Source organism: Rhodococcus sp. AD45-ID, assembly GCF_003023755.1.
Lineage (GTDB): Bacteria > Actinomycetota > Actinomycetes > Mycobacteriales > Mycobacteriaceae > Rhodococcus_F > Rhodococcus_F globerula.
In genome coordinates this window covers 1,659,535-1,715,717 of sequence record NZ_PYHL01000002.1, presented here as the reverse complement: position 1 = coordinate 1,715,717, position 56,183 = coordinate 1,659,535, and the positions used below count along the sequence as shown (strand labels likewise).

The following is a 56,183-nucleotide window of genomic DNA, read 5'->3' as shown; positions in this document are numbered from 1 at the left end:
GTTGTGTGTTGTTTGAGAACTGCACAGTGGACGCGAGCATCTTTGTTGTAAGTAATGAAGAGCGTACGGTGGATGCCTTGGCACCAGGAGCCGATGAAGGACGTAGGAGGCTGCGATAAGCCTCGGGGAGCTGTCAACCGAGCTGTGATCCGAGGATGTCCGAATGGGGAAACCCAGCACGAGTGATGTCGTGTTACCCGCGCCTGAATATATAGGGCGTGTGGAGGGAACGTGGGGAAGTGAAACATCTCAGTACCCACAGGAAGAGAAAACAACCGTGATTCCGTGAGTAGTGGCGAGCGAAAGCGGAAGAGGCTAAACCATGGGTGTGTGATAGCCGGCAGGTGTTGCATTCGTGGGGTTGTGGGGTTCATTTTGTCAATGCTGCCGTGTTGGCCAACAGTAAGAAATCATGAGGTTAGTGGAAGTGGTCTGGAACGGCCTGTCGTAGAGGGTGAGAATCCCGTACACGAAAACTTTGTGACTGTTGTAATGGAAACCCAAGTAGCACCGGGCCCGTGAAATCTGGTGTGAATCTGTCGGGACCACCCGATAAGCCTGAATACTCCCTGGTGACCGATAGCGGACTAGTACCGTGAGGGAAAGGTGAAAAGTACCCCGGGAGGGGAGTGAAATAGTACCTGAAACCGTGCGCTTACAATCCGTCAGAGCCTTTGCACACTTCGGTGTGGGGGGTGATGGCGTGCCTTTTGAAGAATGAGCCTGCGAGTTAGTGGCATGTCGCGAGGTTAACCCGTGTGGGGTAGCCGTAGCGAAAGCGAGTCCGAATAGGGCGATCATAGTGGCATGCTCTAGACCCGAAGCGGAGTGATCTACCCATGGCCAGGTTGAAGCGACGGTAAGACGTCGTGGAGGACCGAACCCACTTAGGTTGAAAACTGAGGGGATGAGTTGTGGGTAGGGGTGAAAGGCCAATCAAACTCCGTGATAGCTGGTTCTCCCCGAAATGCATTTAGGTGCAGCGTCGCGTGTTTCTCACCGGAGGTAGAGCTACTGGATGGTCTAGGGGGCCCACAAGCTTACCGAAATCAGCCAAACTCCGAATGCCGGTGAGTGAGAGCGCGGCAGTGAGACTGCGGGCGATAAGGTTCGTAGTCGAGAGGGAAACAGCCCAGATCGCCAGCTAAGGTCCCTAAGCGTGTACTAAGTGGAAAAGGATGTGGGGTCGCGAAGACAACCAGGAGGTTGGCTTAGAAGCAGCCACCCTTGAAAGAGTGCGTAATAGCTCACTGGTCAAGTGATCCTGCGCCGACAATGTAGCGGGGCTCAAGTACACCACCGAAGCTGCGGCATTCACGCAATAGCCCCCCTTCACTCTGCGGAGTGTTGGGCAGGTGTGTGGATGGGTAGGGGAGCGTCGTGTGGCCATGGAAGCGGCAGGGTGACCTAGCCGTGGAGGCCACACGAGTGAGAATGCAGGCATGAGTAGCGAAAGACGAGTGAGAAACTCGTCCGCCGAATGACCAAGGGTTCCTGGGCCAGGTTAATCCGCCCAGGGTGAGTCGGGACCTAAGACGAGGCCGACAGGCGTAGCCGATGGACAACGGGTTGATATTCCCGTACCCGTGTGAACGCGCCCATGGTGAATCAGTGATACTAACCGTCCTGAAGCCACGAGAAGACCTTCGGGTCTCGAGTTGGTGGATGCACGGGACCTGATCTGGTAGTAGCCAAGCGATGGGGTGACGCAGGAAGGTAGCTGGGCCGGTCAGTGGTAATACCGGTGTAAGCGTGTAGGGCGTGACCTAGGCAAATCCGGGTCACATTAAGCCTGAGACGTGATGCGTAGCCGATTGAGGCGAATTCAGTGATCCTATGCTGCCGAGAAAAGCCTCTAGCGAGCTTTCACACGGCCCGTACCCCAAACCGACACAGGTGGTCAGGTAGAGAATACTAAGGCGATCGAGATAACTATGGTTAAGGAACTCGGCAAAATGCCCCCGTAACTTCGGGAGAAGGGGGGCCCTGTCTGGTGACGACATTTACTGTCTGAGCTGGGTGGGGCCGCAGAGACCAGTGAGAAGCGACTGTTTACTAAAAACACAGGTCCGTGCGAAGTCGTAAGACGATGTATACGGACTGACGCCTGCCCGGTGCTGGAAGGTTAAGAGGACCGGTTAGTTCCTTCGGGAGCGAAGCTGAGAATTTAAGCCCCAGTAAACGGCGGTGGTAACTATAACCATCCTAAGGTAGCGAAATTCCTTGTCGGGTAAGTTCCGACCTGCACGAATGGCGTAACGACTTCTCAGCTGTCTCAACCGTAGACTCGGCGAAATTGCATTACGAGTAAAGATGCTCGTTACGCGCGGCAGGACGAAAAGACCCCGGGACCTTCACTACAGCTTGGTATTGGTGTTCGGTTCGGTTTGTGTAGGATAGGTGGGAGACTGTGAAACGGTGACGCCAGTTATCGTGGAGTCGTTGTTGAAATACCACTCTGATCGAATTGGACCTCTAACCTCGGACCATGATCTGGTTCAGGGACAGTGCCTGGTGGGTAGTTTAACTGGGGCGGTTGCCTCCCAAAATGTAACGGAGGCGCCCAAAGGTTCCCTCAGCCTGGTTGGCAATCAGGTGTCGAGTGCAAGTGCACAAGGGAGCTTGACTGTGAGACTGACAGGTCGAGCAGGGACGAAAGTCGGGACTAGTGATCCGGCACCGGCAAGTGGAAGCGGTGTCGCTCAACGGATAAAAGGTACCCCGGGGATAACAGGCTGATCTTCCCCAAGAGTCCATATCGACGGGATGGTTTGGCACCTCGATGTCGGCTCGTCGCATCCTGGGGCTGGAGTAGGTCCCAAGGGTTGGGCTGTTCGCCCATTAAAGCGGCACGCGAGCTGGGTTTAGAACGTCGTGAGACAGTTCGGTCTCTATCCGCCGCGCGCGTAAGAAACTTGAGGAAGGCTGTCCCTAGTACGAGAGGACCGGGACGGACGAACCTCTGGTGTGCCAGTTGTTCCGCCAGGAGCACCGCTGGTTAGCTACGTTCGGAAGGGATAACCGCTGAAAGCATCTAAGCGGGAAGCCTGTTCCAAGATGAGGTTTCTCACCCCCTCGAGGGGGTAAGGCCCCCGGCAGACCACCGGGTTGATAGGCCAGAACTGGAAGTACAGTAATGTATGCAGGTGACTGGTACTAATAGGCCGAGGACTTACCACAAAGAAGCTACGCGTCCACTGTGCGGTATCTGAAACAACACACAGATACCTTGAATTCGATTCCCCATCATTCACCGACACTTGTCGGTGGGTGTGTGGAGGATCTGGTTCACGGTTAGTTACTGTGACAGTTTCATAGAGTTACGGCGGTCATAGCGAAGGGGAAACGCCCGGTCCCATTCCGAACCCGGAAGCTAAGCCCTTCAGCGCCGATGGTACTGCACTCGACAGGGTGTGGGAGAGTAGGACACCGCCGAACACCCGTTAACCGAAAGGGGACCCAACATACTGGGTCCCCTTTCGTGCGTTGTATGAAAGGAAAGACTGTGTCGGAGAATGGCGACGAGCGTCGGTCCTTCCGTGGGGGAGGAGCGCCTCGTTCAGGTGGCCCCCGTCGTGACAACGACGGGCGTGGTCCCCGAAGCAGCGGTGGCGGCGACCGCCGCAGCGGCGGAGGAGACAGAAGCGGCGGATCGCGTCGTGGCGGCGAGGGTGGATTTACCCCTCGTGGACGCGACGGTGACCGCAATCAGCGTCAGGCAGCACGCCCTGACGAACCCGATCTACCAGACAACGTAGAACCGACCGAACTTGATCCGGCTGTTCGTCGTGATCTGCTGAGCTTGGACAAGGACAACGCCAACACAGTTGCGCGTCACCTCGTCATGGCCGGCAAGTTGGTCGACGAAGATCCGGAACTTGCACTGCTCCATGCCCGTGCTGCCCGTCAGCGCGCCGGCCGAATCGCGGTTGTTCGTGAAGCTGCCGGAATCACTGCGTATCACGCCGGTGAATGGGCTGAAGCATTGTCCGAGCTGCGTGCAGCTCGTCGTATGGCCGGCGGTCCTGGACTTATTGCAGTGATGGCTGACTGCGAACGCGGATTGGGTCGCCCCGAGCGGGCGATCGAACTCGGTCGTAGTGACGAAGCCAAACTGCTGTCGGGGGATGAAGCGTCGGAGCTTCGGATGGTCGTAGCAGGCGCCCGGATGGATCTCGGCCAGTTCGATCAGGCCGTTGTCACCTTGCAGACTGCCGATCTTGATGCAAAGCGCACCGGTGCGTCTGCTGCCAGGCTGTTCTACGCCTACGCCGACGCACTTGTTGCGGCCGGCCGCGTCGAAGACGGTCTGAAGTGGTTCCTCAATGCTGCAGCAGCAGATCTCGAGGGCGATACGGATGCAGAAGAGCGGGTGGCGGAGCTGTCCGGAGAAGATCTGTGACGGTTCTTCGCAGCCAGTACGACGTACTTCTGCTCGATCTCGACGGGACGCTCTACGCGGGTGCTCACGCGATTCCTGGTACCCAGAGTGCTCTGGGCCAGGGATCGCAAGCGCTCTACTACGTGACCAACAATGCGAGCCGGTCGCCGTCGGACGTGTCTGCGCATCTGACCGAACTCGGCTTCGATTCTGTCGACGACCGGGTTGTGACAAGTTCACAGACGGCTGCCCGTTTGCTTGCCGAACGGGTCGCTCCCGGGTCTGCGGTCCTTGTTGTCGGCACCGAAGCGCTTGCCGACGAGGTGACTCGGGTCGGACTGCGTCCGGTTCGTGAGTTCGCCGAATCTCCAGTAGCCGTCGTACAAGGGCATTCGACCGCAACCGATTGGTCGATCCTCGCCGAGGCGTGCCTTGCTATTCGCGCAGGCGCACTGTGGGTGGCGGCCAATCTCGACACCACGCTGCCTTCCGAGCGTGGTTTGGTGCTCGGAAACGGTTCGATGGTCGCGGCGCTGCGCGCAGCGACCAAGGTAGAACCATTGGTGGCCGGCAAGCCCGCGGCCCCGCTCATGAACGATGCATTGCTCCGCAGCGGTTGCACCAAACCGTTGGTCGTCGGCGATCGCCTCGATACGGATATTGAAGGCGCGCATGCTGTTTCGATTGATTCACTGCTTGTTCTGACCGGTGTCAGCACGCCCGCTGATGTTCTGCGCGCTCCACTCGAACAGCACCCCACCTACATTGCTGCAACCCTGGACGCACTGAACCAGCCTGCCGCATTGTCGAAGGTCGGCACCGACTCGAAGTGGACCATCTCCGCGTCCGGGACGGCACTGGTCGTGGACGGACCCATGGTGGGGGACGAGACGTCGCTGCTGCGCGCACTCGCTCCCGTGGCATGGGAACATCCGGCATTCGAAAACGTCGAGGCATCGAACGCCGATGTGCAACGCGTCGTAGATTCGTGGTTGGCGTAAATTCTCGCAAGAGTGTTCGACTCGCGGGGTGGGGATGTGTGCGCAACCAATGGTCATGCACTAGCGTTGTGCGCGATGAGCACCCCGATATCGAACAACAAAAACACGAGCCCCGGCACCGGTGTGCCTGGGCCGTCGCGAGGTGTTGACCCGGAGCGTATTCGGTCCGACGTCGACGCTTTGCTCGTGAGTCTCGGGCAACTCGATCAGGATCCGAACGATCAGCACGGAGCAGGCGTGATTCCACACAAGGCGCAATTACTGGAACAAGCACACGAGGTGCTGGTCCAAGCACTGGCGTCTGTGGACAGGGTCTGACATGGCACGTAGAGCACGCGTGGACGCTGAACTCGTTCGTCGTGGATTGGCACGTTCACGCGATCACGCACAAGAGTTGATCTCGGCCGGCCGGGTCCTCATCTCGGGCGCCGTTGCCACCAAACCGGCTACGGCCATCGAAGCCGGAACACCGCTGCGCGTGGTCGAGGTCGAGCAGGAAGTCTCTTGGGCCTCCCGCGGAGCACACAAACTGATTGGCGCTCTTGACACTTTCGGCGAATCAGGGCTGAGTGTCGAGGGGCGTCGCTGTCTGGACGCCGGTGCCTCGACCGGTGGATTTACCGACGTTCTGTTGACCCGCGGTGCCAAAGAAGTGGTTGCCGTCGACGTCGGATACGGCCAGTTGGTGTGGCGACTGCAGTCGGACGAGCGGGTTCACGTCATCGACCGCACCAATGTCCGCGCCATCGACGCCGAAACCATCGGCGGGACCGTCGACATGGTTGTTGCCGACCTCTCGTTCATCTCTCTCAAGCTTGTGCTCCCGGCATTTGTCGCGTGCACGGCAGACGGCGCCGATCTTGTTCCGATGGTGAAGCCGCAGTTCGAGGTCGGCAAGGATCGAGTCGGGGCAGGTGGGGTTGTTCGTGACCCTGAGCTTCGGATTTCCGCTGTCCTCGAAGTGTCCGAAGCTGCCGCCAAGGTGGGCCTGCGTACCGCCGGTGTTGTTGCGAGTCCGCTGCCCGGCCCGTCCGGAAACGTCGAGTACTTCCTGTGGCTCAAGAAGGAAACCGAGCCGCAGGAGCAGGCTGACGATGCGCCGTCGGTCGAGGATCTGATCCGCAGAGCTGTAGAGGAAGGTCCGCAGTGAATGCAACTGCCGGAGGTGAGTCACGCGAAATTCTCCTGGTGGCACACCCGGGTCGCCGTGATATCGCCGAAACTGCCAGACGCGTCGGAAAGATCTTCGAGAGCGCGGGCATTGGCCTGCGGGTGCTGGTCGACGAAGCTGACAGCTCGCGTATCGAGGCAATGACTGCGCCTGAGGGATTCTCGGCGCCGGATCTTGATGTGACAGTTGTTCACCCAGGTCCCGAAGCGGCAGTCGGATGCGAGATGGTTCTGGTTCTCGGCGGCGACGGCACCTTTCTCCGTGCCGCTGAGTTAGCTCAGGAAGCGTCGATTCCGGTTCTCGGAATCAACCTCGGACGCATCGGGTTCCTGGCGGAGACCGAGGCCGAGCATCTCGAAGAGGCTCTCGCGCAGGTAGTCCGCAAGGAATACCGCGTGGAACACCGGATGACGTTGGACGTTGTGATTCGCGTCGATGACGAGATCATCGATCGCGGGTGGGCTCTCAACGAGGCGAGTATCGAAAACCGCTCACGTCTGGGTGTTCTCGAAGTGGTTCTCGAAGTTGACGGGCGGCCGGTGTCGGCATTCGGCTGCGACGGTGTGCTGGTGTCCACGCCGACGGGGTCGACGGCCTATGCGTTTTCTGCCGGTGGTCCGGTGGTGTGGCCGGAACTCGAAGCGCTACTTGTGGTTCCGAGCAACGCTCACGCACTGTTCGCGCGTCCACTCGTCACCAGTCCGGAGTCTCTGATTGCGGTGGAGACCGTTGCCGGCAGTCACGACGGGTTGGTGTTCTGCGACGGTCGCCGCACGCTGGAACTGCCTGCGGGCGGACGCGTCGAGATTGTTCGGGGTGCGACTCCGGTCAAGTGGGTACGACTGGATTCGGCGCCGTTTGCCGATCGGATGGTGCGAAAGTTTGAATTGCCGGTGACCGGTTGGCGGGGAAGGAAGCCTTAAAACGTGCTCGCAGAGATCCGAATCGACAGCCTGGGTGTGATCTCCGAGGCGTCAGCGCAATTCCACGAGGGATTGACCGTCCTGACCGGTGAGACCGGTGCGGGTAAGACGATGGTTGTCACCAGCCTGCACTTGCTCAGTGGTGCGCGAGCCGATGCCGGGCGGGTGCGTCTGGGCGCCTCCCGCGCAGTTGTCGAGGGCAGGTTCGTCACGGACTTGTCGCCGGCGTCGGAACGAGAGATCGCACGGATCCTCGAGTCGTCCGGAGCCGAGCGTGACGAGGACGGCAGCATCATCGCGGTCCGGACCGTCGGTAGCGACGGACGATCGCGAGCGCATCTCGGTGGTCGCAGCGTTCCGGCCGGTGTGCTCTCGGAGTTCACCGACCCGTTGTTGACGGTGCACGGTCAGAACGATCAGCTCCGACTACTTCGTCCCGACCAGCAGCGTAATGCTCTGGATCGCTTCGGCGACAAGACAATCGGAACGCTCCTGACGCGCTACCGGAAGCATCGCCGTGAATGGCTTGACGCTCGTTCGGAACTGATCGAACGCACGTCGAAGGCCCGCGAACTGGCGCAGGAAGCGGATCAGCTGACCTTCGCGCTCAACGAAATCGACGGTGTTGCACCGGAACCGGGCGAGGACGCCACCATCGTGGCAGAGGTTCGGCGTCTCAGTGATCTGGATTCGCTGCGCTCGGCAGCCGAGGAAGCGCATGCGGCACTCGCCGGTAGCGACGACATGGCCAGTGCTGATGTCGGAGTCTCGCCCGCACTGGATCTGATGTCGGAGGCCAGGGCGCGGATCGAGTCCGTCGTCGATTCCGATTTGGACGGATTGGGTGCGCGGCTGGCCGATGCCATCGCGGTTGTCACCGATGTAGCCGGCGATCTCAATACCTACCTCGCTGGATTACCGTCTGATCCGGGTGCTCTGAACACACTGCTGTCACGTCAATCCGAACTGAAGACGCTGACGCGGAAGTATGCCGCTGACGTCGACGGAGTTCTGGAATGGGCCGACACTGCTCGTACTCGACTGTCCAAACTCGACGTATCGTCGGATGCTCTCGGATTGTTGAGCAAGCAGGTCGAGGAATCCGCCGCGCTGACAGCAGATGCGGCCACCAAACTCAGCGCGGCGCGAGTGAAGGCGGCTGCAAAGTTGTCGAAAGCCGTCAGTGCGGAACTGGCCGGACTGGCGATGGGCCGGGCCGGTTTGGAAGTCAGCGTCCGGCAGCAGGTCGCCGGTCCTCAGGATTCGGCTCCGCTGAACGTCGGGGGAGTGGAATTGCATGCCGGTTCCGGTGGCGTAGACGAGGTGGAGTTCCGGTTGTCGGCGCACAGCGGCGCTCCGTCGTTGCCGATCAGTAAAAGCGCGTCGGGCGGTGAACTCTCACGCGTGATGCTCGCCTTGGAAGTTGTTCTTGCCGGTAGCGACACGGGCGCGACGATGGTGTTCGACGAAGTGGACGCCGGAGTCGGTGGTCGTGCGGCCGTCGAGATCGGTCGCCGATTGGCCAAACTTGCTCGGACACATCAGGTGATTGTGGTGACGCACCTTCCGCAAGTGGCGGCATTCGCTGATACCCATCTCGTAGTCGACAAAGTCGACGACAAGGGCGGCGTCGTCAGCAGTGGTGTTCGGACACTCTCGGACAGCGATCGAGTCGTGGAACTGGCCCGGATGTTGGCCGGTTTGGACGATACTGAAACGGGTCGTGCGCACGCCGAGGAACTGTTGGAAATAGCCAATGCGGCACGCGTCACAGATTGAACAATACGTGGTGCAGTTGTGGTTGATGTGGTAGTTGGTTCGGCGCGCCTCCACCGATAGCGGCAGGTTCGGGTTCATCATCGAAGCCATGAAGATGCCCGCATTGCTCTCCCGTAACACCACGTCGTTGCCAGGGATCAGCGGCATCGCCAGGGTCGATCGGAATACGGCCAAGCTTTTACGCCGTGTCGGTCCCGGGGATATCGTCGTCCTGGACGAGCTCGACATCGACAGGCGAACAGCCGACGCTCTGGTGAAAGCCGGAGTGCTCGCGGTTGTCAACGCATCGCCGTCCATCTCCGGTAGATACCCGAACCTCGGCCCGGAGGTGATCGTCGCCAACGGCATCGTCCTGATCGACGCGCCGGACGGCGAGGTATTCAAGTCGATCAAGGACGGCAGCAAGATTCGCCTGCACGAAGGCGAGGTCTTCAACGGAACAAAGAGCCTCCTCAAGGGTGAGGAACAGTCCGAGGCCGAGATCTCCGACCGGATGATCGAGGCAAAAACCGGACTCGTCGACCACCTCGAAGCGTTCTCCGGCAACACAATCGAGTTCATCCGAACCGAGAGTCCGCTCCTCATCGACGGCATCGGCGTGCCAGACGTCGACATCAATCTCAAGGACCGCCATGTCGTGGTGGTGTCCGACGGGCCCGATCACGAGGCGGATCTCAAGAACCTCAAGCCGTTCATCAAGGAGTACTCGCCGATCATGATCGGCGTCGGTGCGGGCGCCGATGTACTGAGCAAAGCCGGCTACCGCCCCGACCTCATCGTGGGCGACCCGGAAGAAATCACCAGTCCCACTCTGAAGTCCGGCGCCGAGGTGGTTCTGCCTGCGGACCAGGACGGTCATGCTGCCGGTCTTTCGCGTATCCAGGATCTCGGCATTGGAGCGATGACGTTCCCGGCAACGGGGTCACCGACGGATCTGGCTTTGTTGCTTGCGGACCATCATGGCGCGTCGCTGATCGTGACGGTCGGTAACGTCGTCTCGCTCGACGAATTCTTCGATCGTGCTCGCCGCGAAAGCAATCCGTCGGCGTTCATGACCAGACTCAAGGTCGGTCCGAAACTTGTCGACGCCAAAGCCGTCGCAACGCTGTATCGCAGTCGGGTATCCGGGGGAGCTATTGCTCTTCTGGTGCTCGCCGCACTGGTCGCGGTGATCGTCGCGCTGGTCGTATCCAATGCCGGTAGTGAAGTTCTCGACTGGGCAATCGCAACATGGAACAGCTTTGCGCTGTGGGTTCAGGGGCTCTTCAAGTGATTTCTATGCGTCAACACGCAATTTCGATTGCGGCTATTTTCTTGGCACTCGCTATCGGCGTCGTTCTGGGATCCGGAATGTTGTCGAGTGGGCTGCTCTCCGGCCTGCGCGACGACAAGGCTGATCTGCAGAACGAGATCGAAAATCTTAACGAACAGAACAATCATCTCGAAGAGCAACTCAACTCCGCCGACGGTTTCGACTCGGCCGTGGGCGGACGCGTCGTACGTGATTCTCTCGCCGGTCGGACCGTTGTGCTGGTGACCGCACCCGACGCTGATCCGAGCGATCTGGACGGTGTCACGCGATTGATCGCGGCATCGGGCGGCGTGGTGACCGGTCGCGTGTCGTTGACGGATTCGTTTGCCGATGCCAGCGGCGGTGACCGTCTGCGGACGGTCGTGAACAACGTGATCCCCGCGGGCATCACTCTCAAGACGGGAGCGGTCGACCAGGGAAGCCTCGCCGGTGACCTGCTCGGATCAGTCCTCTTGCTCAACGGATCGACCAGTGAGCCGCAGAGCACGCCGGACGAGCTGAATCTGGCTCTCGACACGTTGCGCAGCGCAGGTTTCGTCACGTACGACGGCGTCGTCAAGCCGGCTCAGCTCGCGGTGGTCCTCACGGGCGACAACGCATCGGACGACGGGGCCTCCGGTAATCGCGGCGCCGTGATCGCCCGCTTTGCCGGTGCGCTGGACGGACGCGGCGCAGGAACGGTCCTGGCGGGTCGACCGGGCTCGGCCGATGGCAATGGTCCGATTGCGGTTGTACGGGCCGATGCGGCGCTCTCAGCGGGTCTGACGACCATCGACAACGTTGATCGTGAAGCCGGGAAGATCACTACCTCGCTGGCTTTGCAAGAGCAGTTGAACGGCGGAGCAGGACGGTACGGAACCGGCCCGGGAGCCGCGGCGATCACCGTCGGTGCACCCGCGAGTTGATACCCCGGTCACATCGTGGGGCGAAACTCGGCGCGTAGTAGGCGTCGGGGCCCCATAGGTGTTACCGTGAAATCCCGTGGGTCGGCAGGCCCCAGCATTGCTTCAACAGACCAAGCCCTGCACAGTCGTCACGGGAGCCCCTTTTGCCACAGTCACGCAACACCACGCGTACCGCCACCAAGCACATCTTCGTCAGCGGAGGTGTTGCTTCTTCGCTCGGTAAAGGTTTGACCGCCTCCAGTTTGGGACAGTTGCTCACCGCGCGGGGCATGCGCGTGACCATGCAGAAACTCGATCCCTATCTCAATGTGGATCCGGGCACGATGAATCCGTTCCAGCACGGTGAAGTGTTTGTCACCGAAGACGGCGCGGAGACCGACCTCGACGTCGGACACTACGAACGCTTCCTCGATCGCGATCTCTCGGGTCAGGCCAATGTCACCACCGGCCAGGTGTATTCGACGGTTATCGCCAAGGAGCGACGCGGCGAGTACCTGGGCGACACCGTTCAGGTCATCCCGCACATCACCGACGAAATCAAGCGACGCATCCTCGAGATGAGCGGCCCGGATCTGCAGGGCGTGCGCCCCGACGTCGTCATCACCGAAATCGGTGGGACTGTCGGCGACATCGAATCGCAGCCGTTCCTCGAAGCTGCCCGTCAGGTCCGCCACGACGTCGGCCGCGACAACGTGTTCTTCCTGCACGTCTCCCTCGTGCCGTTCCTCGGCCCGTCCGGAGAACTCAAGACCAAGCCGACGCAGCACTCGGTTGCGTCGTTGCGCAGCATCGGCATTCAGCCCGACGCGCTCATCCTTCGTTGCGATCGTGACGTTCCGCAGGGCCTCAAGAACAAGATCGCCCTGATGTGTGACGTCGACGTCGACGCCTGCATCTCCACTCCCGACGCTCCGTCGATTTACGACATCCCGAAGGTTCTGCACCGCGAGGGCCTCGACGCGTACGTCGTGCGTCAGTTGGGTCTGCCCTTCCGTGACGTCGACTGGACTGTGTGGGGCGATCTGCTCGATCGGGTTCACCAGCCGCGTGAGACGGTCCGAGTTGCGTTGGTCGGCAAGTACGTCGACCTGCCGGACGCGTACCTGTCGGTGACCGAGGCGCTGCGTGCCGGTGGCTTTGCCAACCGTTCCAAGGTCGAGATCTCGTGGGTCGCTTCCGACGAGTGCGAGACCGAAGCAGGCGCCCAGGCCGCACTCGGCGACGTCGACGCCATTCTGATCCCCGGCGGCTTCGGCATCCGCGGTATCGAAGGCAAACTCGGCGCGATCCGGTACTCCCGCGCACGCAAACTCCCGCTGCTCGGTATCTGCCTGGGTCTGCAGTGTGTTGTCATCGAAGCGGCACGCAGCGTCGGTTTGACGGATGCCAACTCGGCCGAATTCGAACCGGACACCAAGTACCCCGTCATCTCCACGATGGCCGATCAGGAAGACGTGATCGCCGGCGAGGCCGACCTCGGTGGCACGATGCGTCTGGGTGCGTACCCGGCAGTGCTGACCAAGGGTTCGGTTGCGGCGCAGGCTTACGGAACCGAAAATGTGTCCGAGCGTCACCGTCACCGCTTCGAGGTCAACAACACCTACCGTGAGCGGATTGCCAAGTCCGGCTTGCAGTTCAGCGGTACGTCCCCCGACGGTCATCTCGTCGAGTTCGTCGAGTACCCGCGCGAGCAGCACCCGTTCTTCGTTGCAACGCAGGCACACCCGGAGCTCAAGAGCCGCCCGACGCGTCCGCATCCGCTGTTCTCGGCGTTCATCGATGCGGCTCTGAAGTACAAGCTCGAAGAGCGTCTGCCCGTTGATGTTCATGCCGAGAAGACCATCGACACCGCAGCAACCGAGACCGAACTCGACGCCGTCACCGAATCCTCGGAAAAGGTCTAGCAATCACATGAGCGACCCCGGTCGGCACGAATTCGACACCCTCGACTCCACCACGATCTACACCGGCGCGATCATCGCGCTGCGTAAGGACTCTGTGGTGATGCCAGGAGGTCAGCGCGCCGACCGGGAGGTCGTCGAACACCACGGCGCTGTTGCGGTGGTGGCGATCGACGCCGACGACAATCTTGTTCTGATTCATCAGTACCGGCATCCGCTCGGTCATCGGTTGTGGGAGATCCCGGCCGGTCTTCTCGACGCACCTGGCGAGAGTCCGTTGGACGCGGCCGCGCGTGAGTTGGGCGAAGAAACCGGACTCGGCGCTGATCGTTGGTCCGTGCTTGTCGACGTTGCGCTCTCGCCGGGGTTCACCGACGAAGCTGTGCGAGTTTTCCTCGCCGAGGGGTTGCACGACGTCGACCGGGAAGATCCCGAACACGAAGAGGCGGACCTGCAGATTGCGCGGGTGCCGTTGGCGAAGGCCGTCGACATGGCCTTGCGCGGCGATCTGGTGAACGCCACCGCGGTGTCCGGCATCATGGCGCTGGCGGCAGCACGCGCTGTCGGCACAGAGTTGCGACCAGCCGACGCTCCGTGGCCGGACCGTCCGACCGCCTTCGGAGAACGCAAGTCCAGGGCCTGAAATGCTTGCCAGACAGGTGGATTCATTTCTGGACCACCTAGCGGTCGAGCGGGGATCCGCTCGCAATACTCTTCTCTCGTACCGCCGGGATCTGTATCGCTACGTCGAATTCCTCAATGCCAGGGGCATCGACAATGTCTCTCGAGTTGCTGAAAACGACATCACGGAATTCGTGACGAATTTGCGGCTGGGGGACAAGGACGCCGGAATTGTCGCGTTGGCGCCGAGTTCTGCCGCGCGGACCCTGATCGCGGTACGCGGTTTCCACAAGTTCTCGACCGCCGAAGGACTCACAACGGTCGACGTGGCCCGGGCAGTCAAACCGCCGACCCCCGGACGCAAACTCCCCAAAGCGCTCCCGCTCGACCAGATCATCGCGCTATTGGAAGCGTCCGGTGGTGGCGCAGCCGGAGACGGTCCCCGGGATCTGAGGGATCGCGCACTCCTGGAACTGCTTTACTCCACCGGAGCTCGTATCTCGGAAGCCATCGACCTCGATGTCGACGACATCGACACCCACTCTCGATCCGTGGTGCTCCACGGCAAGGGCGGAAAGCAACGCGTGGTGCCCATCGGTCGGCCCGCGATCGAGGCCGTCGACGCTTATCTTGTGCGTGGCCGGCCCGCGCTGGCTACCAGGGGCTTGCCTGCCCTGTTCCTCAACGCGCGAGGTGGACGGTTGTCCCGGCAAAGTGCCTGGCAGATCCTTCAGGATTCGGCGGCATCGGCAGGAATCACGGCTGACGTTTCGCCCCACACGCTGCGACATTCCTTTGCCACACACCTGCTGGACGGCGGTGCCGACGTTCGTGTTGTGCAGGAACTTCTGGGCCACGCGTCGGTCACCACAACCCAGATCTACACCTTGGTCACCGTCACAGCGCTGCGTGAAGTGTGGGCGCAAGCACACCCCCGGGCGCGCTAGCCGGCTGCGTGTAATGCGTGTTGCGTGAGAAATCGGAGAAATAAGCGGTAGCGTTCAAGGCGCGCGAGCGACTCTTGTGAGTATTCGGCCTGTCGGAATTCGGTACTGCCGGGTATTCCACGGGTTGCCGGCGCCGAGAGCAACCGTCGAAAGAACAGGGGAGCATCGGACCGTGTCGACATCGCAGCGAGCAGCGGCGGAGTCAGCGCCGCCGTATGTCACAACCCAGTACCTCGACCCCTCTACCGAACCTGCCCCAGCCACCGATTCCGAGGCGATATTCGACCTACCGACCTCGTCGGACACTGCGTCAGTTGAAGAACTCGGACCAACCGGTAGACCGGTACGAGAAGTCCCGATGCCGACCCCGTTGCCGCACCACGGTCCCGCGATGATCATCGCGATGTGTAACCAGAAGGGTGGCGTCGGCAAGACGACGTCCACGATCAATCTGGGGGCGGCGTTGGCGGAGTACGGCCGCCGCGTGCTGTTGGTCGATCTGGACCCGCAGGGCGCACTGTCCGCAGGGTTGGGTGTGCAGCACCATGATCTGGAACTGACGGTCCACAACCTGCTCGTCGAACCGCGTGTGTCCATCGACGACGTGCTGATGCGCACCCGGATCGACGGACTGGATCTGCTGCCGAGCAATATCGATCTGTCGGCGGCCGAGATTCAGCTGGTTACCGAAGTGGGACGTGAACAGACGCTGGGTCGCGTTTTGCATCCTGTTCTGGATCGATACGACTACGTCCTGATCGACTGCCAGCCGTCGCTCGGTCTGCTGACGGTCAATGCCTTGGCCTGCGCTGATTCGGTGATCATTCCGATGGAATGCGAGTACTTCAGCCTGCGCGGTCTGGCGCTGCTCAACGACACCGTCGAAAAGGTTCACGACCGGCTCAATTCCAAACTCGAGTTGGCCGGTATCGTCGTCACGATGTTCGACTCGCGCACACTCCACGCCCGTGAGGTGATGGCGCGCGTCGTCGAGGTGTTCGGCGACGTTGTCTACGACACCGTGATCAACCGCACCGTGCGTTTCCCCGAAACCAGCGTGGCCGGCGAGCCGATCACCACCTGGGCACCCAAATCTGCCGGAGCCGAGGCGTATCGGGCGCTGGCCCGCGAAGTAATCCACCGGTCTGGTCGTTAGTGAAACTGATTCCACCGCAAGAAGATTCATCCCCAGCAGTTGCAGAGTTCCGCGTAACACTTCGAAACTTCGAAGGGCCGTTCGATCTGCTGCTTTCCCTGATCAATCAACGCCAACTCGACGTCACCGAGATAGCGCTGCACACCGTCACCGACGATTTCATCGCGTACACCCGGCAACTCGGCAGTGCGATGGGGCTCGATCAGACGACGGAGTTTCTTGTTGTCGCCGCGACACTTCTCGATCTGAAAGCCGCCAGGCTCCTGCCGGCAGGCGAAGTCGAGGACGCCGAGGATCTTGCTCTGCTCGAAGCCCGCGACCTTCTTTTTGCCAGGCTCCTTCAGTACCGCGCCTACAAGCAAGTTGCGACGCTGTTCGGTGAACTCGAGGAAGCAGCATTGCGGCGATACCCCCGCTCCGTTGCCGTCGAGGACCAGTTCGCCGATCTCCTTCCCGAAGTGCTGCTCGGAGTGGATTCGCACAAGTTCGCCGAGATCGCCGCAGCCGTTTTCGCACCCCGGCCGGTGCCCACAGTCAGCCTCGATCACCTGCATGTGTCCAATATCTCGATCCCCGAACAAGCGGAGTTCATCCTCGAACTACTGCGTGCCCGCGGCACAGGGGAGTGGGTACCGTTTCCGGACCTGATCGAGGACTGTGACGACGCCGCCCCGATTGTCGCCCGCTTCCTGGCGCTGCTCGAGCTGTACCGTCGGCGCACCATTGCCTTTGACCAACCCGAGCCGCTCGGGCCACTGCTCGTTACCTGGACCGGCGAGGAATCAGCCCCCGTCACCGAGGAGGACTACCGATGAGTCTCAATCCGGCCGCGACGGAATCTGTGCAGGTAGATGACTCTGGTGAGGGTGATTCGGCTCTGGCTTTCGAGCTGGACGACACTCAACTCGACGCTGTGCTCGAGTCGCTGCTGCTCGTAGTCGACTCACCGGCGGAGGTGGCGCAACTTGCCTCCGTGACCGGTACCGATCCGGCTCGCGTCGAGCAGCGACTGCAACTGATGTCGGCTGCACTTACCGCCCGTGGCAGCGGCATAGACCTGCGATACGCAGGCGACGGATGGCGTTTCTACACGCGGCAAGAATTCGCCCCCTACGTCGAACGGCTGTTGCTGGAGGGCGCACGTACCAAACTGACCCGCGCAGCATTGGAAACTTTGGCGATAGTCGCATACCGTGGACCGTTGACTCGTGCGCGGATCAGTGCAGTACGAGGCGTCAACGTGGACGGGGTGGTACGCACACTCCTCGCCCGCGGACTGATCGCGGAAGCCGGGCCAGACCCGGACACCAACGCGACACGGTACTCCACAACCGAACTGTTCCTCGAACGGCTCGGATTGAGCTCGCTGAGCGATCTCCCGGAGTTGGCACCGCTTTTGCCTGATGTCGACCTGATCGACGACATCAGCGAAAGCCTCGAATCCGATCCGCGATTTGCGAGAATGAACAAGGCCGACGTGCCCACCGACGTGGTGGACACCGAAGTCGACGACGACTGACGGGGAAAACCCGCCGTCGTCAGCAGAAAGAAAAGACCCGACCACAGTCGGGAAACAGCTGAAAACTGACAGGAAAAAAGTGAACAATCCCGCTCGCCGAGATGGCACACCGGACCGTAACAACTCCCGCGACACCCGCGGCGCACGCAGCGATGCCCCCCGCGGTGGTCGTAGCGACAGCCCCCGTGGTGGACGCAGTGACGCCCCCCGTGGCGCACGCAGCGAAGCCCCCCGTGGTGGACGCAGCAACACTTCCCGCAGTACTTCCGGATACGACCGCAATGCCGGATCCGACCGCCCCCGCACGGATGACCGTCGCAGTGGATTCAATGATGATCGGCGCCCCCCGCGCAGTGATGATCGTCGTCCCCCGCGCAGTGATGATCGTCGTCCCGCACGTAGTGATGATCGTCGTCCCGCACGGACCGACGACCGTCGTGGTGGCTACAACGATGACCGCCGCGGCCCGCGCAATGACGATCGTCGCGGCCCCCGCAGCGATGACCGTCGTACCCCTCACGTTGATGCCCGTCGCGCACCGCGCGGTGGCGCTGACCGTCGCAGCGACGATCAGCGCGGCGCACGCCCCGAGGCTCCTCGCGGCACTGCCTGGGCAAACGCTCCTCGTGGATCCAAGTTCGACGGACCTCCGCGCAAGCGCCCGGCAGCCCCGACACCGGCGGCAACCAACAAGCGTGGCAAGCCGAAGACGGAGAAGCCGCAGCGCGTCGTCTCTCAGAACCCGTTGGTGTCCAACGCCAAGCCGGCGCGTCATCAGCACGCCGAGGTCACCAAGCACGACGGCCCGCCGAAGGGCGACGGCGTCCGCTTGCAGAAGGTGCTGGCTCAGGCCGGCGTCGCATCACGTCGTGCAGCAGAAGAACTGATCGACCAGGGTCGCGTCGAGGTCGACGGCCGCATCGTGGTGGAGCAGGGTCTGCGTGTTGATCCCGAGAACGCAGTAGTCCGCGTCGACGGCGTTCGTGTTGTCGTGCAGAAGGACCTCGTCTACTTGGCAATGAACAAGCCGCGTGGATGGCAGTGCACGATGTCTGACGACCTCGGTCGCCCGTGTGTCGGTGACATCGTCTCCGAGCGCGTTCAGTCCGGTCAGCGACTGTTCCACGTCGGCCGTCTCGACGCCGACACCGAGGGCTTGCTCCTCTTCACCAACGACGGCGATCTCGCTCACCGCCTGATGCACCCGTCGTTCGAGGTTCCGAAGACGTACCTCGCCACCGTTCACGGCGTTGTCGAGCGCAGCACCGGTAAGCAGTTGCGTGACGGTGTCACCCTCGACGACGGTCCGGCCAAGGTGGACGCATTCACTGTGCTCGAGATCAACGAGGGCAAGACGCTCGTCAAGCTCGTTCTGCACGAAGGTCGCAAGCACATCGTGCGTCGCCTCCTCGATGCCGTCGGTCACCCTGTTGTCCGCCTGGTTCGCACCAACGTCGGAGTTGTCGCTCTCGGCGATCAGCGTCCGGGAACGCAGCGCGTACTCGGTCGTAGCGAGGTCGGTGGACTGTACGAGGCGGTCGGCCTGTGACCGATTCGTCCATGCCGCTAGTGGTCGCGATGGACGGACCGTCCGGAACCGGCAAGTCCAGCGTCTCCCGTGCGTTGGCGCAGCGTTTGGGCGCCCGCTACCTCGACACCGGAGCTATCTACCGGATCGCGACCCTGCACGTGCTGCGTCAGGGAATCGATCTGACTGACGCTGCGGCGATCACCGCTGCGGTTGCGGCGTTGCCCTGGTCCATCGGTACCGATCCGAGCAACGAGCAGGTGCATCTCGACGGCGCGGACGTCAGCGAGGAGATCCGCGGCGACGCGGTGACCAAGGCTGTCTCCGCTGTGTCCGCCGTGCCCGAGGTTCGCGACTTGCTGGTTGCCACTCAGCGTGAGTTGGCGGCGGGCGCAGAGCGGATCGTCGTCGAAGGACGCGACATCGGAACCGTCGTACTCCCTGATGCGGACGTCAAGATCTTCTTGACCGCATCGGCGGAAACCCGTGCGGCACGGCGCAATACGCAGAATGTCGGCCAAGGCCGCGAAGACAATTACGAAGCGGTGCTGGCTGATGTGCAGCGCCGTGACCATCTCGATTCGACTCGGGCAGTGTCGCCGTTGCGCCCTGCCGAGGATTCCATCCTGGTGGATACGAGCGAATTGGGCATTGAAGATGTGATCGCCAAGCTGCTGTTGGTGGTCAGCGACAGAACTGGAGCAGTGCAGTGAGCGACGATCTGGTAACCGAATTTGCCGGCGACGGAACCTGGTCCGAGGAATCGGAGTGGGACTACGCCGATCTCGAAGCGGACGGCGAAGGCGAAGCGCACATTGCCGTCCCGACCTTGGCTGTTGTCGGTCGACCGAACGTCGGCAAGTCGACGCTCGTGAACCGCATCATCGGCCGCCGTGAAGCGGTAGTCGAGGACATCCCCGGCGTTACCCGTGACCGTGTCTCGTACGAGGCGAACTGGGCCGGCCGACGCTTCCTCGTCCAGGACACCGGCGGATGGGAGCCCGACGCAAAGGGCCTTCAGCAGGCCGTTGCTCGGCAGGCCGAGTTGGCCATGGGAACGGCTGACGCCATTCTCCTGGTCGTCGACGCTGTTGTCGGCGCCACCGCGACCGACGAAGCGGTCGCTCGCGTGCTGCGTCGTTCCAAGACTCCGGTCATCCTCGTTGCCAACAAGGTGGACGACGGACGCACCGAGTCCGAGGTCGCCGCACTGTGGTCCTTGGGCCTCGGTCAGCCGTACTCCGTGAGTGCGACGCACGGCCGCGGTACCGGCGACCTGCTCGACGAGGTTCTGGAGAAGCTTCCGGAAACCCCGCGTGAAGGCATCCCCGGCGGCGGCCCGCGTCGTGTTGCTCTGGTCGGAAAGCCGAACGTCGGAAAGTCCAGCTTGCTCAACAAGCTGTCCGGCGACGAGCGGTCCGTCGTACACAACGTTGCCGGCACCACCGTCGACCCGGTCGACTCGATCGTCGAACTCGGTGGGCGCCCTTGGCGTTTCGTCGACACGGCTGGTCTGCGCAAGCGCGTCAGCCATGCCAGCGGCGCCGAGTTCTATGCGTCGTTGCGCACGAAGAGCGCGATCGAGGCCGCTGAGGTCGCGATCCTGCTCATCGACGCACACGAGCCGATCACCGAGCAGGACCTCCGTGTTCTGAGCATGGTGGCCGACACGGGTCGCGCATTGGTGATCGCATTCAACAAGTGGGACCTCGTGGACGAGGACCGTCGACTCATGCTGGACAAGGAAGTGGACCGCGATCTAGTCCGCGTTCCATGGGCTCAGCGAGTCAACATCTCCGCCCACACCGGTCGCGCCGTGGCGAAGCTCGTGCCGGCTCTCGACACGGCTCTCGAGTCCTGGGACAAGCGCATCCCCACGGGTCGCCTGAACACCTGGCTCAAGGAAGTTGTGGCAGCAACACCGCCGCCGATGCGCGGTGGCCGACTGCCTCGCATCATGTTCGCGACGCAGGCAAGCACGCGTCCGCCGACCTTCGTTCTCTTCACCACAGGCTTCCTCGAGGCCGGTTACCGCCGGTTCATCGAGCGGCGTCTGCGTGAAGAGTTCAACTTCGACGGCAGCCCGATCCGCGTTTCCGTGCGAGTGCGCGAGAAGCGCGACCGTAAGAGCCGCTAGTTTCTGCGTCCAAACAGTACTAAAAAGGCTCTGACCAGCCGATTGGTACTTCAGCCCGTCTCTGATGTAATCTTTCCAGGCGCCCGAAACAAGGGCGCGGACGGGCTGTGGCGCAGCTTGGTAGCGCACTTGACTGGGGGTCAAGTGGTCGCAGGTTCAAATCCTGTCAGCCCGACCGAAGAGCAAAAATGCGGTTCCGGAGAAATCCGGAGCCGCATTTTTTGTTTGTCTGAGTGGATGTCGATGTCGAACCGGCACTCACGTAGGGATTGGCTCGAACTCCCGCATTTCGTCCCGTCCCGCTTGAACGACACCCGCAGCCGATTCCGGCACCTCGTTCCACGCTCCCGGAAGGTCGCGCAGTGGTTCGGAAACGACGATTCGTGCTTCCTCACCAAGGTGGTGCAATGCTTCCACTTCGGGATGGAGTTTCCGCAGCGTGGAGATCTCGGTGGAGAAGAAGAGCGACCTTGATTGTCTTTCAGTCGAATAGCGGAAGATCCAGGTTGATGTTCCGTCCGTCGTAGCGACCGTCATCTGTACTGGATTGTCGATTCCGTGGGCGCGGGCTGTCTGCTCGACAAACCCGACCGCTCTGGCAACCCCGTCGAACGGATCATCGGTCAAGCCGAAGGTGAGCGCGAGAAAGAACAGAGTTTCCGAGTCCGTGGAGCCCTCCAAGTCGGGGAAGAGCGATGGATCGATGGCGGTCACCAATTCGCGTTTGATCTCATGGAACCCACGCAGGGAACCGTTGTGCATCCACATCCAATTGCCATGTCGAAATGGGTGACAGTTGCTGCGCTGCACCGGAGTTCCCGTCGATGCACGGATGTGAGCGAAGAGCACCGCCGTCCGCAATTGACTGGTGACCTCGCGGAGGTTCGAGTCGTTCCACGCGGGTTCGATGCTTTTGAACAGGGCAGGCTCGCTGCCCTCCCCGTACCAACCGATTCCGAAGCCGTCACCGTTGGTTGTTGTCGCACCGAGACGAGAATGCAGGCTCTGGTCGATTAGCGAGTGCTTCGGCCGGAACAAGAGGTCATGCGCAAGGATCGGTTCACCTGAATATGCCAGCCACCTGCACATCTTTCCATTGAATCAGATTGCGGCAGTGATGACGATCCTCTACGACTGGTGAGGGATAGGGTTGAAGGGCGCTGGTCGTGCCGTCGGGACCAGTGGCCAGGAGTTAGGTGCCGACGGAGTGAGTAGGCCGTCCGATGGGTGAAGGTGATTCGCTCGGCACTCAGCGTTACCCGCCGCCGTCGGCCGTGGAACTGGGAAGTGCCGGCTTCGACGATGTCCAGGAGATCGGCCGCGGCGGATTCGGCGTCGTCTACCGCTGCATGCAGGCAGATTTGGATCGCCCGGTTGCGGTGAAGGTGCTCACGGTTGATCTCGACGAGGAGAACCGGTCTCGCTTCTTCCGGGAACAGCAAGCGATGGGCCGGTTGACCGGACACCCGAACATCGTCAACATTTTGCAGGTCGGCGCCACCGACAGTGGCTGTCCGTTCATCGTGATGCCGTATCACCCGCGGGATTCCCTCGATGCTCGGATTCGACGCGACGGTCCGCTGCCGTTGGATCAGGCGTTCCGCCTGGGGGTGAAGATGGCGGGCGCGGTGGAGTCGGCGCACAGGCTCGGCATCCTGCACCGCGACATCAAACCCGCCAACATCCTGCTCACCGAGTACGGCGAACCGGAGTTGGCCGACTTCGGTATCGCGCATATCACCGGTGGTTTCGAGACTGCCACCGGGGTCGTCACCGGGTCGCCGGCATATACGGCGCCGGAGGTGCTGGGGGGAGATCCGTCGAGTCCAGCGGCCGATATTTACGGTCTTGGCGCTGTCCTGTTCAGCGCTCTCACCGGTCACGCCCCGTTCGAGCGTCGTAGCGGTGAGCAAGTTGTCGCGCAGTTTCTGCGGATCACCAAGCAAGCGGTACCCGACTTGCGTGACCATGGGATCCCCGACGACGTGGCCGAAGTAATCTCTCGCGCGATGTCGCGGACGCCCGGCGCGCGCCCAGTCACTGCCGCGGAGTTCGGCGAGCAACTGCGGCAAATGCAACGGCACTACGATTTCCCGGTCGACGAGATGTCCCTACGTGCCGAACCCGGCGAACCCGGCGAACCGGGCGGCGGCTGGCGACCTGGCCCTGAAGGTCGACTGCGACGTTCAGGTGCCTTTACTCCGAGCACGACGGGGGAGCTTCCGCTGGAACTGACCAGCTTTGTGGGCCGCCGACGCGAGCTGACCGAAGCGAAGAACCTGCTCGCCGCTGGCCCGTTGGTGACGTTGACCGGGATCGGCGGGGTCGGAAAGACGCGGCTGGCGATGCGGCTCGCGGCGGGGATGCACAGCGAATTTGACGATGGCGTCCGGCTCGTCGAGTTGGGCGAGCTGCGTGACGAGTCGTTGCTGATCGAAACAGTGGCTGGTGTGCTGGGACTGCGGGGCCAGTCGGCGAGACCGGTACCGGAGATGCTGATCGAGTTTCTCGAACCGCGGGAATTGCTGCTGGTTCTGGATAACTGTGAACAGCTGGTCGATGCCGTCGCTGAATTGGCCGCGACCCTGGTGCGCGTCTGTCCGTCGTTGCGGATTCTGGCTACCAGCCGCGAACCCCTCGACATCGGTGGGGAGGCGGTGCTGCGGGTTCCGCCGCTTGGCGTCCCTGAGCCCGAGCGGAAGCCGTCGCTCCGGGGATTGTCTAAATACGATGCAGTGTCGTTGTTCGGCGAGCGCGCCGCGTCGGCAGTTCCGGGATTTGTGCTCACCGAGGAGAACGCGGAGACGGTGGCCGGGATCTGCCGCAGGCTCGACGGGCTGCCGTTGCCGATCGAGCTGGCGGCGGCGCGATTGCGGGCGATGTCGCTCGAGCAGATTCTCGAGCGATTGACTGATCGATACGCGCTGCTGACTCGAGGTATCCGGGGCGCCCCGTCGCGGCAGCAGACGTTGCGGCTCTGTATCGACTGGAGCTTCGAGTTATGTACTGCCAGTGAGCAACTGGTGTGGGGTCGGTTGGCGGTATTCGCGGTTAGTTTCGAACTCGATGCTGCGGAGCAGGTGTGCAGCGCGGACCAGTATCCGGGCGCGCTTCTCGACACGTTGACGTCATTGGTCGATAAGTCGATTCTGATTCGCGAGGAACATGGGTCGGTGGTGCGGTTCCGGATGCTCGAGACGTTGCGCGAGTACGGCTACGAGAAGCTCGAGCAGTCCGGCGATCTAACGGAACTGCGCCGCCGGCACCGGGACTGGTACGAACGGTTGGCGCTCGACGCGGAGGCCGAGTGGGTCAGCGACCGCCAACTCGACTGGATCGCGCGTCTGAAGCGCGAGCAACCGAACCTGCGGGAAGCCCTCGAATTCAGCGTCGTCGACGATCCCGTCGCCGGCCTGCGAACCGCTGTCGCGTTGTCCTTCTTCTGGAGCTCCCAAGGCCTGTACAACGAGTGCCGGCACTGGATCGACCACTTGCTTGCCCGTCAGAGCGGCCAATTCACCCTCGACTGGGCCAAGGGTCTTTACTTCGCCACGCTGATGGCGAGTATTCAAGGTGACCTCAGGGCCGGGGCGGGCCGCGTCGAGGAGGCACGGAGTCTCACCGCTCACACGCGTGACCCGATGATGCGCCCACTCGTTGACTTCGCCGACGGAATGCATGCTCTTTACAGTGGTGACCCCAGGCGCGCTTCCTCGCTTCTCGAAGCCGCCGCCGCCGGATTCAGCCGTCACGGCGATCGGACGCTCGAGGTAGGTGCGTTGTATTCGTTGGGGTTGGCCTATGGATTGAGCGGCCAGATGGACAGGGCAATCGAATGTCTCGAGCGTGTCCTCTCGATCACGGACCACTATGGCGAGAAGATGTATCGGTCGCTCTCGTTGTGGGCCCTCGGCATCGCCGTGTGGCGAAAAGGCGATACCGATCGTGCGATGCGGCTACTCGAGCAATCGCTGAAGTTGGCCCGCCTGGTACACCACCCACGCGTCGCAGCAGCTTGCCTCGAGACGATGGCCTGGATCGAGTGCGGGCGGCGCGACGCCACCAGAGCCGCAGTGTTGATGGGAGCGGCGGATGGGTTGGCGCACGCAATGGGCAGCACCGCGATTATTCATTCCAACTTACTTGTCTATCACCAGGAATGCGATCAGAAGGCGCGTCAGAAGCTCGGAGACAAAGCATTCGCGGCGGCTTTCCGAAAGGGGCAAGGCTTCGGACTCGAAGCTGCAATTTCCTACGCCCTCCACGAACGGCTCTCCGACGCAGCCGGATCCGGCATGGACGCCTCGACGCGACTGACCAAGCGGGAACGCCAAGTCGCCGATCTCATCGCGCAGGGCCTGACAAACCAGGCCATCGCCGATCGGCTGGTGATCTCACCGCGCACCGCCCAGGGGCATGTGGAGCACATACTGACAAAACTGGGGTTCACCTCGCGGGCGCAGGTTGCAGCCTGGATTGTGGAGAGGGACCGTGATCGGACATCTTGACACGATCTCGCGAGATCCGTTGCCGATCAATAGATTTAGTGTTCTCCTGCTGTAGGGGCATGCTGTTGCTCCGAGGGTGAACTGCTCCGGGAACGGCACGGATATGCTGAGTCCGTGGAAGCAACTGAATACCGCGACGCGCTGAGAGCCGTCCTCGACACCGTGTCGCCGGTAGTGGCCGCTCGGCTCGAAACGATACGCAACACAGCGTCTGCCCGCATTGACGGCGTGATCATCGAGGTATTCGTCGACCAGGACGCGCACGGCACGTTCGATGTCTGGGCGCGATTCGACGGCCCTGATGCGTTCACGTTGGATAGGCAGCTCGGTGATGAGCGGGAACTGTTCGGCGTCATCTGGGGTGAGGACGGCTGGGAGCCTGCGGTTCCGGTCCGGCCGCGGATTTGGTCACGAGAGGAACTCGAGGACGTCATCGTCGAGGTCGTTGCCGAGTGGGTCGACCCACTCATCTTGGTCGGGCCATCCAACCTGTACTGGGAGGTCGCCACGCCGGACGGTGCTGTCGACCCGCGCCCCGTCGGAGCGAACCGTGAGTGAGCCTTCGATCGGTGTGGCCGGATGACGCATCGGCTCAGGTTCAGATCGGTGTTCGGCGGCCCGTCGATACCGCTGACCTACTTCGAAGAGTTGAGTCGGATCAAGTGGCAGCTGCGGAACGTGGAGTTCCAGTACGACTTCGACCTGTTTGTCATCGTCGGTGGCGACATCACGACGGTGACTGATCCGACCGGTGTCCGGTCCCCGCGTGTTTTTCTGGCGCGGCGCACGATCACTGCGCAGATCCAGATGAACAGTGCCGACGTCCTGGGAGATTCCGACCCACGCGGATTCTTGCGACAGACGATCCACGCTGCGGTGACGGAGCTGATCGCGCGCATCGCCGCCCGCGACGCCGACTTCGACGTGGATGTGGAACGGCAGAAGGTCGCGTTCTTGGTGGGGGAAGCGCTCGGCTGACATCCACATTGCTGGAATGCGGCAAAGCGCGTGGTTCGGAGCAACGGCTGTAGCGACACAGTTTCGATCTGGTTCGTATTCGATCGAGTGAGACTTATTCCTGCAGAGCAGATCCCTCAGTCGTGCAACGCAGCCGAGGGGCCGGGGTGATCTGTGAGTGCACCGATATCACGTGTGTTGCCGGCTTCAGGAGGCTGACGTCTCCGAAGTCCGCGTCCGCGAAGATCTTCTTTCCGTCGGCTTCGAGGCGCCTGAGAACGGAATCGAATGCGTCGATAAGCCATTCATCGGTGGCGTCGGCGAGTAGTTCGTCTGGGAGGCCGCCGATTTGAGATTGGAAGATACGAACCAACCACGAGCCGGCGGGATAGGTTTCGTCCGACAGACCCTCGGCAGTGTTGGTGGCCAGTACGTAGCGGCTGTACTCGAGATCGACACGGATGGCGTAATCGCCGGCGAGGTTGACAACATTGGCCGGACGCTGGGTTGCAGCGGCCAGTGCGATCAATGCGTCGTTATATGTTTCCGAGTGCTTCGACGTAAGGGGAATGATTGACCTACCTGTTCGAGGTGGCCGTTGCAGGGCAGCACGGCATGGGAATTAAACGTCCGTTGCCGATGCTTGACGAAGAACTGAAACAGATCCTATCCCAGCGGGCCAGACATGATGCTGCCGGCTGCAAGGCAACCGTCTCGCGCCAACTTTCTCAGGAGGCAGCGAGCCGGTCAGTCGAGAGTAGATCGATGCCGGACGATGACGTCGCGAGCGAGGTCTGCGACCTTGACATTCATGTTCTGCGAAGTCTTCTGCAGAATCTCGAATGCTGCGTCGCTCGATACCCCGTGTAATCCCATCAGCAAACCGACGGCCTGGCCGATCTCACGGCTACCGGTCAGACCTCGCCGCAGCGATTCGGCATCCTCTCCTCGCGACAACGCAGTGACTGCCACAGACGCGAAGGAGACGAGAACAATAGCCACGTCGGCTATGTCCTCCGTGAACGCTCCCGGTGTATCGGAGAAGAGGTTGAGAGCACCGATTTTGCGTCGGTCGACGAGTAGGCGGAACCCCATGCTTCCACGGATCGGAGTCTTCGAGAGAGCTTGCCGCGCAAATTCAGGCCACTGGTTCGGAGTGCGCAGATCCGACTCGAGCTGTGGTGTTTCGGTTTCGAGAGCGTCAAGGCACGGACCTTCTCCGGTGGCGCGCTCCAAATCATCTGCAAAAGCGGCCATCTCATCACTCGCAGCGACGGTGACGGTGGTGTTCCCACGGCGCAGCATCAAACTGGCATGATCACAACCGGGAATCAAGTCGACCGCGGCGGAACAGATCGCGTTGTACACGTCGGCATCGTCTGTCGCGGAGTAAAGAATCTGGGCCAACGCCGCAAAAACAGCTGCGGGTTCTGTCAGGGCATTGTCTGGCCAAGACATCGTTTGTGCACCTCGGGGTCTGCTGTTAAGTCCTACCTGCATCGAACGGTACTAGATCCTACTTTCCCGTCGTCAGAAGCTTTTTGCGGCTCGACGCTTCCCGGATCTCGACGGTTGAAATGCTGTGAATCATCTTCCGTCGGTGTCGTCCTGCTTCGTGAAACCTTGCTCTCCGGAACCCTGCTCTGCGCGGGAACCGAGGCGTACTTGTCGTTTGTATCGTGCAGCGGTCGCGAGGAGGTAGCGCTCAGCGGCGGTGTAGTCGATGGTGGTGCCGTCACGCTCGTTGCCTGGTGTTATCAGTTCAAGATATCGGCGCCGGATGCTTGCTGCGTCAGGTTGCGTGCGGAGGAATTCCACCGCTGCGATGATCTCCGGGGCGGGCGGTATTTTACTGCGGTCCGTCGTTCCTGCAGGGGGAGTGGAGCCCTGCCTTTCCTCACCGGTGTGCGCGTTCATCGTGAAGTCGCTTTCGTGTTGACGAGGGTGAGATCACCGTCGTAGTAGGCGAGAACACGGCGATCCATGAGCCACCTCCACAACGGGGGTATCCAAGCGCAGACGATCATTACCGCGTATCCCGCCGGCAGTTGCGGTGCCGCCGGGCTACTTCGCAATGATTGGTATCTCAGGCGTGGGTTGGCGTGATGATCGCTGTGACGTTGAAGTTGATAAAGGAACACATTGCTGACGATGTGATCACTGTTCCAACTGTCCTCCGGTCGGACTTTCGTAAAACTGCCGTCGGATCTGCGCTTGCGTAGCAGTCCGTAGTGTTCGATGTAATTTGCCGCCTCCAAAAATGAGATCCCGGCGATTGCTTGGAGTGCTAGCCAAGGGGCGATCTGCCAGCCGAACACTGCGATCAGTCCACCGAATAAGACGATGCTCATCACCCATGTCTGAACGATGCTGTTCTGCGCACCCCAGCTGAGTTTTCCGCGTCGGCGCGCACGCGCTGTTTCGATCGCCCAACTCGATTTCAATCCGCCGATTACACTGCGTGACAAAAACATCCAGAATGATTCGCCGAACCGAGCGCTGGCTGGATCGTCAGGTGTTGCCACTCGGACATGGTGCCCGTGATTGTGTTCGACGAAGAAATGCCCGTAGAACGATTGTGCGAGAACAATTTTTGCCAACCATCGCTCGACGGCTTCGCTTTTGTGTCCGAGCTCGTGTGCGGCATTGATTCCTACGCCGGCTACGACTCCGACTGTCATGGAGAGGGCGATCTTCTCACCCATCGCCATGGGGGCGTTCACCCAGCACCAGCACGCAAACATCAACCCGGCATACTGTAGTGGCACGAAAAGGTAGGTGCACCAACGATAATAGCGATCCTTTTGCAGCGGCGGAATTGCATGATCCGGCGGGCTCTGGCCGTCTCTACCTGAAATCAAGTCGATGATCGGAATGATCAGTACCAGAATCCATGCCCCGGTCGCCCAGAACAATCCCAAGCTCAGACGATCGACGAGCAACCAGGACAGGAATGGGCTCAGTGGGATCAACAAGGCCACGGGCCACCAATACCGTTTTCGATCCCGCCACCTGGGTAGATCAACTGTCTCGGTAGCGATATCTTTGTCGGTCGTCATGGTGTCTCCAACATGTGCTGCACAGTCGTGGGTGTTCCGGTCGTTTGCTGAGCATGCAACCTATGTATCCCTTTCCGTCGCAATAAGTTACAAGGATATTCGTGCGACTGATGGGTGGTCCCCGAGCATTCTCGGCGCTGTGTCTATCGACAGAGTCTCGTGTTGCGGCGTCTTGTGTCACGCCATTTGGGACGTGTCCGTACACGAATGTTCACAGAGGTAAATGGTGCCGCGAGGAAATGTGCGGTCACGCGCCGAGCATGCAGGAAATCAAGCAGAAACTTCAGGATCTGGACGACACTTCTCTGGACTGGACAGCAAAATAACTAGTGCTGTTCAGTTTGCTTGTAGCACTGCGCTTATCGCACCGCCCATCTTCGGACCACGTTACAGTGTCAGGCAGGTCGGTTTGGAGTTGGTGTCCGTGTTTCGAAACCCGATCAACGCAGGCTCTCTCGACACTGTCGGATAAGCCTTGGTCCGGTTTCCCTCGTGATTGGTCATAGGGCCTCCTGGAGTTGCGTGGTTAACACTGCCTGAGGCGTCGTTCTGCAGATGTGACACTAGATCTGCCTGTTCATTCAGATCTGTCTGTTCATTCGACGGTTGCGCCCATCGCCTTCCCTCAAAATCTATACCAGCAGCTGCAGATAATTGGCAACAGCTGAGGTGGAAAATTGACGGGACAAATGCGCGCTCGCATTGCACACTGCTGGACTCATGAAATCTGTGCTGGCGACGTTAGATTGAAATGCAGAGAATGTTAAGGTTGCACGGTCAATGAAGACGCCTAGGAGGTATACCGTGACGTCAGAGACCCAGGCGCGCGCGCTTCGAGGCGTTTACGGAATCTCGGTGATGGCCGAACTTTCCGGAGTCGGGCCGCAAACGTTGAGATTGTATGAGCGACGAGGGTTGTTGACACCGACCCGCACCGGAGGCGGAACCCGCCGATACAGCGAATCGGACCTGGAGACGCTGGCCCGTATCACTGCGCTGATCGACGACGGTGTCAACTTGGTCGGCATCCGGTTAATACTGTCGCTCGAGGCCGAGAATTCAATTCTGGCGGCGAGGGTTGCACAGTTGAGCGAACAAACTGGAGTTCGAGTCTGACCGGCGAGTTGGTTCCGGTTTCCTCTGCAGGCCCACCGCGAATCATGATGGCTCGCTACAACTCTCGAACCTCACGTCCTCTGGTCGACTAGGCCGCGCCGAGGGCTCACATGGCTTTGCCACATCACGTCCACATTCAGCGCTGGTCACGAGGGATGGACTTCCTTTTCTTGTGTGTGCCGTCGCAGAACGGAGAGATACTCGTACCACCGCATCGGCACAGCGCGACCGTTGCCCGTTTTCGTTCGATCGGATTGCCCGCGCCATCGATCAGGGTTGCAGGACCACGAACAAGTATCGGTCCGTCCGGGCACACGGTGACGGTGACCGAGCTCATGTCGCGTTCGGTATCGGACATGGAATTCACATGACCTCCTTGTCGAGACTTGGTTTCGCGGCCCGAAGGACAACGATCTCTTCGGTGCGCTGGCCCGGAGCGATGAGGCCGCGGGCCTCGAACAGTGCCGCCCGCGCGGAGAGTACGCGCCCGAAAGGGATCTCCGCGCGAGCCACGACTTCCACAGATAATCCCTGTTCTTCCAGCATGGACTGAGTTTTCTCAATCCCGCTGAGCACAGACTGCGCGATCAAGAGAACACCTGACTCGGCAAGCACTCGGGGTGCGTGTGTACATATCCGATCCAGAAGCACCCGCCCGTCTACGCCCGCGTCCCACGCCCGCTCCACGCCGCGAGTGGGTAGGACGTCGTCGTGCGCAGGAACGTACGGGGGGTTGGAAATGACTACGTCGAAACGTTGGTCTTGAACGGGTGTAGTCAGATCGCCTTGAATCACTCGAATCGAATGCCGATGCAGGATGGCATTCAACTGGGTGGTGACGACTGCGCGACGAGATATGTCGACGGCGGTGACATGTCTGGCTCCGATTGCAGCGGCGCGCAAGCTCAGCGCCCCCGTCCCGGTGCAGAGATCCAGTACCCGAGAGTCCCGTCCTAGTCTCTCTGCAGCCAGTGCGTCGGCCAGCAGCCACGTATCTTCCTGTGGAGGGTAAACACCTGGCAGACGCAAGAGCATCGGTGACTCCTCGAGGTTGTGCGTTGTGGTGACGCGGCCGTTTAACTGAAGCAATCCTATACTCCAAACGGTCAATTATCTGCATCCACTGATGTAGATAAGCTACATTTAGACTGGATGACAAGAGTCGATTTGAAATCAGGACAAGGCGAGTATGGCGGGAGGTATGACTGGTTACAGATCAATCATCACGACGGCGCGGTCGATTGGCCCACGAATGCCTCTGGGCGCCGAGCGTGAGCGAAACGCTACTGCGATACTGAATGGGTCGGCGTGAAATACAGCGGAGGGTTTCCTCGATGACTGAACAACCCGGTCTTGCCGCAGGGGCCGAGCGGGAAATCGGCAGGAGGACAATCACTTACGCAGTCTCGATCGTCCTGGTTGTGATTGTGATGATAGTGGCACTTGTGGTGTTGGGTTCTCGGCGGGGCGAGTGTTTCGACACCGACGTGCTGGTCTGCTCGCGTAAGGATCGACGCCTTTTGGTGTTCTTGCCGAGCGTGACGCTCTTGGTGGGCGCTGTAGGGGCATTCTTACGAGCGTCGCCGCGATGGCATCGCACTCGCAGGCTGTCCATCAGATCGTATGTCGGATGGATTCTCGTAGGGTTGGCCGTAGCGTACGGTGCGGCGTCGTTTTCCTTCTTGTTCTGACCGATCCGAAGGGTGAATGGACGACAGTGCGCTGACAACTATTTTGCATACTTGACGAGTGCGCGCTCGAGTACTTGGCGATCGTCGAACACTATCTCCGTACCGTCGTAGTTCATCACGTGGTCGTTCCCACGCCCCGCAACGACAACGATATCGCCTGCTTTTGCCAAGCATACGGCGGTCCGTATAGCGTCACTCCGATTCGGGATGATAAGCACCTCTGCATGATTCGCGAGTCGCGCCCCCGCGGCCACGTCATTTCTGAGGGCTGTTGCGTCATCGTGGTACGGACCTTCGTCGGTGACGACAACGACGTCGGCATGACTGCCGGCAGTACGACCCAGAGGCTCGCGTTTGCCGGGGTCCCGGCCCCCAGTGGCGCCGATGACGACAATGATCTTTCCCTTCGACAACGAGCGCAGGTACGGAAACAAGCGGAGTTGCGCACCTGCGTTGTGTACGTAGTCGACGAATGCCAGGAAATTCTGTCCTATTTCCACATTTTCCAATCTCCCGGGGACGGTGTCGAGATTTTCGATACCGTCGAGCGCCGCCGCGATATCGACTCCTCCGATGCGAAGAGCGGCAATTGCCGCCAATGCGTTGTCAACTTGGTGACACCCCAGCAGGCGCAGCCGGATTTTCCTCTCCCAACTCCCATGGCGTGCAACAAAAGATGTTCCCGTTTGATCGGCCTCGATGTCAGTGGCGGTGACATCGGCGCTGGCACCAAGCGATGAGAAGGTCAAACGAGGAACAGTGACGCGTTCAGCGAGGGCTTTGCCGTACTGATCGTCGACACTGATCGCCGCGCGGGCGCAACGTTCGGGTAAGAAAAGCTGCGCCTTCGAGTCGAAGTACGACGCCATAGTTTTGTGGAAATCCAGATGGTCACGCGAAAGGTTCGTGAAGGCAGCGACGCGAAAGAACGTCCCATTGACTCGGTGTAGTGCAAGACCATGACTCGACGCTTCCATAGCGACGGCGTCGACGCGGTTGTCGACGAAAGCGGACAACGTACGTTGCAACGTGCACGCTTCAGGTGTTGTTCGCTCCGCTTCCGATACGCCGTCTGGTCCCCGAACGCAGATTCCGCTGATGATGCCGGTGCGCAGTCCGGCCGCGGCTAGACCGGCTTCGAGCATGAATGTAGTGCTGGTCTTGCCGTTGGTGCCGGTAACGCCGTATACGTCGAGCGATGTGGAGGGATCGCCGTATATCCAAGCGGCCAAAGGGCCGAGGATCTTTCGGGGGTTCTTCACCACAAACGCCGGCAATATTTCAGTGGGTCGATCGCTGACCACAGCGACGGCACCCCTCTGCGCGGCTTCGGCGACGAACTCGCCACCATGGTGTTCGGTGCCTGGCAGCGCCGCGTAAATATCGCCAGGGCGAACCTGACGGGAGTCCTGACAGACGCCGGCAACAACCAGGGTTCCTTGCTCGTGCAGTAACTCGCTGTCCGCGCCGAGATATTCAGCCACCGCCTCGAGCGACCATTTCGGTTGTCTGCTGGGTCTATTCGACACGGTGCGCATGTCGGATCACGGCGTTTGTGCTCGAGGTGGCATGTCTCAGGTTTGACATTTGCGAGTTGCGCCAAACACGTCACGCGGCACTGCACACCGCAATCATTCCGCTGCCGCTCGCCGATTATGCACACGCGCGGATGATCAGGCCTGCGTGAGCACAATTGCCGCGCGGCGGTTACTCGGGTGAACTGTAACTTTTGAATCGCGCCGAAACGATGTACCCAATGTCGGGATCGGCTGCGGAATAATTGCCCGATGGCACCACAAGAATATTTTGTCAGTCCGATCGTGCCGTTATATGCGATTGTACTGGTATTTTGACTGAATTGACCAGATTGTCAGACCGTAGGTGAGGGTAGCGGGAATGAGAACTTTTGGTACCGCAGGTGCGTGCGCAGCGATCTTTGCCACCGCAGCCCTGATCACTACGGCGCTGCCGGGAGTAGCCGGCGCCGCGCCCGTTTTGACGCAGACGTGCGTTCCCGAGATCAATGACAACTCCATGTCGCTCGATCCAGCCGTCGTCGACGGCTGGTACGACGTCTCGACCGGCACACCCGGCACGAAGATCAATTCCATCGAGTCCTGGCGCGCTGTCCCAGGCGACACTCTCGAGTTTCGAGCCTCGGTAACCATCCGCGCGCATGGCAGCCCGGTCAGCGGCACCTTGCGGATCGACGGCGCGGGACTCACCGGCGACCCAGAACTCCGCTCACGTATGACATTGACCCAGGATCTGGGGATGTCCGGAACGAAAGTCACGCATACGGACAACGGACGAGTGATTCCGGTCCGAGCAACCCTCGCCTTTGATGCGTCGACTCCGAACCTCGTGGCGCAGAATCAATCCGTCGACCTCTCCGCGGTCAAGATCGTGCTGACGGGCGATACAACCGATCCGGGGACCGACTGCCCAGACGACGGCGGGAATGGCGGCAACCAGGGTGGCGGAAACGGCGGCGGTGGTGGCGAAAATGGCGGAAACAACGGTGGCAACCAGAACGGTGAACTGCCCGGACGCGATGTAGGCAATCGAGTTCCGATTTCCCAGGTTCCGTCCGGGCCGATCTCGCGGTGACGCAATCGTCTCGCCAGACGCTTCGGCGCCTGTGCGGCGCAGCGGCGCTGACGGTGTTGTTGTGTGTCAGTGGGTGTTCGGACGACAGTGACCAACCGGTTCGGGTTCTCGCGACCGGGCAGGAGGATCTGCCATCTGCGTTGGAGGCGGTAGTCGACAATCCGGCAACACCGACTCAGTTGCGCATCGGCAGCGAGGCCGCCGTGGTTCTTGCGATCAAGACAACGTCGGGTGGTTCGCTGATTCCTCCGGAGGATGTGAGCAAGGTCGGCTGGTGGGCGGACTCCGCATTTCCGGGTTCGGGTACGGGAACTGTTGTGATCACCGGCCACATCAATGACGTGTACGCCGGTGACGGTTTCGGAAAGAAATTCTCCGCGTTGACTCCGGGGTCGGTTGTGACGTTGACCGGGGAGGATGGCCACGAGTGGACCTATCGGATCGATGCGGTTGACGAGTACCGCAAGGACGGGGAACTACCAGTCGAGCGCCTGAACCGAATGGACGGACCGGAGACGCTTGCGTTGATCACGTGCGGGGGAGAGTTTGTGGGTCCGCCGCTGGGTTACGAGGACAACGACATCGCCTGGGCGACACGGATTCCCGATTTGTCGTAGTTCTACGCATTGTCGCGATTATCGATATCGTTGGCCGCACTAGCGTCTTCGCCGCACTGGTTACAGTGCCCGATTGAAGGACACGAGTGTGAGTGCACTGACAGAGACCGCGGCCGCTGCTTATTTCTATTACTACCCGCTGGTGGAGAACCTCCGACAGGTGGAGCGTTATGTCACGACCGGCGTCGGCTCCAATCCTGCAACACCGTTCAACAGTTTCTCGCATGCCCGCAAACTTGCAGGGCCAGAGGACACGTTTGTCACGATCAACAACGACACCGTCTATTCGATGGCGCAGCTTGACCTTTCGGGTGGACCACTGCGATTGGACGTGCCCGCAACCGGGGATCGCTATTACGTACTCCAATTTGTCGACGCCTGGACGAACAACATCGCGTATGTCGGCACGCGGGCTACGGGCAATGAAGCCGGCAGTTTTCTGATCGTCCCACCGGGCTGGACCGGAGAATCGGAGCATCCGGTGGTCCAGGCCTCAACCGACATTGTGTCGATAGTCGGCCGATTTGCCTGCACCGGCCCTGGCGACATTCCCGCCGTGACGAAGCTGCAGGATTTGCTGATACTCGAGTCACTCGACCCGGCCGCGACAGTGAACGGTCTACCCGCGGTGGACGCGAACCTTACCGACGATCTGCTCTTCTGGCAGCAGGCACACCGCTGGTCACAGGCATTCCCCGCTCCGACCGCGGAATCTGCCCTGATCGAGCAGTTTTCCGGTTTGTGGTCTCCGGATGTCGACAGCGATGACCTGCGCGCCTGGTATGCGGACGGCGTCGCGGAGCTCGAGGACGCCACCAAACACGGCCAGGCACCGGTCTTCAACGGATGGACGGTGGGCCTGCATCTCTTCGACTACAACCTCTACAACCTCGGCCTCGGAACGATCGACGACGACCGGTGGAAGATCCTGGACGAGAAGGTGCGCATTGTCGAAAGGGCGATTGCGTGCCGCCTGGGGCTGTGGGGAAATCACGCCTACGAAGCGGTGTATGCACAAGCCTTCACCGACGTGACCGGAGCGCCTCTGATCGGCGAGAACACCTATCTCATCAACTTCCCGGAGAAACCGCCCGTCGGCGCATTCTGGTCGATCACGCTCTACGACATTCCGCGCTACTACCTGGTTGACAACCCGATAGACCGGTACTCGATCGGCGACCGCACCGCCGGAATCCGCTACGAAACAGATGGGTCTCTCCGGATCACCATCTCGAAGGACGCGCCGACCGACGCCACCGCGCGAGCAAACTGGCTGCCGTCGCCCGATGCAGCATTCAGGCTGGTGCTTCGGCTCTATATGCCAGGGGAGGCGATCCTCGACGAAACCTATTCGTACCCTCCGGTGGAGCGGGTGAGTAACCAGGACACGTAGTCGCGGAGAAGCGCCGGGGTCAACGTTGATAAACTTCGACCTCCGGCGTTCGCGGGTATCCGTGAATGGTGTCGAAGCCTCAAAAGGAGTTTGTACCGTGGTTGACCTCGCCTATGTCATCGCTGGATCCGAATCCACCGGTGGTGCCGGCTTACAGGTCGACCTCAAGACCTTCCAGGCCCGCGGTGTCTACGGAATCGCCACCACGACGTGCATCGTGTCCTTCGACCCGAAGAACAACTGGGGCCACCGCTTTGTCCCCATCGCACCCGAGGTGATCGCAGACCAGATCGAGGCAGCAACGTCGGCGCACGATCTCGACGTCGTGAAGATCGGCATGCTGGGAACTCCCGCGACCATCGAGGTTGTTGCGGAGGGGCTGCGTCGTCAGTCGTGGCGGCACGTGGTTCTCGATCCGGTTCTGATCTGCAAGGGTCAGGAGCCCGGAGCGGCACTCGATACCGATACGGCACTTCGTGATTCGATCCTGCCCCTCGCAACTGTTGTCACCCCGAATCTCTTCGAGGCGCGCACCTTGGCCGGAATGGACGCGATCTCGAGCGTCGACGAACTGATCGAAGCAGCGCGTCGTATCCACGATCTCGGACCGAAGTACGTTCTGGCCAAGGGTGGCGTGGAACTGGCCGGCGACGACGCCGTCGACGTGCTGTTCGACGGAACCGACGTGACGGTACTTTCTGCTCCCAAGGTTGGCCAGGAGCGCGTCTCCGGTGCCGGTTGCACCCTTGCCGCTGCGGTGACCGCAGAACTCGCAAAGGGCGCTGACGTGGGAGAAGCTGTGGCACTGGCAAAGAAGTTTGTCACCGCGGGTATCGAGGCCCGGGTCTCGGCGCACACGCCGTTCGACACCGTGTGGCAGGGAGCTTTCACTGGATAGGGGACCTGATGTTCGCCCGGCCTGGCAGGATCAGACGGGTGAGCACAGCAAACCTGAACCGAACTGAAGTCACTCTCCGATCGTCCGCGGTATCGGTCACCGGTTATCGAGTGGAGTTGGACCTCCGCTCGGCGGTCGACCCTGCTGTGGCGACGTTCAAGACCGTCACCACGATCGAGATGACATCGACCGTGGATTCTACGTGGCTCGATTTCATCGGTAGGGCAGTCGAATCGGTGGAGGTGAACGGCCGTCGCATCGCTGTCGAGTACGACGGTGCGCGGATCGCGCTGAACGGGTTGTCGGATGTGAACGTCGTGCAGGTTGTTTCGCTTGCGGAGTACAGCCGCTCCGGAGAGGGTCTGCACAGATTTGTCGACGACGCCGACGGGCAGGCGTACCTCTACACACAATACGAACCAGCGGATGCGCGTCGGGTGTTTGCGTGCTTCGAGCAGCCGGACATGAAGGCGCCATTCACTTTTGTGGTCACGGCACCGCAGTCCTGGGAAGTGCTGTCGAATCAGGTTCCCGTGCAGACAGATTCGAATTTCGCCGGCAGCAAGACCGTCACTTTTGCTCCGACACTGCCTATTTCGACGTACATCACGGCAGTGGCGGCCGGTCCGTACCATCGAGTGAGTTCGGGGTGGAGTCGCGGCGACCTCACCGTCGAACTGGGTGTTCTGTGCCGAGCGTCGCTGGCCCAGTACCTCGATGCCGACGACGTGTTCGAGGTGACTCGGCAAGGTCTCGACTTTTATGCCGATGCCTTCGACTACCCGTATCCGTTCGGCAAGTACGACCAGATATTCGTTCCCGAATACAACCTCGGCGCAATGGAGAATCCGGGCCTCGTCACCTTCACAGAGTCCTACGTGTTTCGCGGCAAAGCCACTGCCGAGCAGTACCAGCGCCGCGCGAACACGATCCTGCACGAGATGGCACACATGTGGTTCGGCGACCTCGTGACCATGGTGTGGTGGGACGATCTGTGGCTCAAGGAATCGTTCGCCGATTTCATGGGATCGCTTGTCAGCGTCGAGGCAACGCGGTTCACCGACGCCTGGGTGGCGTTTGCGATCAAGCGAAAAGCCTGGGCGTACGTGCAGGACCAGTTGCCGACCACGCATCCGATCGTCGCCGACATCGTCGATCTGGAAGCTGCGAAGCTGAACTTCGACGGCATTACCTACGCCAAAGGTGCGAGTGTCCTCAAACAACTGGTGGCCTTTGTCGGGCGTGACGCGTTTTTCGAGGCGTCACGGAAGTACTTCCGGGCGAACGCTTTCGGTAACACTCGGCTAGTCGATTTCCTCGACGCGCTGAGCGCGACGTCCGGGCGAGACATGCGCGATTGGTCACGTGCCTGGCTCGAGACAACGGGAGTGTCGACGTTGACGTTCGAGGGCGGGGAATTGGTGCAAACTGATCCACGACCGCATCGTCTGGCAGTCGGGGTCTACAACTACGGCGATACCGGCGACCTGGTTCGCACGGCACGCGTCGAGGTCGACATTTCGGCGGAGCGCACACCGATCGACGTTCCCGCGGGACCACTGATCGTGCTCAACGACGACGACCTGACATACGCAAAGATTCGGCTCGACGCCGCGTCGCTGGCCACCGTCGAATCGTCGCTCGAGCGTGTTGTCGATCCACTCGCGCGTGGATTGATTCTGTCCTCGCTGTGGAACTCCGTACGTGACGGTGAGCTGTCGGTATTCCGGTACCTCGCGGTGGCCGAACAAAGTGGCCCTTCCGAACCGGACCTGGCGATTCTCAGTTCGATCACTGCTGACGCGCAGTTCGCAATCGCGCACTACGTTCCGCGCGAGCTGCGCTCCAGCGCGGCGGCTGGGTGGTTGGCGACGGCATGGAAGGCGATGTTCGAGAGCGAACCGGAATCGGGCCGTCAGTTGGCGTGGGCCCGAGCCTGTGCCGCCGCGGCGGCGCTCGACGATTCGCGGGCTGACGCGTTGCGTGCCATCCTGCTCGGCGAGAGCCCCGGCCCGATCGGGCTCGCTCTCGACCCCGATCTTCGGTGGTCGATGTGGATTGCCCTGGCTGCCACAGGCTTTGCCGAACCGAGTGACCTCGACCACGAGTTGCGCAGCGACGGGACATCGGCCGGCCGGATCGCATACGCTCGCGCACTCGCGTCGTTGCCCACCGCAGCGACCAAGCAACGCGTCTGGCAGGCCGCAACCACAGACTTCACATTGTCGAACGATCATCTCGATGCCATGATCGGCGGCTTCAAAGCCGGCGTCGACGCGTCCCTGATCGAGGGCTACGCGGCGGACTATTTTGCCTCGTTGCGCACGTGGTGGTCAGGGCGCAGCATCGAGATTGCGCGGCGCCTGGTGAATGGCTTGTTCCCGGCGTCCGGGGATCTGATTGCGGTCGATCGGTGGCTCGACGCCAATGCCGATGCGCCGGCGTCGTTGCGGCGGTTGGTGCTCGAGAAGCGCGACAACCTGTCTCGGGATCTGAAGGTTCAGGCGTTCAACTCGGCGCTCTGAATTACTTCGCTCCTGGTTGTCCGACAATCAGAGGATGGACACGGCCGCTTGCACCTGCCTCGGATCCGAGGCCCTGGGGATCGGCGACACCGGCCAGGCGTATGTCCAGTTCGCCGGTCCACTCGCGGGTCAGTTCGGCGTCCATGGCGTCGAGGCGTTCGAGGAGCGGAGCGTGCTGATCCACCGGGCACGCTGCCAGCAAGGTCGTGAACACGGCGCGCAAGCGGCGCTGCACCTGGGCGGAATTGGTACTGAAGTGCCGAATTTCGTCGGTCGCGATGGACACGTAGTCCGTCCAGGTTCTCTGCTGCCCGCGGATTCGGGTCAACGTGGACGTCGCGGAGTCGGCATGCACCCGCGGTGCCAGCAGAACGAGCAGATCCTCGATGTGGTCGAGAGCTTGGACCGCGCGGCCAGGATCGTTGATAGCCGGAGACAATGCTTTGAGCGCAATATCGACAATGGATTGGATTGCCGCGGCCGGACCGACTACGGGACCGTGAGTGTCACCGAAAACCAGGCACGACATCAGCGAATCCGGACGGATCGCCATCGAGGTGCCACGGACTTCGAACAGCGGCGCGTTCTGGGCGACGAATTCTCCGATGCCGGGCACGACTGCGATGCTGACCCCCCACTTCGATGCCAACCGCTCCAGTCGCGGCAGGTTGATCGCCAGCAGTATGCGCCCGTTGGGGGAGAGGTGTCGCAGTCGGACGATCAAGAGGTCTGCGGACTCGTCGTCGGCCAGTGCGGGATTGGCGACTACGGGTGCAGCAGTTGCGTCCAACGTCGACTCGTCGTAATGCGGGTAGGAGCGAACGATTGCGCTTCGTCCTTCGGCTGCGATCCATCGCAGGAGGCGACTGGAATTGAGAATCGAGCCAACTCGGGACACCAGTGCAATAAACAGAATGGCGCTGATGATCGCAAGAAACAGCGCCGTGTACGTGGATATCTGGGGAGCTGAATGTTGGGTGTTGAGAGCAAGATCGAGGGCAACGATGATCGAGTAGACAAATGTCGCGAGAAACATCCCGATGGACCATCGCATGACTCGCTGCTGAGCCAGCATCGGCACCACTCGCACCGATATCTGCGAAGCGCCGAATTGCATGGCCAGTGTGATCGCAGTGAACACCAGACCGGTGAGGGTGATCATTCCACCGGCAATCACGCTCAGCAGAGTGGCTGTGGCTCCCGGATCTACGGCATATTCGAGCGAATCAGAACCGAAGCCGTCGAATACCGAACTGTCGAGATCGATAAGCGTGTCGGCCAAGAAGAATGCCGCGACGACAAGCAGAACAGGTAACCGCCACACGGGGACGGTGCGAAGCCGTCTGCGGGTACGACGCCACCGCAGTGCGTCGGATAGCCGCCACTTCGGAGTCGTAGCCGGGGGCTCGGGTGTCGACACCGTGGTCGGTTCAGCTGCTGCTGAAGGGATTGGTTCCGGTACCCCGAAACTCCCCGAGACGCTTTCCTGGAATCGAATTTTGGCTTTGATCAGTGGTTCCCTGACGCGTTGCTCGCGAGCGACCGCGCGAGACATCTTCGCCGGCTTGTCGCGATACCGGGATCTGGCCCACGGCGCACCCGGTCGGCTCAGCCGGATTGCGCCGACGATGAGGAGCGGCGGGAAAAACAATCCGATCAAACCGGTCCACAACTTGCCTTTGAGAAGTGTGATCATCGCGAGTGCCAATTGGAGTATCAGCGCGACAACAATTGCAATGAGGGTTGCGATACTGCGATCTTCCTCGTACGGGTCGAACTCGCCGGCAAACCCGATCGGATGGACGCCGAACAAGAAAAGAAAGGAAATGGCGATCGCCACGAAGACCGCATCTATCGACGACCGACCTTCTTCGGCCCAATAGACATCACGCAAATGCAGAACCAGCGCATATTCGTCGAGAACCAAGGCGCTACCGATTCCGAACACCGACGCGAGCACACAATTGGCGACCGGGGTGTGGAAATCCGCTAATGCGATAAAGGCAAACCCGGAGACGAGCATCATCATCAGCCCGAACACCATGTGATGGATATGCATGCCGCCCGGCGTGACATTGCCCGGCCACCACGACACCTCGGCGCGGATCATGCGCACACTGAATCTGATGAACAGAAAGGTAAGCAGGAACGCGACCAGCAGGAAGAACAACGGTAGTCGTCCGGTATCGACGACCGTGTGCTCGAACCATGCCTTCACTACGTCAGCATGACAGGGTTTTCCGCAGGTATTCTCGCAAAACGCTCAATTGGAAACTGGCCTGTGTCTGAATCTCGCCGGGGCCGCGCTACTGTCGAGAAATGGTGAACGCGGATTTACTGGATCGGGCCCATGTCGAATCAGCCTTTTCGACCTTCGAACCGCGGTCTGTCGACCTCGACGGGCGCAGGTTGGCATCTGTGGTCTTTGCCCTGATGCGAGATGCCGACGGCACATCGGTGTTCCCGCTGACCAAGCGGCCGAGCAAAATGCGCGCGCACCCCGGTCAATTCGCCCTGCCAGGCGGGAGCGTCGACGCCGGTGAAACACCCGAAGAAGGCGCCCTGCGCGAACTCTCCGAAGAACTGGGGCTGACCGCCGCGACGTCCGACATCATCGGCCGCCTCGACGATTACGTCACACGCTCAGGCTTCGTGATCCGCCCGTTTGTCGTGTGGTCGGGCGCCGAGATCGAAAAATTGGTACCCAACCCGGACGAGGTTGCGTCGTTGTACGCGGTCACATCAGCCGAACTCGATGTGGACCCGCGTTTCGTGTCGATCGAGGAGTCGCCGAATCCTGTGGTGCAGTGGCCGTTTCGAACCAGCCTCGTGCATGCTCCGACCGGTGCCGTCGTCTACCAACTCCGGGAAGTTCTCAGTGGGCGGCACACCCGGATCGACAACCTCGAACAACCCGTCTTCGCCTGGCGGTAACAACACCCGCACGGCGCGAGCGACCCTGGGCACGCACGAGGGGCGGCCATGAGCAAAATGTCGCAAGTGCTGTGGAAAGCTGGCACCACGGCGCCGCAACGGCGGGCAGTTCGATGCGGAGTGCGGAACAATACGAGGTGTGTGCAGTGACATCAGGTGAACAGGAACTTGTCGTGACAGATCGAGTTCTGACGGTTCCCAACATTCTCAGCATGGCTCGCCTGCTGCTGCTCCCGGTGTTCGCTTACCTGCTCTTGGTGACACATTCTGACGGGTGGGCGCTGGCGCTGCTGATGCTCACCGGATTCACGGACTGGCTCGACGGCAAACTGGCGCGGATTCTCGATCAGAGCTCGAAATTGGGCGCTGTTCTCGATCCACTGGTCGACCGCTTGTACGTCGTGACGACGCTCGTGACGTTTGTGGCCCGCGACTTCATCCCCTGGTGGGTCGCAGCGATCCTGATCGGCCGGGACTTGATCCTTGCTCTCACTCTTCCGATCTACCGCAGACGCGGCCTCCCGCCGCCCGAGGTCATCTATCTCGGCAAAGCCGCGACATTCCTGCTGATGTTTGCGTTGCCGCTGATACTGGCCGGCCACGGAGATTGGCCGATCGCCGGATTCACTCACGCTTTCGGTTTTGCCTTCCTGATCTGGGGAACAGTCCTGTACGTGTGGACCGCCGTGATCTACGTGCTCAAAGCTGCCCGGATTGCGCGGACCTACGAGGTTGTACCCCGATGAAAAGAACGGGGGAGGACGTGCGCCGCAACCCGGTGCCGTCACTGCTCCGGTCGCTGATGACCGAACACCTCGATCCCGGATACGAGGCTGCAGCACTCGAACGAGAACATGAACACAGCAAGAACTCCATGCCCCGAACCGGGCCGTGGCTGGCTCTGGGCGGACTCCTGCTCGGTTTTGTCCTGACAGTCTCAGCGGTCTCGGCAGTTGGGCAGGTGTCCGGCACCGAAGATCTCCGTTCCGATCTCGTTGCGAAGGTACGTGCGACCGAAGATCAGATCGACGATCTGGACGCGACTCGGGACTCCCTCACCGAGCAGGTCGACGCCGCCCGAGCCACCGCATTGGCCGGAGACACCGAAGGCAACCAAATTCTCGGGGAACTGCGCGGCGTCGAATCCGAAGCGGGCGCCGAAGCCGTACACGGCGAAGGCATCACCGTCACCCTCACCGACCCGGCTGGGCGCCCCAATCTTTCCGACGCATCGCAACGCAGCGTCGGGGGAAAGAGCGTCGTACTCGATAGAGATATACAGAGTGTGGTCAACGCACTGTGGGCCGGCGGCGCCGAGGCCGTTGCCGTGGGCGGCGTGCGCATCGGCCCGACGGTGACGATCCGTCAGGCCGGCGGCGCGATGCTGGTCGACAATCAGCCCGTCTTCTCGCCGTACGTCGTCGAGGCGATCGGTGACTCTCGTGCGTTGCAGCGAGAATTTGTCGTGAGCGATGCCTACCTGCGGATGTCCAGCATCGCGCAGCTGTACGGCGTCGGTTTTGCTGTGGCCGAGGATAATTCGATGAGCCTTCCGCCCGCCGCAACGCGCCCGGTGCGCGTTGCGACTGAACCGATAGGACCTAGATAGATGGAGCGAGTTCGATGAAGGCCGGTTCCGCCCTGTACGGACTCGCCGCGTTGGTGATCGGCATCGTCCTGGGTGTTGTCTTCAGCCCACAGGTGCCCGACGCATTCGCGCCGTATCTTCCGATTGCCGTTGTAGCCGCACTCGATGCGGTATTCGGTGGCTTGCGGGCGTACTTGGACGAGATCTTCGACGCCAAGGTATTTGTCGTCTCGTTTGTCTTCAACGTTCTTGTCGCCTCGCTGATCGTCTGGCTGGGTGATCAGCTCGGAGTCGGCACGCAACTCTCGACGGCCATCGTAGTGGTCCTGGGGATTCGAATCTTCGGCAATGCAGCGGCACTGCGTCGCCGGCTGTTCGGAGCGTGAGACATGGCTGACGCGGTCAGGAAGCACGACGAGGGACGACACGAGTTGCGACCGGTGAACAAGCACCGAAGCAACGTGGTGTTCGCAATTCTTGCGACAGTTCTGCTCGGTGTTCTGGGAGTGGCAATCGCAACTCAGGTGCGCAGCACCGTTGCGGGGGACTCGCTCGATTCTGCGCGCCCCGCCGATCTCCTTGTGGTTCTCGACAACCTGAATCGGCGCGAAGCCGCGCTGCGACAGGAAGTCTCGGAGCTCGAGGATTCTCTGGCGACATTGCGGCGCAGCGGAAGCACCGACGCGGCTCTCGGTGAAGCGCAGGCCCGATTGAATGCCCTCTCCATCCAGGTGGGGACAGCGCCGGCGAGCGGTCCTGGCGTCACCATGACGTTGACCGATCCGACGGGTGGTGTCGGGCCGGAGGTGATTCTCGATCTGATCCAGGAACTACGTGCCGCCGGAGCCGAGGCTATTCAGATTGCCGGAGCCACAGGCGAACCGATCCGGATCGGCGTGAACTCGTGGGTCGGTGGCCGCGGCGGTGACATCGAAGTGGACGGAACCAAGATCGCAGCGCCGTACACTGTGAGCGCGATCGGCGATCCGCCGACTTTGGCAGCGGCATTGAACATTCCGGGCGGAGTGTTCGACAACGTGTCACGGGGCGGCGGAAGTTCCACCGTCGAGCAATCACAGCAGGTCACGATCTCCGCCTTGCGACAATTGAATCCGCGCCAATACGCTCAACCCGGAAATTGAATTTTTGCGTCCGGAACTTTCGGGCGGCATGTGAAAGGAAGCCACTGTGAGTGAGCTCGATACACCTACCGATCTGCGTTACACCGCGGAGCACGAGTGGGTGAAGCGAACCGGCCCGACATCTGTTCGAGTGGGCATTACCGACTTCGCTCAGTCACAGCTCGGAGATGTGGTGTTCGTTCAGCTCCCCGCCGCGGGAGAAGACGTCACCGCTGGCGAATCGCTCGGTGAGGTCGAATCGACCAAGAGCGTATCCGACATCTTTGCGCCGTTCACCGCGAAAGTTATTGCGGCTAACAGCGAATTGGACGGTGCTCCCGAACTCGTGAACACCGATCCGTACAACAACGGTTGGCTCGTCGATCTCGAGGTTGCCGACGAAGCCACTTTGGACAGTGCGATTTCGGAGACCTTGGATGCTGCGGGATACACCGCACTGACGTCCAGCTAGGGCTTGACTGCCGACCCGTTGTGTCGCGGCCAGTCTCGCTGCACACAAGGGTGCGCGCAGGGTACGGTCGTGGGGTACGCATGTGCCAAGTCGGGGTGCAGGTCGTATCTGTAAGTGACTGTGAAAGATGCTCGAGAAAAAAGTGCACTGCGTAGTCCAGTGATTTCTGATCTGGACGATTGATCGAGGAGGAGAAACAGTGAGCGAGAACGGTAACGACGCGGGCTACGGGGAGACGCCGGCGGAGACCACATCGGTATTCCGTGCAGATTTCCTCAACGAGCTCGACAACTCCTCAGCAGCACCGGCCGCCGAGCAGCCGGTTTCGGGTGTCGAAGGTCTACCTGCCGGCGCGGCTCTGCTCGTCGTCAAACGAGGACCAAACGCGGGATCGCGTTTCTTGCTGGATCAGCCGACCACGTCGGCAGGTCGCCACCCGGACAGTGACATCTTCCTCGACGATGTGACGGTCAGCCGCCGCCACGCCGAGTTCCGTCAGGAAGAAGCCGAATTCCACGTCGTCGACGTCGGAAGCCTCAACGGCACGTACGTCAACCGTGAGCCTGTCGATTCGGCAGTGCTGGCCAACGGCGACGAGGTGCAGATCGGTAAGTTCCGTCTGGTTTTCCTCACCGGCCCGCGTTCCGGCGGTTCGCAGGTGGGCGAGGCGTCAGCAGGTGCTGGTAGCTAATGACGGCATTGCGGCAGCAGAGCCAGCCGGGGATGTCTATCGGCTCCGTGCTGGATCGGTTGCGTCCAGATTTTCCCGACGTGACGATTTCGAAGATTCGTTTCCTCGAGTCCGAGGGCTTGATCAGCCCACAACGGACGCCGTCGGGATACCGCAGGTTCTCCATCGAGGACTGCGAGCGTCTTCGCTACGTACTGACCGCTCAACGTGATCAGTACCTGCCGCTGAAAGTCATCAAGGAACAACTCGAGGCGATCGACAGTGGTGCCGCGACGGTCAGCGCAGACAACTCTGCGCCGCGACGTCCGCGCGTCCTGTCGATCGCTCCGGGAGAAGTATCGCCCGAGGTTTTCCGGGTGGATCGAGAAGTCCGAGTGGGTCGGGCGGATCTTCTCGCTCGCGCGGACATCGACGATCGATTCCTGACCGACCTCATTCGCACCGGCCTGATCGTGCCAGGCGCTGCCGGATTCTTCGACGAAGACGCAGTGACGTTGGCCCGGACAGCCAAGGCGATGGCGGAATACGGTTTGGAAGTACGACATCTACGTGCGTTCAAGTTGGCTGCGGATCGTGAAGCCGGGTTGGTTACCCAGATCGCCGGACCGGTAGCCAAGGGACGTGATGCGGGTGCCCGTGATCGAGCCGAGGAAATGGTTCGAGAACTGGCAGCATTGTCGTTGACATTGCATACATGCCTGGTCAAATCAGCAGTCCGCGGAAGTCTTGATCGCTGAGTTCTCGATCATCTCGTTCCACGCGAATAGAATCTCAGTACGGTCGTGAATTCGGCCACCAGGGTCATTTCAGGTTGGAGGCAAGCTCGATGGGCGAAATGCGTGTGATCGGAGTTCGTGTCGAGCAGCCCCAGAATCAGCCGGTTTTATTGCTCCGCGAGTCAGATGGTGATCGGTACCTTCCGATCTGGATCGGGCAGACGGAAGCCACGGCGATCGTTCTGGAGCAACAGGGAGTCGAGCCGGCGAGGCCGCTCACACACGACCTGATCAAAATACTGATCGAATCCTTCGGCCGCAGTCTGCAGGAAGTCCGCATCGTGGATCTGCAAGAAGGCACGTTCTATGCCGACCTGGTTTTCGACGAGCAAACTACGGTCTCCGCTCGTCCGTCGGATTCCATCGCGTTGGCACTTCGGATCGGGGTCCCGATCTTTGCCTCGGAATCAGTCCTTGCCGAGGCGGGATTGGTCATTCCTGACGAGCGTGAAGACGAGGTGGAGAAATTCAAGGAATTCCTGGACACGATCTCGCCGGATGATTTCAAGGCAACTGACGGTTAGCCGATCGTTTCCGAGACTGGCTTGAGGCTTCAACTCTCAAGTAGAGGTTTAGTCTCGTTCGGCGTGTTGCGTTGACCAAAATCGCGCCGGGGTCTTACCGTTGCGAGCGGTGAAGATCGTTGAGCCTTGAAATAGAGTCTGGTCTTGGTGCTCTGTCGGGGCGTACTCTAGGTAAGTCCACTCGTGGAATTACGTGCCTCGGATTCACTGCTTCGAAATGTTCGGTGGTTCGAGATCGGCTGACGCGGGTATCCGTTTCTGTTCGGGTATCAGACTCTGCCGCATAGCACAGCGTGATGACACGATGGCGTATCGAGAAGGAGACGGCAGTGGAAGAACAGTCGAACTTAGGCAAGGCGGAGAATTCCGGCGTCGCTGAACTGACTGCAGATCCGGCTGCCCAATCAATGTCGGAAGAGTTGCAGCCGGGATTGTTCCCGGACGACTCCATTCCTGACGATCTTGTCGGCTACCGCGTTCCCATCGCATGCCAGATCGCCGGCATCACCTACCGTCAGCTCGATTACTGGGCACGGACCGCACTGGTCGTCCCGTCCATCCGCGGCGCGGCCGGCTCCGGCAGCCAGCGTTTGTACTCGTTCAAGGACATTCTGGTTCTCAAGATCGTCAAGCGATTGCTCGACACCGGAATCTCTTTGCAGAACATCCGGGTGGCCGTCGATCACCTGCGTCACCGCGGCGTTCGCGATCTCGCCAACATCACTCTGTTCTCCGACGGGACCACCGTCTACGAGTGCACGTCCCCCGAAGAGGTCGTAGACCTGCTCCAAGGTGGGCAGGGAGTATTCGGCATCGCCGTCAGCGGCGCGATGCGTGAACTCACCGGAACCATCGCCGACTTCCCGGCCGAGCGTGCAGACGGCGGCGAAAGTGATCCGAATCCCGAAGACGAATTGGCGTCGCGCCGCAAGAATCGCGTGAGCCGCAAGACCGGATAGTGTTCCGGGCGTCACACCCGCTCGGTCGATGTGGTGGCGACGGAAGGTCGGCCGGTCAACTAGACTGGTCCACGCGTCGCCGGCGTACGGGAGAGCCTCGGGTAGTGCTTCACACACCAGTCTTCGATTTGCGGACTTGTCGTGAGCGTTATCAGGGCGCCGAAGGAGCAATACCTCCCCGTCAATCTCTCAGGCACCAAGGACCGTACGGGCTCCGACGCCTCTGGAAAGCGGTGGGATAACCCACCCGCCGACGGGGAAAGGCTGTGGTTCCGCCGGCATGGTGGATCACTACCGAATCTCTCAGGCGCTCGTTGTCGAGCAGGCGACAGAGGGGGAGGAACACACCGCAGTCGGTGTGTGTCCTGATCCTCCGATCTGCCTGGGAGTTGTCGTGATCGACGCTGCAAGCCGTAATTTTGCCGACCGCCATGTCGGTCCGAACGCCGCGGAACTCGCGCGCATCCTCGAACTCATCGGGGTCGACTCCCTCGACGATCTCGCAACCAAGGCCGTTCCGTCGGTCATTCTCGACGCCGCACCCGGCGGAATCGCTGCCGGACTCGACGCATTGCCGTTGCCGGTCGGAGAGCACGAAGCGCTCGCGGAACTGTCCGCCCTCGCTGCCCAGAACACTGTCGCCACGTCGATGATCGGCCTCGGCTACTTCGATACGTTGACACCGCCGGTGTTGTTGCGCAACATCATCGAGAACCCGGCCTGGTACACCGCGTACACGCCGTACCAGCCCGAGATCAGCCAGGGCCGCCTCGAAGCCCTCCTCAATTTCCAGACCATGGTCGCCGATCTTTCCGGCATGGAGCTCGCCAACTCGTCCATGCTCGACGAGGCCACCGCCGCTGCCGAAGCCATGACGCTCCTGCGCCGCGCGAACCGCAGCAAGTCCCCACGCTGTGTCGTCGACGAGGACCTGTACCCGCAGACCCTTGCTGTCATCGAGACGCGCGCCGAGCCGCTCGGCATCGAGATCGTCTCCGCTGACCTCACTGCCGGACTGCCCGAGGGCGATTTCTTCGGTGTCATCGCCCAGATCCCGGGCGCTTCTGGACGCGTTGTCGACTACACCTCGATCATTGCGGAAGCTCATGAGCGCGGCGCACTGGTTGCCGTCGGTGCCGACCTACTTGCGATGACGCTCATCACCTCGCCCGGTGAGCTCGGTGCGGACGCGTGCTTCGGCACCACCCAGCGCTTCGGTGTTCCCATGGGTTACGGCGGACCGCACGCCGGTTACCTGGCGGTGCACTCCAAGCTCGCGCGTCAGCTGCCCGGCCGTTTGGTCGGCGTGTCCATCGACGCGGACGGAGACAAGGCGTATCGCCTGGCGCTGCAGACGCGTGAGCAGCACATTCGCCGTGAGAAGGCGACGTCCAACATCTGCACCGCTCAGGTGCTCCTCGCCATCCTGGCCGCGATGTATGCGAGCTACCACGGCGCCGAGGGACTCAAGGCGATTGCCTTGCGCGTCGCTGCCCGGGCGCACGCGTTGGCAAACGGTTTGCGTGAGGGCGGCGTGACCGTTGTCCACGATTCGTTCTTCGACACCGTGCTGGCTCAGGTTCCGGGCAAGGCGGCCGACGTTGTCGCTGCCGCAAAGGAATCCGGAATCAACCTGCGTCTGGTCGACGCCGATCATGTCGGCATCTCCTGCGACGAGGCCACCACCGCCGATCACGTTCTCGCGGTGCTCGACGCTTTCGGGATCGACGACGCTGTTGTCGCCATCGAAGCCGAGGGCAACTCGGTTCCGGCTGCTCAGGAGCGCACCTCCGACTACCTGCAGCACGAAGCCTTCACCCGTTACCGTACGGAAACGGCAATGCTTCGCTACCTGCGCGCGCTGTCCGACAAGGACATTGCGCTCGATCGCAGCATGATCCCGCTGGGTTCGTGCACCATGAAGCTCAACGCGACCGCCGAGATGGAATCCATCACGTGGCCCGCGTTCAACGCAATCCACCCGTTTGCGCCGACGTCCGACGCACCCGGACTGCTCAAGATCATCAAGGACCTCGAGGACTGGCTGGTCGCGGTCACCGGCTACGACAACGTCAGCCTCCAGCCCAACGCCGGCAGCCAGGGGGAGTACGCGGGCCTGCTCGCGATCCGTAACTACCACCTCAGCCGCGGCGACGATCACCGCGACACGTGCCTCATCCCGTCGAGTGCTCACGGCACCAACGCGGCTTCGGCCGTCATGGCCGGGATGCGCGTCGAGGTTGTTGCGTGCCGCCCCAACGGTGACGTCGACGTCGACGATCTGCGCGCGAAGATCGCCGATCACGCCGAGCGTCTCGCCGCGATCATGATCACCTACCCGTCCACCCACGGTGTCTACGAGCACGAGATCTCCGACATTTGCGCAGCAGTACACGACGCCGGCGGCCAGGTGTACGTCGACGGCGCCAACCTCAACGCGCTTGTCGGCCTTGCTCGTCCGGGCCGATTCGGTGGCGACGTCAGCCACCTGAACCTGCACAAGACCTTCTGCATCCCGCACGGCGGCGGGGGACCCGGCGTCGGACCGATCGGCGTGCGCTCGCACCTGACGCCGTTCCTGCCCGGACACCCGATGGCCCCCGAACTCGGTGGTAGAGGCACGATCTCGGCAGCGCCGTACGGCAGTGCGTCAATCCTGCCCATTACCTGGACCTACATCCGGATGATGGGAGCTCAGGGCCTGCGCCGCGCCAGCCTGACCGCCATCGCGTCGGCCAACTACATCGCGCGTCGACTCGACGAGTACTTCCCGGTTCTCTACACCGGCGAGAACGGCATGGTCGCGCACGAGTGCATCCTCGACCTGCGCGGTCTGACCAAGGACACCGGCGTGACCGTCGACGACGTCGCAAAGCGTCTCGCCGACTACGGTTTCCACGCTCCGACCATGAGCTTCCCCGTGGTCGGCACCTTGATGGTCGAGCCGACCGAGAGTGAAAACCTCGAGGAAATCGACGAGTTCTGCGACGCGATGATCGCCATTCGCGGCGAGATCGATCGCGTGGGAGCCGGTGAGTGGACTGTGGAGGACAACCCGCTTCGCGGCGCTCCCCACACTGCCGGAAGCATCGCGGCGCAGTGGGATCACCCGTACTCGCGTGAGATCGCAGTGTTCCCGCGCGGTAAGGCTCGTCCCAAGGTGTGGCCGTCCGTGCGTCGTATCGACGGTGCACACGGCGACCGCAACCTGATCTGCTCGTGCCCGCCGATCGAAGCGTTCGCAGGCAACTAAGGCGTGTGCCCGCCGGAGACCATCAGTTCTCGCGAACGAGTTCGAGGACGGTGATCTCCGGCGGCGCGCCGACGCGCACCGGCGGACCCCACGCTCCGGCGCCGCGCGTTGTGTACAGAACGGTATTGCCGATCGTGTCCAGGCCCTGCACCGAAGGTTGTTGCAGCGGGACGAGATAGCGCAGCGGCCACATCTGTCCGCCGTGCGTGTGCCCGGACAGTTGCAGATCGATGCCCATCTCCGACGCTTCGAGCGCTTGGCGGGGTTCGTGGGCGAGCAGCAACGCAAACGTGTTCGGATCGTGCCCGTTCAGTGCTGCTGTCAGATCCGGCTCGTACGGGGCCGGTGACGTGTAGTCGTGGATACCCACGATGTCGATGGTGTCGCCGCCACGCTCGATCGACGCTCGGCTGTTACGAAGCGTGGTGATCCCCAAGGTTTCCCACACGTCGAGCCACTTGCCGCCGTCGTCGGCGTAGAACTCGTGATTGCCACTGACCCCGAAGATCCCGTCCGGCGCATGAAGATCGGCGAGCGGCCCAAGATCGGGAGCAACCTTCGCGACTGTGCCGTCCACGAGGTCACCGCCGATCGCAATCAGATCGACATTCTGCGAGTTCACGATCTCGACCACCTTGCGGGTGAAGTCGACTCCGCGGGCCGGGCCAACATGCAAGTCGGTGATCAAGGCAATCCGGTAGCCGTTGAAGCCTTCGGGCAGGCGGGCCAACGGCACCCGAATCCGGGAGACCTTCGGGTTCGACGCCTCGTACACCCCGTATGCGGCAGTGCCCAACGCCGCAACCGTGACTGCAGCGGTTGCCAACTGCAAAGTACGACGCTTCGCCGGATCCACCTCAGGTTCCTCACGGCGTCTACGCACCAGACGATTGACCCCGGCGCACACTCCGATGATCAGCAGCCCCGGAATCAGATACAACCACGAAGCCAACCAGACCCACCCGAGAAACCCGACCGGGCGGGCCCACGACGTGGCGAAGACCTCGCCGCTGCCCATGCCGATGAGCGTCAGAACGGCCAACAGCACCAATGCGGTGTCGGTGATGCGGGCCCACCGCGTCGGCATGCCGGTTGCCCGGACCAGCCTGCGGTGTAGAAACCAGGTGAGAAGCGCGAGAACAACGGCAAATACTGCGATCCGCGCCATCAGGACAGCAGTTCCGCGACTGCAGCCGACATCGCGGCGGAGTCATCCGGGTTCACGCGAATCAATGTTCCACCAGTTCTGTCGGAGACATCTTGCAGCGTGGCGGCATCGCCACTGGAACCGATAACCAGAATGTCGACCCGCACCGGGCGAGCTGGATCGGTTGCCGAAGCGATGGCGCTGAGGAGTTCGGCGCGTGTCATCGTCGACTCGTCGGTGGCAGCAGAGGTGACCAGCAGAACGGAGTTGGTTCGATCGGCGTCGTATCCGGTTGCCGCGTCTTTGTACGCTGCGGCCAGCGCGGGGTACTTCGATGATTTTCCTTCAGCGCTGAGACTGCTCACAGCGGCGGTGAGTTTGGTTCGTTGATCAGCATCGAGGGGTGCGCCGGGAACGATTACACGCTCCGCTGCCGCGGCGTCGGAACCGGGGAACGCGTGCACCGCGACGTCGGAGGCGTCCGGGCTGCGGACCAACTGAGACTCGATCGCCGCACCGGCTGCGGACAAGTTGGCGCTCATCGACGTCGAGGTATCCAGCAGGATGGTTGCGCTGCGAACGGAAACAGGGTTGGCGACAACAGCGTTCAGAGCAGTGGCAGTTTCCGCCGATGCGGGCGTCAGGGTTGAGGTGATCTGCGCGGGTTCGAGTGCACCCAGATCTGGGACACTCTTACCCTCGACGCGGAATCCGGCGTCGACGAAGATCTGGGACTGCTCCGCATCGCGCATGAACTCGGAGAACTGTGCGGCGGCGCGTGCGGCGGTTTCGTCGATTCCGCCGCCCGCGACGATCACCGCCGGATAGTCCGCGAGCGGAGTTGCGCCGCTCGGGGAAAATGCCGTCATGTCAGCGTTGGCCGACTGGGCGATCGACTGTTCGATGGCCGGGACGGCGGTGACAGTGGCAGGGGCGCCGCTGGTGAGGGCGGCTAATGCGTCGGCGGTTGTGGCGGGCGGCGCCGGGAGGGATTGAAACTGTGACGCCAGAGCGCTCAATGCCGATGTGACTTGGCTGGACTGAGCCTGTTCGAGGGTGACCGGTCCGGAACCCGCGCCGGCCACGGCCGCGGCAATTGCCTGCGTTGCCATGACGGTCTGCGGGCTGCCAACCGGAAGTGCGAGTGTTGTGTCACCGAGGGACTGCCATCCCGCGTTCGCGGACTCCAGCGAAGTTGCTGTCTCCGGCGCAACCGCCAGCACAACCGGCGAGTTCGCGATGGACCGTGGCTCTCCGTTGATCACGGCTTTACCGGACAGTGGGGCGAGTTCGAAAGAACTGGTCGGAATCCACAGATTTGGGCGCGGTCCGAGCGCGGCGGAATCCCATTCGGCGGCTGCTGCCAGGGCATTTGCGATTAATGGCGATGGAACCGCATTGATTGCAGTGGTGATGCAATGATCTCGGATCACCGGTGAAGTGTCGGTGAATCGCTTGGCCAACTGCTCGACCTGTGGGGCAATCGACGGATCAACCGTGATGTCGAGCGTCCGGTTGCCCTCGACGCACGTCCCCGCTGCTTGCTGACCTTGATCGTCGATGCGATTACCGAGGGCCTTCCACCCGAAGAATCCGGCCACGATCAGGACGACCGCCACGACAACAAGGATCGGCCCCTTACTGATACCTCTGGCGCCTGACCCGCCGCGATGTTCGCCCACGTACGCTGCCCTACCTTGCTCACTCGACGATCTCTGCCGAGAGCCAGTCTAGTGACGAATCTTCGGGGCCAACGCGAACAGCCTCGACACCGGGAGCGGCGTCGAGGCTGTTCGAGTTGAGCGAGGTGAAATCAGGCGTTGGCGGCCTTGTACTCGCGGCGGCGGCGATGCAGGATCGGCTCCGTGTATCCGCTGGGCTGCTTCGCACCTTCGAGGATCAGTTCCTTCGCGGCCTGGAAGGCGATGTTGGAATCGAAATCAGGTGCCATGTTCCGGTATTCCGCGTCGCCCTCGTTCTGGCGGTCGACAACCGGTGCCATGCGCTCGAGTGCGCTCACGACATCGGTCTCGCTGACGATGCCGTGACGCAGCCAGTTGGCG

The 56,183-nt window shown here is 61.4% G+C and carries 50 protein-coding genes, 1 tRNA gene, 2 rRNA genes and 1 riboswitch (1 of these 54 running past the window's edge); of the genes, 41 read left to right on the top strand and 12 right to left on the bottom strand.

Annotation, left to right across the window (positions count from 1 at the left end; translation table 11 throughout):
- Nucleotides 1-45: 45 nt before the first annotated feature.
- From C7T36_RS24075 to C7T36_RS23980, 20 genes are all read left to right on the top strand, one after another.
- A 23S ribosomal RNA gene (locus C7T36_RS24075) occupies nt 46-3,180 on the top strand.
- A 141-nt stretch (nt 3,181-3,321) separates the two neighbouring features.
- A 5S ribosomal RNA gene (gene rrf, locus C7T36_RS24070) occupies nt 3,322-3,438 on the top strand.
- 67 nt (nt 3,439-3,505) lie between these two features.
- Nucleotides 3,506-4,402: a hypothetical protein gene (locus C7T36_RS24065; RefSeq protein ID WP_230590016.1), complete on the top strand. Its 897-nt coding sequence runs from the start codon at nt 3,506-3,508 to the stop codon at nt 4,400-4,402.
- Nucleotides 4,399-5,382, top strand: a complete 984-nt coding sequence (locus C7T36_RS24060) for an HAD-IIA family hydrolase (RefSeq protein ID WP_045067875.1) — start codon at nt 4,399-4,401, stop codon at nt 5,380-5,382. The genes C7T36_RS24065 and C7T36_RS24060 overlap by 4 nt, the downstream gene beginning before the upstream one ends.
- A gap of 75 nt (nt 5,383-5,457) precedes the next feature.
- Entirely contained in the window at nt 5,458-5,700 is a 243-nt protein-coding gene (locus tag C7T36_RS24055) for a hypothetical protein (RefSeq protein ID WP_033231881.1), read from the top strand.
- Between the two features lies 1 nt (nt 5,701).
- Entirely contained in the window at nt 5,702-6,532 is an 831-nt protein-coding gene (locus C7T36_RS24050; RefSeq protein ID WP_045067874.1) for a TlyA family RNA methyltransferase, read from the top strand.
- Complete coding sequence (locus tag C7T36_RS24045; RefSeq protein WP_033231883.1) at nt 6,529-7,476, top strand: NAD kinase; 948 nt, start codon at nt 6,529-6,531, stop codon at nt 7,474-7,476. The genes C7T36_RS24050 and C7T36_RS24045 overlap by 4 nt, the downstream gene beginning before the upstream one ends.
- A gap of 3 nt (nt 7,477-7,479) precedes the next feature.
- Entirely contained in the window at nt 7,480-9,255 is a 1,776-nt protein-coding gene (recN, locus tag C7T36_RS24040; RefSeq protein WP_045067873.1) for a DNA repair protein RecN, read from the top strand.
- A gap of 88 nt (nt 9,256-9,343) precedes the next feature.
- Entirely contained in the window at nt 9,344-10,528 is a 1,185-nt protein-coding gene (steA, locus tag C7T36_RS24035; RefSeq protein WP_045068171.1) for a putative cytokinetic ring protein SteA, read from the top strand.
- The gene (locus tag C7T36_RS24030; RefSeq protein ID WP_045067872.1) at nt 10,525-11,472 is read left to right on the top strand and encodes a copper transporter; all 948 of its coding nucleotides are present in this window, start codon (nt 10,525-10,527) and stop codon (nt 11,470-11,472) included. The genes steA and C7T36_RS24030 overlap by 4 nt, the downstream gene beginning before the upstream one ends.
- A 143-nt stretch (nt 11,473-11,615) precedes the next feature.
- Nucleotides 11,616-13,376: a CTP synthase gene (locus C7T36_RS24025; protein ID WP_045067871.1), complete on the top strand. Its 1,761-nt coding sequence runs from the start codon at nt 11,616-11,618 to the stop codon at nt 13,374-13,376.
- Between the two features lie 7 nt (nt 13,377-13,383).
- Nucleotides 13,384-14,016 (top strand): NUDIX hydrolase, encoded by a 633-nt coding sequence (locus C7T36_RS24020; RefSeq protein WP_045067870.1) that lies wholly within the window; start codon nt 13,384-13,386, stop codon nt 14,014-14,016.
- Nucleotide 14,017: 1 nt separating this feature from the next.
- Entirely contained in the window at nt 14,018-14,941 is a 924-nt protein-coding gene (gene xerD, locus C7T36_RS24015) for a site-specific tyrosine recombinase XerD (protein WP_033231888.1), read from the top strand.
- Between the two features lie 277 nt (nt 14,942-15,218).
- Nucleotides 15,219-16,097 carry a ParA family protein gene (locus C7T36_RS24010; RefSeq protein ID WP_373557473.1) on the top strand — a complete coding sequence of 293 codons (879 nt, stop codon included), beginning with the start codon at nt 15,219-15,221 and terminating at the stop codon, nt 16,095-16,097.
- Nucleotides 16,097-16,912 carry a ScpA family protein gene (locus C7T36_RS24005; protein WP_045067868.1) on the top strand — a complete coding sequence of 272 codons (816 nt, stop codon included), beginning with the start codon at nt 16,097-16,099 and terminating at the stop codon, nt 16,910-16,912. Before C7T36_RS24010 ends, C7T36_RS24005 begins: the two co-directional genes overlap by 1 nt.
- On the top strand, nt 16,909-17,616 hold the full coding sequence (scpB, locus tag C7T36_RS24000; protein WP_045067867.1) for an SMC-Scp complex subunit ScpB: 708 nt from the start codon (nt 16,909-16,911) through the stop codon (nt 17,614-17,616). Before C7T36_RS24005 ends, scpB begins: the two co-directional genes overlap by 4 nt.
- Before the next feature lie 79 nt (nt 17,617-17,695).
- On the top strand, nt 17,696-19,165 hold the full coding sequence (locus C7T36_RS23995; RefSeq protein WP_084702836.1) for a pseudouridine synthase: 1,470 nt from the start codon (nt 17,696-17,698) through the stop codon (nt 19,163-19,165).
- Nucleotides 19,166-19,176: 11 nt separating this feature from the next.
- Entirely contained in the window at nt 19,177-19,857 is a 681-nt protein-coding gene (gene cmk / locus C7T36_RS23990) for a (d)CMP kinase (protein ID WP_181317511.1), read from the top strand.
- The gene (gene der, locus C7T36_RS23985; protein WP_033231894.1) at nt 19,854-21,281 is read left to right on the top strand and encodes a ribosome biogenesis GTPase Der; all 1,428 of its coding nucleotides are present in this window, start codon (nt 19,854-19,856) and stop codon (nt 21,279-21,281) included. The genes cmk and der overlap by 4 nt, the downstream gene beginning before the upstream one ends.
- A 101-nt stretch (nt 21,282-21,382) precedes the next feature.
- Nucleotides 21,383-21,456 (top strand) — tRNA-Pro (locus tag C7T36_RS23980).
- A gap of 83 nt (nt 21,457-21,539) precedes the next feature.
- On the opposite strand, the gene C7T36_RS23975 is transcribed toward C7T36_RS23980, so the two are convergent.
- A complete protein-coding gene (locus C7T36_RS23975; RefSeq protein ID WP_175393642.1) occupies nt 21,540-22,370 on the bottom strand; it encodes a class II glutamine amidotransferase in 831 nt (276 codons plus the stop codon).
- 134 nt (nt 22,371-22,504) lie between these two features.
- On the opposite strand from C7T36_RS23975, the gene C7T36_RS23970 reads away from it, so the two are divergent.
- From C7T36_RS23970 to C7T36_RS23960, 3 genes are all read left to right on the top strand, one after another.
- Nucleotides 22,505-25,789 carry a protein kinase gene (locus tag C7T36_RS23970; protein ID WP_045067864.1) on the top strand — a complete coding sequence of 1,095 codons (3,285 nt, stop codon included), beginning with the start codon at nt 22,505-22,507 and terminating at the stop codon, nt 25,787-25,789.
- Between the two features lie 114 nt (nt 25,790-25,903).
- Entirely contained in the window at nt 25,904-26,347 is a 444-nt protein-coding gene (locus C7T36_RS23965; protein ID WP_045067863.1) for a DUF6389 family protein, read from the top strand.
- Nucleotides 26,348-26,368: 21 nt separating this feature from the next.
- Nucleotides 26,369-26,767 (top strand): hypothetical protein, encoded by a 399-nt coding sequence (locus C7T36_RS23960; RefSeq protein WP_033231896.1) that lies wholly within the window; start codon nt 26,369-26,371, stop codon nt 26,765-26,767.
- 94 nt (nt 26,768-26,861) lie between these two features.
- Here C7T36_RS23960 and C7T36_RS23955 read toward each other — a convergent pair whose 3' ends face one another.
- The 4 genes from C7T36_RS23955 to C7T36_RS23940 form a co-directional block, all read right to left on the bottom strand.
- A complete protein-coding gene (locus C7T36_RS23955) occupies nt 26,862-27,317 on the bottom strand; it encodes a hypothetical protein (RefSeq protein WP_230590040.1) in 456 nt (151 codons plus the stop codon).
- Nucleotides 27,318-27,493: 176 nt separating this feature from the next.
- A complete protein-coding gene (locus C7T36_RS23950; protein ID WP_045067862.1) occupies nt 27,494-28,204 on the bottom strand; it encodes a GAF and ANTAR domain-containing protein in 711 nt (236 codons plus the stop codon).
- Nucleotides 28,205-28,333: 129 nt separating this feature from the next.
- Nucleotides 28,334-28,663: a hypothetical protein gene (locus tag C7T36_RS23945; protein ID WP_051730309.1), complete on the bottom strand. Its 330-nt coding sequence runs from the start codon at nt 28,661-28,663 to the stop codon at nt 28,334-28,336.
- Nucleotides 28,660-29,805, bottom strand: coding sequence for an alkane 1-monooxygenase (locus C7T36_RS23940; RefSeq protein WP_045067861.1), 1,146 nt, complete (start codon nt 29,803-29,805; stop codon nt 28,660-28,662). Before C7T36_RS23940 ends, C7T36_RS23945 begins: the two co-directional genes overlap by 4 nt.
- A gap of 804 nt (nt 29,806-30,609) precedes the next feature.
- Here C7T36_RS23940 and C7T36_RS23935 point away from each other — a divergent pair.
- On the top strand, nt 30,610-30,921 hold the full coding sequence (locus C7T36_RS23935) for a MerR family transcriptional regulator (RefSeq protein WP_033231898.1): 312 nt from the start codon (nt 30,610-30,612) through the stop codon (nt 30,919-30,921).
- 136 nt (nt 30,922-31,057) lie between these two features.
- On the opposite strand, the gene C7T36_RS23930 is transcribed toward C7T36_RS23935, so the two are convergent.
- Nucleotides 31,058-31,279 carry a CDGSH iron-sulfur domain-containing protein gene (locus C7T36_RS23930; protein WP_033232178.1) on the bottom strand — a complete coding sequence of 74 codons (222 nt, stop codon included), beginning with the start codon at nt 31,277-31,279 and terminating at the stop codon, nt 31,058-31,060.
- Between the two features lie 5 nt (nt 31,280-31,284).
- A complete protein-coding gene (locus tag C7T36_RS23925; protein ID WP_033231899.1) occupies nt 31,285-31,956 on the bottom strand; it encodes a HemK2/MTQ2 family protein methyltransferase in 672 nt (223 codons plus the stop codon).
- 299 nt (nt 31,957-32,255) lie between these two features.
- Between C7T36_RS23925 and C7T36_RS23920 the strand changes: the two genes are divergently transcribed.
- Nucleotides 32,256-32,612, top strand: coding sequence for a hypothetical protein (locus tag C7T36_RS23920; RefSeq protein WP_033231900.1), 357 nt, complete (start codon nt 32,256-32,258; stop codon nt 32,610-32,612).
- 38 nt (nt 32,613-32,650) lie between these two features.
- Here C7T36_RS23920 and C7T36_RS23915 read toward each other — a convergent pair whose 3' ends face one another.
- Nucleotides 32,651-34,096, bottom strand: coding sequence for a UDP-N-acetylmuramoyl-L-alanyl-D-glutamate--2,6-diaminopimelate ligase (locus C7T36_RS23915; RefSeq protein WP_239654743.1), 1,446 nt, complete (start codon nt 34,094-34,096; stop codon nt 32,651-32,653).
- 412 nt (nt 34,097-34,508) lie between these two features.
- Between C7T36_RS23915 and C7T36_RS23910 the strand changes: the two genes are divergently transcribed.
- The 5 genes from C7T36_RS23910 to pepN all read left to right on the top strand — a co-directional run bounded on the left by C7T36_RS23910 (nt 34,509) and on the right by pepN (nt 40,655).
- Nucleotides 34,509-35,222, top strand: a complete 714-nt coding sequence (locus tag C7T36_RS23910; protein WP_045067859.1) for a hypothetical protein — start codon at nt 34,509-34,511, stop codon at nt 35,220-35,222.
- On the top strand, nt 35,219-35,839 hold the full coding sequence (locus C7T36_RS23905; protein ID WP_239654742.1) for a class F sortase: 621 nt from the start codon (nt 35,219-35,221) through the stop codon (nt 35,837-35,839). Before C7T36_RS23910 ends, C7T36_RS23905 begins: the two co-directional genes overlap by 4 nt.
- 88 nt (nt 35,840-35,927) lie before the next feature.
- Entirely contained in the window at nt 35,928-37,232 is a 1,305-nt protein-coding gene (locus C7T36_RS23900; RefSeq protein WP_106939801.1) for a DUF1254 domain-containing protein, read from the top strand.
- A 97-nt stretch (nt 37,233-37,329) separates the two neighbouring features.
- On the top strand, nt 37,330-38,130 hold the full coding sequence (gene thiD / locus C7T36_RS23895; protein WP_033231904.1) for a bifunctional hydroxymethylpyrimidine kinase/phosphomethylpyrimidine kinase: 801 nt from the start codon (nt 37,330-37,332) through the stop codon (nt 38,128-38,130).
- A gap of 38 nt (nt 38,131-38,168) precedes the next feature.
- The gene (pepN, locus tag C7T36_RS23890; RefSeq protein WP_045067857.1) at nt 38,169-40,655 is read left to right on the top strand and encodes an aminopeptidase N; all 2,487 of its coding nucleotides are present in this window, start codon (nt 38,169-38,171) and stop codon (nt 40,653-40,655) included.
- Nucleotide 40,656: 1 nt separating this feature from the next.
- Here the strand turns inward: pepN and C7T36_RS23885 are convergent, their stop codons facing one another.
- Entirely contained in the window at nt 40,657-42,873 is a 2,217-nt protein-coding gene (locus C7T36_RS23885; RefSeq protein WP_045067856.1) for a DUF2254 domain-containing protein, read from the bottom strand.
- A 101-nt stretch (nt 42,874-42,974) separates the two neighbouring features.
- Here C7T36_RS23885 and C7T36_RS23880 point away from each other — a divergent pair, with 101 nt between their 5' ends.
- From C7T36_RS23880 to gcvP, 11 genes are all read left to right on the top strand, one after another.
- Nucleotides 42,975-43,589 carry a CoA pyrophosphatase gene (locus C7T36_RS23880; protein WP_033231907.1) on the top strand — a complete coding sequence of 205 codons (615 nt, stop codon included), beginning with the start codon at nt 42,975-42,977 and terminating at the stop codon, nt 43,587-43,589.
- Between the two features lie 212 nt (nt 43,590-43,801).
- Nucleotides 43,802-44,335, top strand: a complete 534-nt coding sequence (locus C7T36_RS23875; RefSeq protein ID WP_371851319.1) for a CDP-alcohol phosphatidyltransferase family protein — start codon at nt 43,802-43,804, stop codon at nt 44,333-44,335.
- Entirely contained in the window at nt 44,332-45,198 is an 867-nt protein-coding gene (locus C7T36_RS23870) for a DUF881 domain-containing protein (protein ID WP_045067855.1), read from the top strand. Before C7T36_RS23875 ends, C7T36_RS23870 begins: the two co-directional genes overlap by 4 nt.
- A gap of 14 nt (nt 45,199-45,212) precedes the next feature.
- The gene (locus tag C7T36_RS23865) at nt 45,213-45,563 is read left to right on the top strand and encodes a small basic family protein (RefSeq protein WP_033231909.1); all 351 of its coding nucleotides are present in this window, start codon (nt 45,213-45,215) and stop codon (nt 45,561-45,563) included.
- 3 nt (nt 45,564-45,566) lie between these two features.
- Entirely contained in the window at nt 45,567-46,319 is a 753-nt protein-coding gene (locus C7T36_RS23860; protein WP_033231910.1) for a DUF881 domain-containing protein, read from the top strand.
- Between the two features lie 46 nt (nt 46,320-46,365).
- On the top strand, nt 46,366-46,770 hold the full coding sequence (gene gcvH / locus C7T36_RS23855) for a glycine cleavage system protein GcvH (RefSeq protein WP_033231911.1): 405 nt from the start codon (nt 46,366-46,368) through the stop codon (nt 46,768-46,770).
- A 199-nt stretch (nt 46,771-46,969) separates the two neighbouring features.
- Nucleotides 46,970-47,461, top strand: coding sequence for a glycogen accumulation regulator GarA (gene garA, locus C7T36_RS23850; protein WP_033231912.1), 492 nt, complete (start codon nt 46,970-46,972; stop codon nt 47,459-47,461).
- On the top strand, nt 47,461-48,198 hold the full coding sequence (locus C7T36_RS23845; protein ID WP_033231913.1) for a MerR family transcriptional regulator: 738 nt from the start codon (nt 47,461-47,463) through the stop codon (nt 48,196-48,198). Before garA ends, C7T36_RS23845 begins: the two co-directional genes overlap by 1 nt.
- A gap of 89 nt (nt 48,199-48,287) precedes the next feature.
- Nucleotides 48,288-48,761 carry a bifunctional nuclease family protein gene (locus tag C7T36_RS23840; RefSeq protein ID WP_033231914.1) on the top strand — a complete coding sequence of 158 codons (474 nt, stop codon included), beginning with the start codon at nt 48,288-48,290 and terminating at the stop codon, nt 48,759-48,761.
- Between the two features lie 407 nt (nt 48,762-49,168).
- Nucleotides 49,169-49,720 (top strand): MerR family transcriptional regulator, encoded by a 552-nt coding sequence (locus tag C7T36_RS23835; protein WP_230590041.1) that lies wholly within the window; start codon nt 49,169-49,171, stop codon nt 49,718-49,720.
- A 213-nt stretch (nt 49,721-49,933) separates the two neighbouring features.
- Nucleotides 49,934-50,062: riboswitch (glycine riboswitch) on the top strand.
- Nucleotides 50,063-50,114: 52 nt separating this feature from the next.
- Nucleotides 50,115-52,973 carry an aminomethyl-transferring glycine dehydrogenase gene (gene gcvP / locus C7T36_RS23825; protein WP_045068165.1) on the top strand — a complete coding sequence of 953 codons (2,859 nt, stop codon included), beginning with the start codon at nt 50,115-50,117 and terminating at the stop codon, nt 52,971-52,973.
- Between the two features lie 22 nt (nt 52,974-52,995).
- On the opposite strand, the gene C7T36_RS23820 is transcribed toward gcvP, so the two are convergent.
- The 3 genes from C7T36_RS23820 to C7T36_RS23810 all read right to left on the bottom strand — a co-directional run.
- The gene (locus C7T36_RS23820; protein ID WP_045067854.1) at nt 52,996-54,141 is read right to left on the bottom strand and encodes a metallophosphoesterase; all 1,146 of its coding nucleotides are present in this window, start codon (nt 54,139-54,141) and stop codon (nt 52,996-52,998) included.
- Nucleotides 54,141-55,802, bottom strand: a complete 1,662-nt coding sequence (locus tag C7T36_RS23815; RefSeq protein ID WP_045067853.1) for a VWA domain-containing protein — start codon at nt 55,800-55,802, stop codon at nt 54,141-54,143. The genes C7T36_RS23820 and C7T36_RS23815 overlap by 1 nt, the downstream gene beginning before the upstream one ends.
- A 131-nt stretch (nt 55,803-55,933) precedes the next feature.
- Nucleotides 55,934-56,183 carry the 3' portion of a malate synthase G gene (locus tag C7T36_RS23810; protein ID WP_045067852.1) on the bottom strand. Its footprint extends 1,934 nt past the window's final position, so only the last 250 of its 2,184 coding nucleotides appear in the window; the start codon falls outside the window, past its right edge; it ends in the stop codon at nt 55,934-55,936.

Coding starts and splice junctions, on each gene's coding strand:
- C7T36_RS24055 (WP_033231881.1), top strand. CDS start 5,458: ATGAGCACCCCGATATCGAACAACAAAAACACGAGCCCCGGCACCGGT.
- C7T36_RS24050 (WP_045067874.1), top strand. CDS start 5,702: ATGGCACGTAGAGCACGCGTGGACGCTGAACTCGTTCGTCGTGGATTG.
- steA (WP_045068171.1), top strand. CDS start 9,344: ATGAAGATGCCCGCATTGCTCTCCCGTAACACCACGTCGTTGCCAGGG.
- C7T36_RS24020 (WP_045067870.1), top strand. CDS start 13,384: ATGAGCGACCCCGGTCGGCACGAATTCGACACCCTCGACTCCACCACG.
- xerD (WP_033231888.1), top strand. CDS start 14,018: ATGCTTGCCAGACAGGTGGATTCATTTCTGGACCACCTAGCGGTCGAG.
- scpB (WP_045067867.1), top strand. CDS start 16,909: ATGAGTCTCAATCCGGCCGCGACGGAATCTGTGCAGGTAGATGACTCT.
- cmk (WP_181317511.1), top strand. CDS start 19,177: ATGCCGCTAGTGGTCGCGATGGACGGACCGTCCGGAACCGGCAAGTCC.
- C7T36_RS23975 (WP_175393642.1), bottom strand. CDS start 22,370: ATGTGCAGGTGGCTGGCATATTCAGGTGAACCGATCCTTGCGCATGAC.
- C7T36_RS23970 (WP_045067864.1), top strand. CDS start 22,505: ATGGGTGAAGGTGATTCGCTCGGCACTCAGCGTTACCCGCCGCCGTCG.
- C7T36_RS23960 (WP_033231896.1), top strand. CDS start 26,369: ATGACGCATCGGCTCAGGTTCAGATCGGTGTTCGGCGGCCCGTCGATA.
- C7T36_RS23950 (WP_045067862.1), bottom strand. CDS start 28,204: ATGTCTTGGCCAGACAATGCCCTGACAGAACCCGCAGCTGTTTTTGCG.
- C7T36_RS23945 (WP_051730309.1), bottom strand. CDS start 28,663: ATGAACGCGCACACCGGTGAGGAAAGGCAGGGCTCCACTCCCCCTGCA.
- C7T36_RS23940 (WP_045067861.1), bottom strand. CDS start 29,805: ATGACGACCGACAAAGATATCGCTACCGAGACAGTTGATCTACCCAGG.
- C7T36_RS23930 (WP_033232178.1), bottom strand. CDS start 31,279: ATGTCCGATACCGAACGCGACATGAGCTCGGTCACCGTCACCGTGTGC.
- C7T36_RS23925 (WP_033231899.1), bottom strand. CDS start 31,956: ATGCTCTTGCGTCTGCCAGGTGTTTACCCTCCACAGGAAGATACGTGG.
- C7T36_RS23920 (WP_033231900.1), top strand. CDS start 32,256: ATGACTGAACAACCCGGTCTTGCCGCAGGGGCCGAGCGGGAAATCGGC.
- C7T36_RS23910 (WP_045067859.1), top strand. CDS start 34,509: ATGAGAACTTTTGGTACCGCAGGTGCGTGCGCAGCGATCTTTGCCACC.
- C7T36_RS23880 (WP_033231907.1), top strand. CDS start 42,975: ATGGTGAACGCGGATTTACTGGATCGGGCCCATGTCGAATCAGCCTTT.
- C7T36_RS23875 (WP_371851319.1), top strand. CDS start 43,802: ATGGCTCGCCTGCTGCTGCTCCCGGTGTTCGCTTACCTGCTCTTGGTG.
- C7T36_RS23870 (WP_045067855.1), top strand. CDS start 44,332: ATGAAAAGAACGGGGGAGGACGTGCGCCGCAACCCGGTGCCGTCACTG.
- C7T36_RS23865 (WP_033231909.1), top strand. CDS start 45,213: ATGAAGGCCGGTTCCGCCCTGTACGGACTCGCCGCGTTGGTGATCGGC.
- C7T36_RS23860 (WP_033231910.1), top strand. CDS start 45,567: ATGGCTGACGCGGTCAGGAAGCACGACGAGGGACGACACGAGTTGCGA.
- C7T36_RS23845 (WP_033231913.1), top strand. CDS start 47,461: ATGACGGCATTGCGGCAGCAGAGCCAGCCGGGGATGTCTATCGGCTCC.
- C7T36_RS23840 (WP_033231914.1), top strand. CDS start 48,288: ATGGGCGAAATGCGTGTGATCGGAGTTCGTGTCGAGCAGCCCCAGAAT.
- C7T36_RS23835 (WP_230590041.1), top strand. CDS start 49,169: ATGTCGGAAGAGTTGCAGCCGGGATTGTTCCCGGACGACTCCATTCCT.
- C7T36_RS23820 (WP_045067854.1), bottom strand. CDS start 54,141: ATGGCGCGGATCGCAGTATTTGCCGTTGTTCTCGCGCTTCTCACCTGG.